The sequence below is a fragment of the Sulfitobacter sp. 1A15299 genome, from assembly GCF_043556915.1.
Classification (GTDB): domain Bacteria; phylum Pseudomonadota; class Alphaproteobacteria; order Rhodobacterales; family Rhodobacteraceae; genus Sulfitobacter.
In genome coordinates this window covers 1-54266 of record NZ_JBIFFJ010000009.1, presented here as the reverse complement: position 1 = coordinate 54266, position 54266 = coordinate 1, and the positions used below count along the sequence as shown (strand labels likewise).

At 63.5% G+C, this 54266-nt stretch carries 56 protein-coding genes, 2 tRNA genes and 1 other RNA gene (1 of these 59 running past the window's edge); 37 read left to right on the top strand and 22 right to left on the bottom strand.

From position 1 onward, the window contains the following. A protein-coding gene (gene putA / locus ACGYK7_RS11400) for a bifunctional proline dehydrogenase/L-glutamate gamma-semialdehyde dehydrogenase PutA (protein WP_394402319.1) crosses the window boundary here: on the bottom strand, nt 1-2448 show its 5' portion. 969 nt of this gene lie to the left of the window's left edge; only the first 2448 of its 3417 coding nucleotides appear in the window; its start codon is at nt 2446-2448; its stop codon lies beyond the left edge, outside the window. A gap of 106 nt (nt 2449-2554) precedes the next feature. On the opposite strand from putA, the gene ACGYK7_RS11395 reads away from it, so the two are divergent. After that, nucleotides 2555-3031 carry an Lrp/AsnC family transcriptional regulator gene (locus tag ACGYK7_RS11395; RefSeq protein WP_067267484.1) on the top strand — a complete coding sequence of 159 codons (477 nt, stop codon included), beginning with the start codon at nt 2555-2557 and terminating at the stop codon, nt 3029-3031. A gap of 92 nt (nt 3032-3123) precedes the next feature. Beyond that, a tRNA-Leu gene (locus ACGYK7_RS11390) sits at nt 3124-3210 on the top strand. Nucleotides 3211-3223: 13 nt separating this feature from the next. Here ACGYK7_RS11390 and ACGYK7_RS11385 read toward each other — a convergent pair. Further along, entirely contained in the window at nt 3224-4765 is a 1542-nt protein-coding gene (locus ACGYK7_RS11385; protein WP_394402316.1) for an MHYT domain-containing protein, read from the bottom strand. Between the two features lie 188 nt (nt 4766-4953). Here ACGYK7_RS11385 and ACGYK7_RS11380 point away from each other — a divergent pair, with 188 nt between their 5' ends. Continuing rightward, complete coding sequence (locus ACGYK7_RS11380) at nt 4954-5670, top strand: PAS domain-containing protein (RefSeq protein WP_394402313.1); 717 nt, start codon at nt 4954-4956, stop codon at nt 5668-5670. 67 nt (nt 5671-5737) lie between these two features. Here ACGYK7_RS11380 and metG read toward each other — a convergent pair whose 3' ends face one another. Both metG and ACGYK7_RS11370 read right to left on the bottom strand, forming a co-directional pair. After that, nucleotides 5738-7450, bottom strand: a complete 1713-nt coding sequence (metG, locus tag ACGYK7_RS11375) for a methionine--tRNA ligase (protein ID WP_394402310.1) — start codon at nt 7448-7450, stop codon at nt 5738-5740. A gap of 70 nt (nt 7451-7520) precedes the next feature. Then, nucleotides 7521-8744 (bottom strand): MFS transporter, encoded by a 1224-nt coding sequence (locus ACGYK7_RS11370; RefSeq protein ID WP_394402307.1) that lies wholly within the window; start codon nt 8742-8744, stop codon nt 7521-7523. Between the two features lie 155 nt (nt 8745-8899). Between ACGYK7_RS11370 and ACGYK7_RS11365 the strand changes: the two genes are divergently transcribed. From ACGYK7_RS11365 to ACGYK7_RS11355, 3 genes are read left to right on the top strand one after another with little or no spacing between them, the layout of a single operon-like run. Further along, nucleotides 8900-9943 (top strand): aldo/keto reductase, encoded by a 1044-nt coding sequence (locus tag ACGYK7_RS11365; protein WP_394402304.1) that lies wholly within the window; start codon nt 8900-8902, stop codon nt 9941-9943. Nucleotides 9944-9981: 38 nt separating this feature from the next. Then, entirely contained in the window at nt 9982-10488 is a 507-nt protein-coding gene (locus ACGYK7_RS11360) for a lipocalin family protein (protein ID WP_394402301.1), read from the top strand. A gap of 40 nt (nt 10489-10528) precedes the next feature. Further along, the gene (locus tag ACGYK7_RS11355) at nt 10529-11449 is read left to right on the top strand and encodes an EamA family transporter (protein WP_394402299.1); all 921 of its coding nucleotides are present in this window, start codon (nt 10529-10531) and stop codon (nt 11447-11449) included. Here the strand turns inward: ACGYK7_RS11355 and ACGYK7_RS11350 are convergent. Together ACGYK7_RS11350 and ACGYK7_RS11345 are read right to left on the bottom strand one after the other, a co-directional pair. Further along, complete coding sequence (locus tag ACGYK7_RS11350; RefSeq protein WP_394402296.1) at nt 11446-12141, bottom strand: DNA mismatch repair protein MutT; 696 nt, start codon at nt 12139-12141, stop codon at nt 11446-11448. The two genes, ACGYK7_RS11355 and ACGYK7_RS11350, sit on opposite strands and share 4 nt — an antisense overlap. 42 nt (nt 12142-12183) lie before the next feature. Then, the gene (locus ACGYK7_RS11345; RefSeq protein WP_394402293.1) at nt 12184-12600 is read right to left on the bottom strand and encodes a DUF983 domain-containing protein; all 417 of its coding nucleotides are present in this window, start codon (nt 12598-12600) and stop codon (nt 12184-12186) included. 220 nt (nt 12601-12820) lie between these two features. On the opposite strand from ACGYK7_RS11345, the gene ACGYK7_RS11340 reads away from it, so the two are divergent. From ACGYK7_RS11340 to ACGYK7_RS11320, 5 genes are all read left to right on the top strand, one after another. Then, complete coding sequence (locus tag ACGYK7_RS11340; RefSeq protein ID WP_394402290.1) at nt 12821-13432, top strand: calcium sensor EFh; 612 nt, start codon at nt 12821-12823, stop codon at nt 13430-13432. Between the two features lie 46 nt (nt 13433-13478). Next, entirely contained in the window at nt 13479-14075 is a 597-nt protein-coding gene (locus ACGYK7_RS11335) for an RNA polymerase sigma factor (protein ID WP_394402288.1), read from the top strand. Continuing rightward, entirely contained in the window at nt 14068-14424 is a 357-nt protein-coding gene (locus ACGYK7_RS11330) for a hypothetical protein (protein WP_394402285.1), read from the top strand. Before ACGYK7_RS11335 ends, ACGYK7_RS11330 begins: the two co-directional genes overlap by 8 nt. A 1-nt stretch (nt 14425) precedes the next feature. Beyond that, on the top strand, nt 14426-14932 hold the full coding sequence (locus tag ACGYK7_RS11325; protein WP_394402282.1) for a periplasmic heavy metal sensor: 507 nt from the start codon (nt 14426-14428) through the stop codon (nt 14930-14932). Between the two features lie 111 nt (nt 14933-15043). Further along, on the top strand, nt 15044-15550 hold the full coding sequence (locus ACGYK7_RS11320; protein WP_394402280.1) for a hypothetical protein: 507 nt from the start codon (nt 15044-15046) through the stop codon (nt 15548-15550). Here ACGYK7_RS11320 and ACGYK7_RS11315 read toward each other — a convergent pair. Genes ACGYK7_RS11315 through ACGYK7_RS11305 form a run of 3 tightly spaced genes read right to left on the bottom strand, consistent with a single transcriptional unit; the run spans nt 15547 to nt 18061 of the window. After that, nucleotides 15547-16095 (bottom strand): TadE/TadG family type IV pilus assembly protein, encoded by a 549-nt coding sequence (locus ACGYK7_RS11315; RefSeq protein WP_394402278.1) that lies wholly within the window; start codon nt 16093-16095, stop codon nt 15547-15549. The genes ACGYK7_RS11320 and ACGYK7_RS11315 overlap by 4 nt on opposite strands. Beyond that, nucleotides 16095-16634, bottom strand: coding sequence for a TadE/TadG family type IV pilus assembly protein (locus ACGYK7_RS11310; RefSeq protein ID WP_394402277.1), 540 nt, complete (start codon nt 16632-16634; stop codon nt 16095-16097). The genes ACGYK7_RS11315 and ACGYK7_RS11310 overlap by 1 nt, the downstream gene beginning before the upstream one ends. After that, nucleotides 16631-18061 carry a pilus assembly protein TadG-related protein gene (locus tag ACGYK7_RS11305; protein WP_394402275.1) on the bottom strand — a complete coding sequence of 477 codons (1431 nt, stop codon included), beginning with the start codon at nt 18059-18061 and terminating at the stop codon, nt 16631-16633. The genes ACGYK7_RS11310 and ACGYK7_RS11305 overlap by 4 nt, the downstream gene beginning before the upstream one ends. Before the next feature lie 345 nt (nt 18062-18406). Here ACGYK7_RS11305 and ACGYK7_RS11300 point away from each other — a divergent pair, with 345 nt between their 5' ends. From ACGYK7_RS11300 to ACGYK7_RS11250, 11 genes are all read left to right on the top strand, one after another. After that, a complete protein-coding gene (locus tag ACGYK7_RS11300) occupies nt 18407-19837 on the top strand; it encodes a Glu/Leu/Phe/Val dehydrogenase (RefSeq protein WP_394402272.1) in 1431 nt (476 codons plus the stop codon). Nucleotides 19838-19989: 152 nt separating this feature from the next. After that, complete coding sequence (locus ACGYK7_RS11295) at nt 19990-21243, top strand: sarcosine oxidase subunit beta family protein (RefSeq protein WP_394402269.1); 1254 nt, start codon at nt 19990-19992, stop codon at nt 21241-21243. Between the two features lie 12 nt (nt 21244-21255). Continuing rightward, on the top strand, nt 21256-21528 hold the full coding sequence (locus ACGYK7_RS11290; RefSeq protein ID WP_394402266.1) for a sarcosine oxidase subunit delta: 273 nt from the start codon (nt 21256-21258) through the stop codon (nt 21526-21528). Beyond that, nucleotides 21525-24461 (top strand): sarcosine oxidase subunit alpha family protein, encoded by a 2937-nt coding sequence (locus tag ACGYK7_RS11285; protein ID WP_394402264.1) that lies wholly within the window; start codon nt 21525-21527, stop codon nt 24459-24461. The genes ACGYK7_RS11290 and ACGYK7_RS11285 overlap by 4 nt, the downstream gene beginning before the upstream one ends. Next, nucleotides 24454-24990: a sarcosine oxidase subunit gamma gene (locus tag ACGYK7_RS11280; protein WP_394402262.1), complete on the top strand. Its 537-nt coding sequence runs from the start codon at nt 24454-24456 to the stop codon at nt 24988-24990. The genes ACGYK7_RS11285 and ACGYK7_RS11280 overlap by 8 nt, the downstream gene beginning before the upstream one ends. Nucleotides 24991-25041: 51 nt before the next feature. Next, complete coding sequence (locus tag ACGYK7_RS11275) at nt 25042-25350, top strand: hypothetical protein (protein ID WP_394402259.1); 309 nt, start codon at nt 25042-25044, stop codon at nt 25348-25350. Nucleotides 25351-25463: 113 nt separating this feature from the next. Further along, nucleotides 25464-27458: a DNA primase gene (dnaG, locus tag ACGYK7_RS11270; protein WP_394402257.1), complete on the top strand. Its 1995-nt coding sequence runs from the start codon at nt 25464-25466 to the stop codon at nt 27456-27458. A gap of 135 nt (nt 27459-27593) precedes the next feature. After that, nucleotides 27594-29576: an RNA polymerase sigma factor RpoD gene (rpoD, locus tag ACGYK7_RS11265; RefSeq protein ID WP_394402256.1), complete on the top strand. Its 1983-nt coding sequence runs from the start codon at nt 27594-27596 to the stop codon at nt 29574-29576. Nucleotides 29577-29680: 104 nt separating this feature from the next. Further along, complete coding sequence (locus ACGYK7_RS11260; RefSeq protein WP_394402253.1) at nt 29681-30091, top strand: hypothetical protein; 411 nt, start codon at nt 29681-29683, stop codon at nt 30089-30091. A gap of 70 nt (nt 30092-30161) precedes the next feature. Beyond that, on the top strand, nt 30162-30641 hold the full coding sequence (locus ACGYK7_RS11255; protein WP_394402251.1) for a hypothetical protein: 480 nt from the start codon (nt 30162-30164) through the stop codon (nt 30639-30641). Between the two features lies 1 nt (nt 30642). After that, the gene (locus ACGYK7_RS11250; protein WP_394402248.1) at nt 30643-31059 is read left to right on the top strand and encodes a secondary thiamine-phosphate synthase enzyme YjbQ; all 417 of its coding nucleotides are present in this window, start codon (nt 30643-30645) and stop codon (nt 31057-31059) included. An 18-nt stretch (nt 31060-31077) separates the two neighbouring features. Here ACGYK7_RS11250 and ACGYK7_RS11245 read toward each other — a convergent pair whose 3' ends face one another. After that, a complete protein-coding gene (locus ACGYK7_RS11245; protein WP_394402245.1) occupies nt 31078-31749 on the bottom strand; it encodes an SDR family oxidoreductase in 672 nt (223 codons plus the stop codon). A gap of 186 nt (nt 31750-31935) precedes the next feature. Between ACGYK7_RS11245 and nrdR the strand changes: the two genes are divergently transcribed. Together nrdR and ribD are read left to right on the top strand one after the other, a co-directional pair. Further along, a complete protein-coding gene (gene nrdR, locus ACGYK7_RS11240; RefSeq protein WP_067264800.1) occupies nt 31936-32403 on the top strand; it encodes a transcriptional regulator NrdR in 468 nt (155 codons plus the stop codon). Between the two features lie 29 nt (nt 32404-32432). Continuing rightward, entirely contained in the window at nt 32433-33512 is a 1080-nt protein-coding gene (gene ribD / locus ACGYK7_RS11235; RefSeq protein WP_394402403.1) for a bifunctional diaminohydroxyphosphoribosylaminopyrimidine deaminase/5-amino-6-(5-phosphoribosylamino)uracil reductase RibD, read from the top strand. Between the two features lie 3 nt (nt 33513-33515). Here ribD and ACGYK7_RS11230 read toward each other — a convergent pair whose 3' ends face one another. The 3 genes from ACGYK7_RS11230 to ACGYK7_RS11220 form a co-directional block, all read right to left on the bottom strand. Next, nucleotides 33516-35540, bottom strand: a complete 2025-nt coding sequence (locus ACGYK7_RS11230) for a capsular polysaccharide biosynthesis protein (protein ID WP_394402242.1) — start codon at nt 35538-35540, stop codon at nt 33516-33518. A 9-nt stretch (nt 35541-35549) separates the two neighbouring features. Next, on the bottom strand, nt 35550-36680 hold the full coding sequence (locus ACGYK7_RS11225) for a polysaccharide biosynthesis/export family protein (RefSeq protein ID WP_394402240.1): 1131 nt from the start codon (nt 36678-36680) through the stop codon (nt 35550-35552). Nucleotides 36681-36794: 114 nt separating this feature from the next. Next, nucleotides 36795-38087: a capsule biosynthesis protein gene (locus ACGYK7_RS11220; protein ID WP_394402237.1), complete on the bottom strand. Its 1293-nt coding sequence runs from the start codon at nt 38085-38087 to the stop codon at nt 36795-36797. 130 nt (nt 38088-38217) lie between these two features. On the opposite strand from ACGYK7_RS11220, the gene ACGYK7_RS11215 reads away from it, so the two are divergent. The 4 genes from ACGYK7_RS11215 (at nt 38218) to nusB (ending at nt 41040) form a co-directional block, all read left to right on the top strand. Further along, entirely contained in the window at nt 38218-38805 is a 588-nt protein-coding gene (locus ACGYK7_RS11215; protein WP_394402235.1) for a riboflavin synthase, read from the top strand. A gap of 80 nt (nt 38806-38885) precedes the next feature. Further along, complete coding sequence (ribB, locus tag ACGYK7_RS11210) at nt 38886-40010, top strand: 3,4-dihydroxy-2-butanone-4-phosphate synthase (RefSeq protein ID WP_394402232.1); 1125 nt, start codon at nt 38886-38888, stop codon at nt 40008-40010. Between the two features lie 5 nt (nt 40011-40015). Further along, entirely contained in the window at nt 40016-40567 is a 552-nt protein-coding gene (locus ACGYK7_RS11205) for a 6,7-dimethyl-8-ribityllumazine synthase (protein ID WP_209219320.1), read from the top strand. Continuing rightward, a complete protein-coding gene (gene nusB / locus ACGYK7_RS11200) occupies nt 40564-41040 on the top strand; it encodes a transcription antitermination factor NusB (protein WP_394402228.1) in 477 nt (158 codons plus the stop codon). The genes ACGYK7_RS11205 and nusB overlap by 4 nt, the downstream gene beginning before the upstream one ends. Before the next feature lie 58 nt (nt 41041-41098). On the opposite strand, the gene ssrS is transcribed toward nusB, so the two are convergent. The 3 genes from ssrS to ACGYK7_RS11185 form a co-directional block, all read right to left on the bottom strand. Beyond that, a non-coding RNA gene (gene ssrS, locus ACGYK7_RS11195) (6S RNA) lies at nt 41099-41253 on the bottom strand. 76 nt (nt 41254-41329) lie between these two features. Next, nucleotides 41330-42106, bottom strand: coding sequence for a hypothetical protein (locus tag ACGYK7_RS11190; RefSeq protein WP_394402225.1), 777 nt, complete (start codon nt 42104-42106; stop codon nt 41330-41332). After that, complete coding sequence (locus ACGYK7_RS11185) at nt 42103-43425, bottom strand: hypothetical protein (RefSeq protein WP_394402222.1); 1323 nt, start codon at nt 43423-43425, stop codon at nt 42103-42105. The genes ACGYK7_RS11190 and ACGYK7_RS11185 overlap by 4 nt, the downstream gene beginning before the upstream one ends. Nucleotides 43426-43514: 89 nt before the next feature. Between ACGYK7_RS11185 and ACGYK7_RS11180 the strand changes: the two genes are divergently transcribed. Further along, nucleotides 43515-43991, top strand: a complete 477-nt coding sequence (locus ACGYK7_RS11180; RefSeq protein ID WP_394402219.1) for an MmcB family DNA repair protein — start codon at nt 43515-43517, stop codon at nt 43989-43991. Between the two features lie 61 nt (nt 43992-44052). Here the strand turns inward: ACGYK7_RS11180 and ACGYK7_RS11175 are convergent, their stop codons facing one another. Next, on the bottom strand, nt 44053-44241 hold the full coding sequence (locus ACGYK7_RS11175) for a DUF6324 family protein (protein ID WP_394402216.1): 189 nt from the start codon (nt 44239-44241) through the stop codon (nt 44053-44055). 335 nt (nt 44242-44576) lie between these two features. On the opposite strand from ACGYK7_RS11175, the gene ACGYK7_RS11170 reads away from it, so the two are divergent. Both ACGYK7_RS11170 and ACGYK7_RS11165 read left to right on the top strand, forming a co-directional pair. Continuing rightward, nucleotides 44577-44653: transfer RNA gene (locus ACGYK7_RS11170), tRNA-His, on the top strand. 149 nt (nt 44654-44802) lie between these two features. Next, on the top strand, nt 44803-45255 hold the full coding sequence (locus ACGYK7_RS11165; protein WP_394402214.1) for a PRC-barrel domain-containing protein: 453 nt from the start codon (nt 44803-44805) through the stop codon (nt 45253-45255). A gap of 78 nt (nt 45256-45333) precedes the next feature. Here ACGYK7_RS11165 and ACGYK7_RS11160 read toward each other — a convergent pair whose 3' ends face one another. Further along, a complete protein-coding gene (locus ACGYK7_RS11160; protein WP_394402211.1) occupies nt 45334-45816 on the bottom strand; it encodes a PaaI family thioesterase in 483 nt (160 codons plus the stop codon). Between the two features lie 81 nt (nt 45817-45897). After that, nucleotides 45898-46764: a methylenetetrahydrofolate reductase gene (locus ACGYK7_RS11155; protein WP_394402209.1), complete on the bottom strand. Its 867-nt coding sequence runs from the start codon at nt 46762-46764 to the stop codon at nt 45898-45900. A 94-nt stretch (nt 46765-46858) separates the two neighbouring features. Here ACGYK7_RS11155 and ACGYK7_RS11150 point away from each other — a divergent pair, with 94 nt between their 5' ends. After that, entirely contained in the window at nt 46859-47764 is a 906-nt protein-coding gene (locus tag ACGYK7_RS11150) for a LysR family transcriptional regulator (RefSeq protein WP_322329407.1), read from the top strand. 83 nt (nt 47765-47847) lie between these two features. On the opposite strand, the gene ACGYK7_RS11145 is transcribed toward ACGYK7_RS11150, so the two are convergent. After that, complete coding sequence (locus ACGYK7_RS11145) at nt 47848-48888, bottom strand: NADP-dependent oxidoreductase (RefSeq protein WP_394402206.1); 1041 nt, start codon at nt 48886-48888, stop codon at nt 47848-47850. Between the two features lie 166 nt (nt 48889-49054). On the opposite strand from ACGYK7_RS11145, the gene ACGYK7_RS11140 reads away from it, so the two are divergent. Beyond that, on the top strand, nt 49055-49840 hold the full coding sequence (locus ACGYK7_RS11140) for an inositol monophosphatase family protein (protein WP_067264836.1): 786 nt from the start codon (nt 49055-49057) through the stop codon (nt 49838-49840). Here the strand turns inward: ACGYK7_RS11140 and ACGYK7_RS11135 are convergent, their stop codons facing one another. Next, a complete protein-coding gene (locus tag ACGYK7_RS11135) occupies nt 49841-50131 on the bottom strand; it encodes a DUF6476 family protein (RefSeq protein WP_394402202.1) in 291 nt (96 codons plus the stop codon). It lies immediately after the preceding gene. Here ACGYK7_RS11135 and ACGYK7_RS11130 point away from each other — a divergent pair. Both ACGYK7_RS11130 and rpoH read left to right on the top strand, forming a co-directional pair. Beyond that, on the top strand, nt 50130-51176 hold the full coding sequence (locus ACGYK7_RS11130) for an RluA family pseudouridine synthase (RefSeq protein WP_394402400.1): 1047 nt from the start codon (nt 50130-50132) through the stop codon (nt 51174-51176). The two genes, ACGYK7_RS11135 and ACGYK7_RS11130, sit on opposite strands and share 2 nt — an antisense overlap. Before the next feature lie 173 nt (nt 51177-51349). Continuing rightward, entirely contained in the window at nt 51350-52246 is an 897-nt protein-coding gene (rpoH, locus tag ACGYK7_RS11125) for an RNA polymerase sigma factor RpoH (RefSeq protein WP_394402199.1), read from the top strand. 52 nt (nt 52247-52298) lie between these two features. Here rpoH and ACGYK7_RS11120 read toward each other — a convergent pair whose 3' ends face one another. After that, a complete protein-coding gene (locus ACGYK7_RS11120; protein WP_394402197.1) occupies nt 52299-52937 on the bottom strand; it encodes a GntR family transcriptional regulator in 639 nt (212 codons plus the stop codon). Between the two features lie 87 nt (nt 52938-53024). Between ACGYK7_RS11120 and ACGYK7_RS11115 the strand changes: the two genes are divergently transcribed. Together ACGYK7_RS11115 and ACGYK7_RS11110 are read left to right on the top strand one after the other, a co-directional pair. Then, a complete protein-coding gene (locus tag ACGYK7_RS11115; protein WP_394402194.1) occupies nt 53025-53585 on the top strand; it encodes a hypothetical protein in 561 nt (186 codons plus the stop codon). 201 nt (nt 53586-53786) lie between these two features. Beyond that, a complete protein-coding gene (locus ACGYK7_RS11110; protein WP_394402191.1) occupies nt 53787-54173 on the top strand; it encodes a hypothetical protein in 387 nt (128 codons plus the stop codon). Nucleotides 54174-54266 lie beyond the last annotated feature (93 nt).

Genomic DNA, 54266 nt, shown 5'->3' with positions numbered 1-54266 from the left:
GAGCATGGTGATCAGGTCTTCGGCAATGTCCTCCTGCACGTAGAGGCAGCGCACCGCCGAGCAGCGCTGGCCTGCGGACTGAAAGGCGCTTTCGACGATGGCTTGCACGGCTTGTTCGGGCAGGGCGGTGCTGTCGACGATCATTGCGTTCAAGCCGCCGGTCTCGGCAATCAGGGGCGTGCCGGGGGCGCAGTGCTCGGCCATGTTGGCGCGGATGCGCAGGGCGGTCGCGGTAGAGCCGGTGAAGGCCACGCCGTTCACGCGGGCGTCACCGGTGAGCGCCGCACCCACCTCGCCGCCGCCCGGCAGCAGTTGCAGCGCCGCGCGCGGCACACCGGCCTCGTGCAGCACCTTGACGGCCAGATGGGCGATCAGCGGGGTCTGCTCGGCCGGTTTGGCGAGCACCGCGTTGCCCGCCGCCAGCGCCGCGGTGACCTGCCCGCAGAAGATCGCCAGCGGGAAGTTCCACGGCGAGATGCAGGTGAAGATGCCCGCGGGCGGCTCGTTGGTGGCCTGACCGGCGTAGTAGCGCAGGAAATCCACCGCCTCGCGCAGCTCGGCGACGCAATCGGGCAGTTGCTTGCCGGCTTCGCGGGCGAGGATGGCAAAGATCTCGCCATAGCGGTCCTCGAACATGTCGGCGGCGCGCAGAAGTGTGGCGCGTCGTGCGTCAAGAGGCGCGTCCCAAGGGGCGGCGTTGTCGAGCGCGGTGGCCACATCGGCCTTGGAGGCAGGGCACACGGTCCCGGGCGAGGTGCCGCCGGTGGGGTTGGCGACGGTTTGGGCAGCCTCGGGCGCAGCTTCGCCCGCCAGCAGCGGTGCGGCTTCCCAAGTGGTGTCCGCGAAGGGGGCGCGAGCCTCCTCGATGGCGGCGAGGGTCGGGGTGTGGGCCAGATCGAAGCCCCGCGCATTGGCGCGCTGCGGTTGGAACACCTCTGGCCCTTTCGGGATCGTCGGGGCGTTGTCGTTCAACTGGTCGAAGGGATCGGCGGCCACGACCTCGGGCGGGACATCCTCGTCGACGATCTGGTTCACGAAGCTGGAGTTCGCGCCGTTTTCCAAAAGACGCCGGACGAGATAGGCCAGCAGATCGCGGTGCGCGCCGACGGGCGCGTAGATGCGGCAGCGGGTGCCGTGCTTGCGCTTGACGATGTCATGCAGCGTCTCGCCCATGCCGTGCAGGCGCTGGAACTCGTAAGCCTCGGGGTCGTCGGCCATATGCAGCACGGCGGCGACGGTATGGGCGTTATGGGTGGCGAACTGCGGATAGATGCGGTCGGTCATGCCCAGAAGTTTGCGGGCATTGGCGATGTAGCTCACATCCGTTGCGGCCTTGCGGGTGAAGACCGGGAAGCCGTCGATCCCCTCGACCTGCGCGCGCTTGATCTCGGTGTCCCAATAGGCGCCCTTGACCAGCCGCACCATGATGCGGCGGTCGTGGCGCTGTGCCATGTCGTAAAGCGTGTCGATCACCACCCCGGCGCGCGGGCCATAGGCCTGCACGACCACGCCGAAACCGTCCCAACCGGCCAAGGCGGGCTCGCCCATCACCGTGTCGATGACCTCAAGCGAGAGCGCGAGGCGGTCGGCCTCCTCGGCGTCGATGTTGAGCCCCATGCCGGCCGATTTCGCCAGAAGCGCCAGCGCCCGCAGGCGCGGCACCAGATCGCGCATCACGGCCTCCTCCTGCGCCAACTCGTAGCGCGGGTGCAGGGCCGAAAGCTTGACCGAGATGCCCGGGTTCTTGCGGATGTCGTCATGGGTGCAGGCATCGGCGATGGCCGAGATCGCGCGGGAGTAGCTGAGGTGATAGCGTTTCGCATCCGCCTCCGTCCGCGCGGCTTCGCCCAGCATGTCGTAGCTGTAGGTGAAGCCCTTCTTTTCCATGCCGCGGGCGCGTTTCATCGCCGCCTGAATGTCCTCGCCCAGCACGAACTGCCGGCCCATCTCACGCATGGCGCGGCTGACGGCGGTGCGGATCACCGGCTCCCCCAGACGTTTGATCGCCGCGCGCAGGTGGCGCACCGGGCCGGGCTGGTCGTCGTCGAGCACGCGGCCCGTCAGCATCAGCGCCCATGTGGAAGCGTTGACGAGACTCGAGGTCGAATGCCCCATGTGGCGGCCCCAATCGGAAGGTGCGATCTTGTCCTCAATCAGCGCGTCGATGGTCTCGGCATCCGGCACGCGCAACAGCGCCTCGGCCAGGCACATGAGCGCCACGCCCTCTTCGGTGCTGAGGCCATATTCGGCGAGGAAGACCTCCATCATGCCGGGGGCCGAGGTGCCCCGGATGTCACGCACCAAACCCGCCGCATCGTCGGTGATCTTGGCGCGGTCCTCGGGCGACAGATCGGCCTGCGCTTTAAGTTCGGTCAGCAGCGCGTCAGGCTCGGCATAGGTGCGCGCGTCGATGGTTTGGCGAAGGGCGGGGGCGTGATCGAGGGCCATGGCAAGCTCCAGTTGATGTTTGGACCAGAATACCGCATGTTGAGAAGGCTAATCGACTTAATGTAGGTGTCACGTTAGTCGTTATGACTGAAGAAGAGGGTGCGGCATGTCAAATGAGCTTTTCAATCTGGACCGGTTTGACAGTGCGATTCTTTCGGTGTTGGCCGAGGATGGGCGCATCAGCATCACCGATCTCGCCCGACGCATCGGCCTGTCGAAATCCCCCACCCAAGCGCGGCTGCGCCGGTTGGAGGAAAGCGGCGTGATCCTCGGCTATCGCGCCTTGTTGGACCCGATCCGGCTGGGGCTGGATCATGTCGCCTTTGTCGAGGTGCGCCTGAATGACACACGCGAGGCGGCCTTGCGGGCCTTCAACCTCGCCGTCGCGAAGGTGCCAGAGATCGAACAGGCCCATATGATCGCGAGCCATTTCGACTATCTGATCAAGGTGCGCACGCGGAACATGTCGGAATATCGCCGCTTTCTGGGGGAGGTCATCTCAACCCTGCCGCATGTGGCCAGCACCTCGACCTATGTTGCGATGGAGGCGGTGAAGGAAACCATGCTCGCCGATACGGCCTAAACCGTCGCCCCTGAACCTTAGCCCCTGAACCTTGAGGCTAGGGCCATTCGCCCATTTACACCGCCCGCGTGATGCTTATTGTGCGCCCCGATGCGGGCGTGATGGAATGGTAGACATACCAGACTTAAAATCTGTTGGGGCGTAGCCCCGTGTGGGTTCGAGTCCCACCGCCCGCACCATCTTTTCAAAGACTTAGCTTGCTTTCGCCAGCGTCGCAGGCGCTACCACTTGCGTGGCCCCGGGGATGAAGACGGTAAAGGTCGTGCCCTGACCGAGCGTGCTTTTGACCGTGATGTCACCGCCATGGGCGAGGGCCAGCTTCTTGCAGATCGCGAGGCCCAGCCCGGTGCCGCCTTCGGCGCGGTCATCGGCGTCTTCGATCTGGGTGAAAGCCTCGAAAATGCGGTCGAGATCCTGCGCGGCGATGCCGACGCCATTGTCCTCGACCTCGAAAACGAACCCGCCCGCCTGCGGGCGGGCGCGCAGGTAGATGTCCCGCGCCTTGGAGAATTTCAGCGCGTTGCCGACGATATGGCCCAGCAATTGGAGGCTGCGGCGGCGGTCGGCGGTGACGGTTAGCGGTGGGGTGTCGATATGCAGCGTGGCGGTCTTGTCATGCGCAGAACCGTGGTGCGCTTCGACGACCTCTTCCAAAAGCGCGCGGGTCTCGAAGGCGGTCTTGTCGAGCGCGAGGTCGTTCAACTCCATATTCGTATAGTCGAGGATATCGTTGATAATGTTCAACAATTGTCCGCCCGCGAATTTGATGCGCTGGCCGTAGAGTTCCGCCTGATCGCCCATCTTGGTGAAATGTTCGGACTGCGGTTTCTCATCCGGGCCGAGCTTGGCAAGGTTGTGGCGTTTGAGTTCCGACATGAAACTGGCGTAGCCGATCACGATGGTCAGCGGGGTGCGCAATTCGTGGCTCAGCACGCTCATGAATTCCGACTTTGCCCGGCTGGCGCTTTCGGCGGCATCGCGGGCCTGACGCAGTTCCTCGACGCTTTCGTTGCGGGTGCGGTTTTCGACCACATAGCTAAAGAGCGCGGCCAGCGCGATGATGGCGGCGGTCCCGGCGATGATCAGCGCGATCAACTTGTACTCGACCGGATTGACGTAAAGCGGCTGCGCGGCCAGCGGGGTGACCTGAAAGGCGGCCATGCCGGTGAAATGGAGCAGGATGATCGCCAGCGCCAAAAGCGCCGTCATCCATAGCACGCTGCCCTTGCTCCCACGGCTCGCCGCGGCAAGCGCGAGGGTCGCAAGCACGACCGCGATGATGACGGAGGCGGTCAGATAGCCCATGTCCCAATGGATTGCGCCCTGCACGCGATAGGCGACCATGCCGGTATAATGCATGGCCGAAATCGCCAATCCAAAGATCGTCCCGCCCAGAACCGTGGCCCGCCGGGATTTGAGCAGCCCCGCGATGACGACACCCAGGATCGAGCCGACGATGGCGATGATCAGCGACAGGAAGGTGAGCGTGAAATGGAAGGTCGCCGGCGCGTCGAGCTGATAGGCAAGGATCGCGATGAAATGGGTGCACCAGATCGTCACCCCCGCCGTCATCGCAGTCAGATAGCACCAGATCAGCGCCTGTGGGCGGGGTTGTTCAAGCACATGCTTATAAAGCCGCGACACCACCCAACTGCCGAAGATACAAAGCAGCGCTGCAAGCAGCACAAGTCCGAGGTCGTGATCGTGGTGAATTGTATGGGCGACCCGGAACATCTTTATCCTATCTAATATTAACACTTGGTTAATAGCTGTCGGAATAGGGCCAAAATAAGGCTCTCGCAAGTTCACACTGTGCCTACATTTTTTAACTCGGTCGTAAGACCTTGCCACTAATCCTGCGCCAAGTCGGCAGTGGGACAGGATGAGGCAGATACAGACGTATGGCGGGATTTGGGAAGGGTGTGAGATGGCTCAACCATCTGCAGCAAAAGGCTTTTCGCCTGCGTGGCTATGGTGCGCGGATGCTGAACTTTGCACCGCTGCGTCGCGTTTTTGGGCGTGGCAAATGGCGTGAGATGGCGCGCCTGTCCGGGGAAGATACCGCCCGCCATGAGGGCAGGCTTACCTCGGGGCAACTTCCGCTCATCTCCATCGTATTCGCGGCAGAGCGGCGCATGTTTAGGCAGAACCTAGATGGCGGGCCGCCCAAGGCGGGGCTTCGCGGGGCGCTTGTGCCCTCTCTTGGCCCCGCGGGCGGGAAGGGGGCGGCGGGTGACGCCATCCTGTCCCCCGTCAAAGCCGATATGGTCGAAATCGAGGTGGTTTTTTCCCCCGATGGGCGCGTTTGCCACGCCAATGAGGCGGCCTGCGGGGTTACCTATGGGCTGGGGGATTGTCTGATCGGGCAGCATATCGGCGAACTGTTCGGGCCGCGGCTTTGCGATGGGGCAGAGATCGACACGCTTTGGGCGCAGGCGCTTGCGGGGCAGACGCCGCAGGGCGGCTTTCAGATGCACCCGGGGGAGGAGACGGCCCGGATTGTCCACGGATGGCTCACCGCGGCGCGGGATCCCGAGGGGCGGGGGCATGGCGTCCGGTTTCGGGGTGTGGAGGCGGCGGCGAATGGCGTGGGACCGGTGCGCGCGGTGCCAGACGTAAAGCGGGCGCGGGGCGGTTAGCCGAGCGCTTCTGCCGTAGAACGAAACAGCGGCGCATGACCGCGCGCCGCCGTTCCTACATTTCTGATCAGTCGCGCTTACCGGCGAAGCGTTCGGCCCAGCTTTCGCGGTCCTCATCGCTGATCTTGGCAAAAAGCACCTCGGGCACTTCAAAGCCGTGGCCGGGGGCAAGCTTGCCCAAGGCCGTGGGCACATCGTCGGGCCACGGCATGTCGTCGACCTTCATCGCCGCCAGCATCGAGGCCGAGGCCGTGGGGATGAAGGGTGCGGAAAGCACGGCATAGAGCGGGATCAGGTTCAACGCCAGCCGCACCTGCGCCGCCGCGCGGTCGGGGTCGGTTTTGAAGGTGGTCCAAGGCGCTTGGGCCTGCAGATATTCGTTGCCCGCGGCCCAGATGCCGCGCAGTTCGGCGGCGGATTTGCGAACCTCCATCGCCTCCATCAGCGTCTCGTAACGGGCGACGCGGGCGGTGATGTCTTCGATAAGCGCCTGTTCCGCCTCGCCGTATTCACCGGCCTCGGGCACCGCTTCGCCGAATTTGGAGCGGCAGAACTTGGTGATCCGGCTGACGAAATTGCCCAGCACGTCGGCCAAGTCCTTGTTCACCGAGGCTTGGAAATTTTCCCAAGTGAATTCGGCATCCGAGGTCTCGGGCGCGTGGCTTAGGAGCCACCAGCGCCAGTAATCCGCCGGTAGGATTTCCAACGCCTGATCCATGAAGACGCCGCGCCCGCGCGAGGTGGAGAACTGACCGCCGTCATAATTGAGGTAATTGAAGGACTTGATGTAATCCACCAGCTTCCACGGCTCGCCGGACCCCTTGATTGTGGCGGGGAAGCTCAGGGTGTGGAAGGGGACATTGTCCTTGCCCATGAACTGGGTATAGCGCACGTCTTCGGCGCCTTTGTCGGTGCGCCACCAGCTTTCCCAATCGGTGCCCTTGCCCGCATCGACCCATTCCTGCGCGCAGGCGATGTATTCGATGGGGGCGTCGAACCAGACGTAGAAGACCTTGCCTTCCATCCCCGGCCAGTCCTGATCGCCGCGTTTCACCGGCACGCCCCAACTCAGGTCGCGGGTGATGCCGCGATCTTGTAGCCCGTCGCCGTCATGCAGCCATTTCTTGGCGATGGAGGTGGTCAGCACGGGCCAATCGGTCTTGCTGTCGATCCAGGCGTCGAGTTCGTCCTTGAGTTGGCTTTGCTTCAAAAACAGGTGTTTGGTCTCGCGCATCTCCAGATCAGTAGCGCCCGAGATGGTCGAGCGCGGGTTGATCAGATCTTCGGGGTCAAGCTGCTTGGTGCAATTGTCGCATTGATCGCCGCGCGCATCCTCGAACCCGCAGTTGGGGCAGGTGCCCTCGACATAGCGGTCGGGCAGGAAACGCCCGTCGGTCGGCGAGTAAATCTGCCGTTGGGAGACTTCCTCGATCAGCCCCTGATCCGCCAAGGCACCGGCAAAATGCTGGGTGAGCTTGCGGTTCTGCGGAGAGGAGGAGCGGCCAAAGTGATCGAAGGACAGGCCGAAGCCTTCGGCGATACGGGCCTGTGTTTCATACATCTCGGCGCAATATTCATCGACCGGTTTGCCCGCTTTCGCGGCGGCAAGCTCGGCGGGGGTGCCGTGCTCGTCCGTGGCGCAGAGGAACAGAACATCCTGCCCCCGGCCCCGCAGGTAGCGCGCGTAGAGGTCCGCAGGCAGCTGGCTGCCCACGAGGTTACCCAGATGTTTGATCCCGTTGATATAGGGGATGGCGGAGGTGATGAGGTGGCGTGTCATATCTATATTCCCGTGCTTGGCGCAGCCTTATCGCAAGGGCTGCGCCAGTTCCAGCAAAAGACGGGACCGGTCAGTCGCGGTCCCGCGCGCGGCCTAAGAGCCGGCCGATGAGAAAGCTGGTCCGTGGTGCGTAGACGTAGGGCGTCCGCTTGGCCAAGGTGGGCCGCGCGCGCATCCGGGCAAGGCCAAAGACCACCAGCCCCCCATGCGCCGCCGCGATCATCGCGAATAGCGCCGCCGCGCCAAAATTGTCGATCAGGACCGAGGCGAGATAGGGCGCGCCGATAGCACCCAGAGCGAAAAAGAACATCAGGGCGGCGGAAAGCTCCACCCGTTCGTCGGAACTGGCAAAGTCATGGGCATGGGCGGCAGAGACCGAATAGATCGGAAAGGTCGTGGCGCCAAAGAGCCCGGCCGAGAGCATGATCCCCGCCGTGCCATAGCCCGCGCCCATCACGGTGACCGCACAGCCGCCCATCGCAGCGACCGAAAGCCAAATCAGAACCCAGCGGCGGTCGAACTTATCGGCCAGCATCCCCATGGGATATTGCGCCAGCGCACCGCCCAGCACGAAGGCGGCAAGGAACCAAGCGATCTGCGGCGCGCTGAGGCCGACTTCTTGGCCGTAGATCGGCCCGACCATCCGGAAAGACGCGCTTGAGACGGCGGCCACGATGACCCCCGCCGCCGCCAGCGGCGAGCGGTCAAAGGCAAGGCGGGGGCGCAGGCGCGGCTGGCTCGGTGTGTCGGGCGGGCGGACTTTGGTCAGCGTCAGCGGCAAGAGGGCGGCACAGCAGCCGATGGCCAGCAGGTTGTAAGAGACGTATGACGCCGGGGCGAGCACGCCCACGATCAACTGCGCGGCGAGAGAGCCGCTCATGTCCACCACCCGGTAGATGCCCATGGTGCGCCCGCGCGTCTCATTGGTGACCTTGGCCTGCATCCATGCCTCGATCACCGTATAGCAGCCCGCCACGCACATGCCCGAGGCGACCCGCATCAGCCCCCATGCATAGGGGTCCACGACCATCATATGCGCCATCAGGCCGATCGACCCGGCGGCGGTGAAAGCGGCAAAAGCGCGGCTGTGGCCGACGCTGCCCATCAGCCGGGGCGCCCACCAGCAGCCGATGAAGAACCCCAAAAAATGCGCCGAGCCGAGCATACCGATTTCCTGACGGCTGAACCCAAGCTGCGCGCCTGACAGCACGTCGATTGGCCCCACACCCCCGGTGGAGAGTTGCAAAAGGATGACCGAGAAGAACAGGGCGGCGAAGGAAATGAGCAGGCGCATGGGCGCAGATTGCGTCCATTGCTGCCCGAACGAAAGGCCGAATGCGCCGGGGCTGCGCTTTTGTCGGCGCGCTAGGATCGGCGCGGGGCAATTGCCCTTGCGAAGGCCGGGCAGGCGGCTAGGTTGCGGGCAAATCACAAGCGAGGGACCAAAAGATGAAGATGAAAAAGCTCGGCTCCAGCGATATCGAGGTCTCGCATTTCTGTTTGGGCTCCATGACATGGGGCACCCAGAACTCCGCCGAGGAGGGCCATGCGCAGATCGACCGCGCGCTGGAGGCCGGGATCAACTTCATCGACACCGCCGAGATGTACCCCGTGAACCCGATCAGCGCCGAGACGATTGGCCGGACAGAAGAGATCATCGGTCAATGGGTCGCCCGCCACAAGCGCCGGGACGAGGTGGTTCTGGCCAGCAAACATTCCGGCGAGGGGATGCAGCACGCCCGCGACGGCGCGCCGATTTCCTCCGCCACGATCCCCGGCGCCATCGAAGGTTCGCTGAAGCGCTTGCAGACGGATTACATCGACCTCTACCAATTCCACTGGCCCAACCGCGGCAGCTATATGTTCCGCAAGAATTGGCACTACGACCCGTCGAACCAGAACCGGGCCGAGACCATGGCGCATATGGAAGACGCCCTCGGTGCGCTGCAGCGTGAGGTCGAGCGGGGGACGATCCGCGCCTTTGGCCTGAGCAACGAAAGCGCTTGGGGGCTGACCCAATGGGCCGCCGTGGCCGAACGGGTGGGCGGGCCACGCCCGATCTCGGTGCAGAACGAATATTCGCTGATGTGTCGTTTGGCCGATACCGATGTGTCCGAGACCTGCGTCAATGAGCAGATCGACATGCTGGCCTTCTCTCCGCTGGCCGCGGGCTTGCTGACCGGGAAATATCAGGGCGGGAAGATCCCCGCCGGGTCGCGTCTGGCGCTGAACGAAGACCTCGGCGGTCGGGTCACCCCCCGCGCCTTTGAAGCAGTCGCGGCCTATCTTGACGTGGCCGAGAAACATGGGCTCGACCCGGTGCAGATGGCGCTGGCATGGTGTGCGACACGGCCCTTCATGGGCTCTGTGATCTTTGGCGCGACCAGCCTTGAGCAGCTTGACGTGGCGCTTGGCGGGGCGGAACTGAGCCTCAGCGATGAGGTGATGGCCGATCTCGACGCGGCGCATAAAGCCCATCCGATGCCCTATTGATGGGCCGCCTTGGGATGCATTTGGCGCGGCGGGGGGCCATGCTGCTGCTGTTGGGCGCCCTCGCGGCCTGCAGTAGCGGTGAGGCACCGCCCGCCCAGACAGGGTTCCGCGATGCGGAGGCTTTGATCGGGGCCACCAGCCGCTATGACGCGGCGCGCTTTGGCGGCGATTGGCAGGTCCGGGCCGCATTCCCCGGTGACGCCGACCTGCAGGCCGTGACCTTCGCGCCGGAAGGGCCGACCCTGATTGAACAGCGCCAGACCTGCGACAGCGCCGGATGCCGCAACACCCGTACCCTTTGGGCGCTGAGCGCAGAGGGGTCGGGCCGCTATACGATGCGCGCCGCCGTCGGCGGGGCCGAACGGCCTTTCTGGGTGCTCTGGGTCGACGAAGGGTTCCGCACCGCGGTCATCGGCAGCCCCGAGGGCGGCTATGGCTGGATCCTCGACCGTCGAGCGACAGGTGGCGCGGACCGGATCGCCGCCGCACAGGAGATATTGGATTTCAACGGCTATGACCTCGGGGCCTTAGAGATGAGACCCTAAGGCACTGGCCCTGCCGCCCGCCTTCGGCTTATAGGCTGTTATGGACAGTGCTTTCGCCCCCGATCTGTGGATCCTCGTCACCCTTGCCGCCGCCGTCTTTCAGACCGGGCGCTTCATGCTACAAAAACATCTGGCCACCGATACGCTTTCGGCGGGCGGGGCGACCTTTTCGCGCTTTCTCTATTCCGCGCCCTTCGTGGCGCTCTTGCTGCCGCTCTATCTGGCGCTGAGCGGGCAGGGGGTGCCGCCGCTAGGGGCGGGCTTCTGGCTGTACGGGGCGATGGGCGGCACGGCGCAGATCATGGCGACGGTCTGCGTGGTGCTGTTGTTCAAGCAGCGCAATTTCGCCGTCGGCATCACTTTCAAAAAGACCGAGGTGATCCAGACCGTGCTGATGGGCTGGATCGTGCTGGGCGAGGGGGTCTCGGGCGCGGGCTTTGCGGCCATCGCCCTTGGCGTGCTGGGGCTGTTGTTGCTGTCCGGCGGGGCCGATGCGCGGGGGCTGCGCCTTGGCGATCTGCGCAACCGTGCGGCGGGGCTGGGCATCGCCTCGGGTTTTCTCTTTGCGATCTCGGCGGTCTGCTATCGCGGCGCCTCGCTCGCCGTGGCCTCGGGCGATCCGCTGTTGCGGGCAGGGGTGACGCTGGCGGCGGTGGTGCTGATGCAGACGCTGATCATGGCCCTTTGGCTGCGGCTGCGCGAACCGGGGCAGATGCGCCGGGTCTGGGCCGCGCGGCGGGTGGCGGTTTGGATCGGGCTGACCTCGATGGGCGGGTCGCTCTGTTGGTTCATCGCATTCACCCTGCAAAACGCGGCCTATGTGAAAGCCTTGGGGCAGGTAGAACTGATGCTGAGCATCGCGGCCACGACCCTGTTCTTTCGCGAGCGGATTTCGCGCCGGGAATGGGCGGGAATGTCGGTGCTGACGGTCTCGATCCTGATGCTGGTTTTGGTGACCTAGCCCGTCATCGGGCGGCCATGCAGGCGCAAAAACAAGCTTTCTTCGTCGTTGTTCTTGAAAAACGGGACCGAGGCAGGCGGGCTGGTGTCGCGCGCGCGGGCGGCGACTTCGGCCAATACGACCTCGGTGATGAAGGGCATGTCGAAGGATCGCGCCCGGCTCAGCGGCACCCATTGCAGATGTGACAGCTCATCACAGGCGGCGTCGAAATCGTCGGGGTCGCTGGCGATGTCGTCGGCATCCACCAGAAAGAACCGCGCGTCGAAACGGCGCGGGCGGCCCGGCGGTGTCAGCGCGCGAAACACGAATTGCAGGGCGGAGGCGTCGGGCAAATGGCCCGTGGCTGCAAAGCTCTGCCAGTCGGGCGGCACATCCCCCTGCCATGCGCCTTTGCGGCCCAGCACCAGACCGGTCTCTTCCCAAAGCTCACGAATGGCGGCGACGGCGATGGCACGGGCGAGGGGCGGCTCAGCATCGTCGCAAAGCCTGCCGTGGCAAAGCGCGTTCACCGGGGCGGCAAGGGGCACATTGGCATCGCCCGCGTCCACCGCCCCGCCGGGAAAGACGAATTTATTCGGCATGAAGGCCGCCTTCGCCCCGCGTTGGCCCATCAGGATATGCGGGGTCTCATGGCGGTCACGCAGCACGATCACCGTGGCGGCGTTGCGGATTTTGGTCTTGTCGATGGTCATGCGGTAGCGCTCCGGCAGTCAGGGGCCGAAGGGCAGGCCGCCTCAGCTTGACCGGCCGAAACCGCCCATCCTTTTGGCCCATTGAAAGCCGATCATGGCCCCCTTCAGTCTGGGCAGAAGGTAAAGCGACAGCGCCGTACAGCCAACTGCAAAAATGGTGAACAGGGTCAGAGGTTCAGGCCGCCAGACCGCATAGGCGATGTGCAGCCCCGGCGCCAAGAGGTGACCGACCAGCAAAATGGTCAGATAAGCCGGGCCGTCATCGGCGCGATGATGGTGGAACTCTTGACGGCAGACCGCGCAGTCGTCGTTCACTTTCAGATAGCCATGCAGCAACTCTCCGCCCCCACAGGAGGGGCATTTGCCACGCCAACCGCGCAGCATAGCAGGCAGGCGGGGCCGCTCTTCGCTGGCGTCGGTCTCTGCGGTGTCGGGGGACAATTGCTGTGTCTGTGACATGGGGGCGATCCTCTGGTTGAGGGATAGATGCAGTCTGGGGCGTGAAATGAAAAGACCGGAGGTTGCCGTTGCGGCGCCATGTCGCGCAGGGCGGGTCTTTGCCGATTTTTTCGAAAAAAGTTTGGAAACCTGCGACGGAAGTTTCGGGCTTTGCCGTTTGACCCTGTGATCGCGGCGCAAAAGCGCGAGACGATCTTTAAGAAAAACGAGGAGTATCAAGATGACCATTCGTACCAATATGAAGATCGCAGCCCTCAGCGGATTGTTGGCCGTGGGTGCCGTGGCCGCCACCGCCCAGCCGAACGGGCAGGACCGGTTCCAGCAGCTTGACGCAGATGGCAACGGTGCGATCACGCAGGCAGAGTTTCAGGCCCATGCCGAGGCGCGTTTTGCCAAGGTTGATGCCGATGGCGACGGTTTCGTGACCGGCGAAGAGTTGAAGGCCGCAGGCGATGCACGCCGCGCCGACCGCGCCGCCAAAATGATTGAGCGTTTCGACACCGATGGCAACGGCGGCCTCGACGCCTCCGAATTGGAGGCCATGGGCGACAGACACGGTGGCAAGCGCGGCGGCAAAGAGGGCGGCAAGCACGGTGATAAGCACGGTGATAAGGGCGCCCGCATGATCGAGCGCATGGACGCCAACGACGACGGCAAACTCTCGATGGAAGAGATGACGCAGCGCCATGATCCGGCCAAGATGTTCGAGCGTCTGGACGAAGACGGCAACGGCAGCATCAGCGCCGAAGAGTTCGAAGCGGCGAAAAAAATGCATGGCAAGCGGCACCACAAGGGTGACAAAATGGACCATGACAAGCCGCAGCGCGACTAAATGAAGCCTCGGGCGCGCTTGATCATGGCGCGCCCGGACCTTAGCCATGGACGGGATGCAGGATTTGCCCAACGCGCAGCAGGATGCGGATGCCGAATTGTTGCAACGCTATGCCAATGGCGATGCGGCGGCGGCGCGGGTGCTGACCGCGCGGCTGGTGCCACGCCTCCACGGCCATGCGCTGCGGGTGCTCGGTGACCGGGCCGAGGCCGAGGATGTGGCCCAGGAGGCGATGCTGCGGCTTTGGCGTCAGGCGCCGAAGTGGCGCGTGGGCGAAGCCAAGGTGACCACTTGGCTCTACCGTGTCGTGGCCAACCTCTGCACCGACCGTCTGCGCCGCCGGGGGGCGGGGGTGGCCGGGCTCGATGATGTGGCGGAACCCGCCGATCCGACCCCCGGTGCCGCGCAGAAGATACAACAGGCCGCGCGTGTGGATGCGCTGCAACAGGCGCTGGCCACTTTGCCCGACCGCCAGCGGCAAGCGGTGGTGTTGCGCCATATCGACGGTATGGCCAATCCCGAGATCGCCGAGGTGCTGGGCATCGGGGTCGAAGCGGTGGAAAGCCTGACCGCGCGGGGCAAACGGGCATTGGCCGCGCAATTGTCGGCACAACGGGACGCATTGGGGTTTGAAAATGAGTGACTTCGACGATCTGGAAGATTTCTTTGCCGCGGCCCGGGCCAATCCGCCACAGGTCTCGGCCGATTTGCAGGCGCGGGTTCTGGCCGATGCCGAAGCGCATATGCCCAAAGCGCCGCGCCAGCCGTGGCATCGAGCGCTCTGGCAACTCTTGGGCGGTGCGGCGGGGCTGAGCGGTCTTGCGACCGCTGCGGCTGTCGGGGTTTGGGTCGGTGTGGCACCGCCCGAGGGTATGCCGGATTTGGCTGGGCAGTTCGTAACCGGCACATGGGAGACCGAAACCTCGGACCTCACGGTGGCTGACACAGGCAGCGAATTCGGTGGATTTGGCTGGGACATGGAGGAAAGTTGAGATGACACAGGATCCGACACCACGGCGCAGGCGCCTCATGCGGGTGGCCCTTGGCCTGTCACTGGCGCTGAACGTGATGATCCTCGGCGCGCTTGGCGGGGCGATGTGGCGTCACGGTGGGCCGGGGCCGCATGGCGGGGGCGATTTGCCGGGGCTGCGCAGCTATGCTTCGCCCTATGTGCAGGCGCTGCCACCCGAGGCACGGCGCGGGCTGCACGGGAAAATGCGCACCAGTGGCAAGGCGCGGCACCTCGACCGGGAAGCGCGGCGCGCGCTTTACGACGAAATGCTCGCCGCGCTTCGGGCCGAGCCGTTTCAGGCGGATGTGGCCGCCGCGGTGCTGGCCGCGCAAGGCAAGGCTGCCGCGGGTGTTCAGCAGGTCGCTCATGAGGCGTGGTTGGCCGAGGTCAGCGCGATGGATGCCGCTGCCCGCCAAGACTATGCCGACAAGCTGCAACAGCGGTTGGAGGCGGGGCCGCCCGGCAAGAAAGGCAAACGCGAACGCTGAGCGGCTCGGTGCCCGGTCTTGCCCTTTGCCAGACGGCGGGCTAGGCCGAGGGTGAATGACCCCGGCAGGGGCGGCGTCAGCCGGCCCCTTGCCCCTTAGAAAGCCCGGCCCATGACCGACAGTTCTCAGACCATGCACAGCGGCGCGGAAACCGTGCTGGCCAGAGCCAAGGCTTCACCCGCGCGGCGGGCGGTGGGTCTGTTGTCACTGGCGGGGCTGGGGCTGTTGCTGATCTATTCCGCGCTGACCCGCTCGCCCGATCCGGTCTGGCAGAGCGTGCTGGTGTTGGTGGGGCTGGGCTTTATCGCGATTGCCGAGGTGATGCGCCGCGCCACCGCCAGCGCGGTGGAACTGACCGAAGAGGCATTGCGCGATGCCGATGGCCGGGTGATCGTCCGCATGGACGAGATCGCGCGCATTGATCAGGGGGCTTTCGCGGTCAAACCTTCGAACGGTTTCCTGCTCAAGACCAACCGCCGCGTGGCGCGGGGCTGGCGTTTGGGCCTGTGGTGGAGCCTTGGCCGCCGGATTGGCGTGGGCGGCATGACCCCGGCCAATGAAACCAAGCTCATCGCCGAGATCATCCGCGCCAAACTGGCCGAGCGTGAGGCCGCTTAACCGTCCGACCAGACCGTGCGCGGCGCATAGCGCGGGCGCGTGAAGACGAAGTTGTGGATGTCGCGCCGCTCCAACCCGGTTTTGAACAGCGGCTCGAAGTCGCGCCACGTCTCGACCAGTGTGACACGTTCGTTGTCGGGCATGACGGGCAGCTTTCCGTGCCAGTTGCGCACATCGTCGCTGGTCAAAGGCTGGACCGTTCCGCGCACCTGTGACCAATCCGCGTGGTAGCGGTTGTTTTCCGCGTCATACCAGAGCGAGCTGACCCGGATCGCGGTTTGCCCGGTGCCGCGGGTGAGATAGTCGAAGAGTTGTTGCATTCCTTGGAGATAGTCCGCGTCAATCGCCTGCGTCTCACGCGAGATGGCGTCGCCGATGGTATAGGCCGCCGTCTGGTTGAGGTTGTACATCCGGAAGGTGTCAAAGGTCGAATACATTGCCAGATAGGCCCAGAACATCAGCGGCAGCATGATCACCGTCTCAACGGCGATGGAGCCATCCTCGCGCCCTTTGAACCGGGCTAGCAGATTGCGGAAAACGCGCATCAATTCGGCTCCTGTACGAAGGCCGCGCTTGAAATCATGGAAACCCGGCCCGCGCCGTCTTTCTCCAATGCATAGCCAAGGCCGGTGGTGGGAAAGAAGGGCTCGAACCGCGCGCAGGCGCGCAGCAGCATCAACTGATGCTCGACCCCAAGGGTCCAGCCCCGCACTGGTCTGGGGTCTTCGGAAGTGTCGACGCAATCGGGCGACTGGTCGAAGCTGGCGAAATTGCGCGGGTCCACGCGGATCATCTCAAGGCGCAGGGTCTCTTCGCAGTCATCCAGGAAGATCGCGGCCTCGCAGATTTTGTCCTTGATGGTCTGATGGGTCATCGGGGTATTGGTGTTCAGCCGAACATAGCGCACCGTCATGTCGAGCCCCCGGTCAAGGAACATGTGGCGGATGGCGTAAAAGCTCATTTCGACGGACATGAGCAGGCAGCCGAAGAGCAGCGGCGACAGGATGGCGAATTCCATCAACATGGCCGAGCCATCTTCATCGCCGCGAAACCGGCGCCATGCCTTGATGCAGCGCTGTATCATTGCGTCAGCCTCAACTGGTTGATCTGGCGGGCGATGGCCTCGAATGCGCTGACGATTTCCACCCCTTCGACGCGGAAGAAATGGCTGTCGGAGGAGGCGCAGTTCTTCATCACCGATGCGCCATGGTCGGTCACTTCAAAGCCGATCGACCAGATCACGATGCCCTTGGCCTTGGCCGCGTCGCAGATGTTGTCGAGCAGGCTGTCGGCCCGGGAGGCGGTATATTTGGTCGAATACCACCGGTAATGCTCGCTTGAGCGGACATTGCGGTTCAGCCACCAGTAAAAGGGGTAATCGCTCCAGTGGTTGTAATGGTCCTGATTGGCATAGACTTGGGGATTGATCCGGCGGGTGGTCACGTTCACCCCATCGGTCATCAGGATCACTGTTTTCAGCGTGTCGATATCGCCGTAGTCAGCGGGGCGCCCTTGGAAGGCCGCATCGCCGCCGATGGCCTGATTGATCGCGCGGAAGGACGGGTCGAGCAGCGCCACGCCCCATTTCATGCCCAGATGAATGGCGGTGTTCGCGCGGGGCTGAAAGTTGGAAATTCGGGCCTTGAGCGCGGCGGCGTTCTGCGAATAGGCGGCCACCTCTTCGTAGTCCCGCTTTGGGCAGCCGGGGTTGTAGATATTGTCATAACGCCCGGTGTTGTCGCGGTGATAGCCGTTCCAGCTATAGCCCGCCTCGAAATGTTGCATATGCTCATAGCTGCGGGTCTGGCTGATGGCGGTGAGGTCAAACTCGCTATCGTCGAAATCAACGCAATGGGAAAAGGAATGCAACTGGGTGATGTTCAACTCATCCATGATGTCCTTTCCGACGTTGACCTGCGCGGTATAGGGTACGACAGAGATTGAGATCAGGTCCGCGTTCTCGGGCTTCAGCACGGTGTCGATGAAGGCGTCGCTCGCGTCATGCAGGTTGGCCATCTTGCCGTTCTCCCGCATGGAGCCGGAGATATCGAGCACCATGGAAATCTCGACCTTGTTAACCTTTTCCTCCGCCGTAGATTTGGCAGGGACATGCAGCCGGTCTTGGCCGAATTTGCTCATGAACATCGTGTTGAGCGTGCGCGAGGCATCGACGGTGACGCGGCGGTAGTTCAACCCTTCGTCGACCGTCACGCTGGACACGTATTCGGCCAGCCCCGCCTTGTCGAAATAATCGCGGGCCACGGCCTCGGGGCTGAGCGTCTGGTCGAGATCGGCAGCCGCCAGCACGGCCCGGTCGGCCACGGCCTGCACCCTTGCGCGTTCGCGCTCATGGCGCATCAGATCCACGCCGATGCCCCCCATGAGGATCATCAGCAGGATCATCAAAATGGCGAAAAGCGTGACCAGCCCGTCTTCCTCCCGCGCGAAGCGGCGCAGCAGGGCGGCCAGGGGCCGTTGGGGGTTTTCCGAACTGTAAGACGTTTCGCGCATCGTCGTTAACCTTTCTTCCGTGGCGTCCTGCGGGCGCCAATGGGAATGGGCAGCATTTGCCTTGCCCTGTTGTGCTGCGGGAAAGTGTCCAGAGTTTGGCGGGTCTGGGGCAATAGGCGGCTCTTTAGGCTGGTTTTCAGCGCCGTTTTGGGGCGATTTCCACCGAGCGGGGAGGGGGTGGCGGTCCGCCCCTACCCACGGTTGATAAAGTTTTGAAAATCGCGAGGAATTGGGTCGCGCCCGGTCATGAGGCGTCCTACGGTGCGACAGCATGTCCCTAGGGCAGCCAGATGAGTCGCGCCTGCGAACAATGAGACCGCGACCGGACAAGAAGAGGAGAGACCGATGAATCCAGCTAATGAGCCGAGTTTCCGCGACAGTGTGGACCTGATGTTCAATCGCGCGGTCGCGCTGATGGATTTGCCGCCCGGTCTCGAAGAGAAAATCCGCGTCTGCAACGCCACCTACACGGTGCGTTTCGGCGTGCGTCTGCGGGGGCGGATCCATACGTTCACCGGCTACCGTTCGGTCCATTCCGAACATATGGAGCCTGTGAAGGGCGGTATCCGCTATTCGATGGCCGTGAACCAGAACGAGGTCGAAGCGCTGGCCGCGCTGATGACCTATAAATGCGCGCTGGTGGAAGCGCCCTTTGGCGGCTCCAAAGGCGGGCTGTGCATCGACCCGCGCGACTATGATGAGCACGAGCTAGAACTGATCACCCGGCGTTTTGCCTATGAGTTGATCAAGCGCGACATGATCAACCCCGCGCAGAACGTGCCCGCCCCCGACATGGGTACCGGCGAGCGTGAGATGGCCTGGATCGCGGACCAGTACAAACGCATGAACACCACCGACATCAACGGTGTGGCCTGCGTCACCGGCAAGCCGATCAACGCGGGCGGCATCCAAGGCCGGACCGAGGCGACAGGCCGCGGTGTGCAATACGCACTGCAAGCCTTCTTCCGCGATCCCGAGGGGCTGAAGAAAGCGGGCCTTGCCGGCAAGCTCGAAGGCAAACGCGTCATCATTCAGGGTCTCGGCAACGTGGGCTATCACGCCGCCAAATTCCTCAGCGAAGAGGATGGCGCAAAGATTACCGCGATCATCGAACGTGACGGTGCGCTTCACAGCGAAGGCGGGCTCAACGTCGAGGCGGTGCACAAGTGGATCGAAAAGCACGGCACGATCAAAGGCTATGCCGATGCGAAGTTCGAAGAGGATGGCGCCAAGTTTCTGGAAGCAGACTGCGATATCCTGATCCCCGCCGCGCTGGAGGGGGTGATCAACCTAACCAATGCCGAGCGTATCCAAGCGCCCCTGATCATCGAAGCCGCGAACGGTCCGGTGACCGCCGGGGCGGATGAGGTGCTGCGCAAGAAGGGCACGGTGATCGTGCCTGATATGTATGCCAACGCGGGCGGTGTGACGGTCTCTTACTTCGAGTGGGTCAAGAACCTCAGCCACATCCGCTTTGGCCGCATGCAGCGCCGCGCCGAGGAATCGCGTCACCAACTGGTGGTCGATGAGCTTGAGCGGCTGAGCGCGGATAAGGATCTGGGCTGGACGCTGAGCCCGAACTTCAAGGAAAAGTACCTGCGCGGTGCGGGGGAGTTGGAACTGGTCCGCTCCGGTCTCGATGACACGATGCGCACGGCCTATGAGGCGATGGCCCATGTCTGGCACAGCCGCGACGATGTCGATGATCTGCGCACGGCGGCCTATCTCGTCTCGATCGAAAAGGTCGCGGCGAGCTATCACGCCAAGGGGCTTTGAGGGGCACATCGCCTGTCTTGAAGTGACCGAAAAAGGGGCGTCTTGCGCCCCTTTTTGCCGTCCGGGGGCGGAGGAGGAGCGGGAAGCGTTTTCGGTCATTGATACTTGCGCCCCAAGTTGCTTGACTGCGCCCAGACCGGGGGAGGCGAAAGATGCGATTTTCAGGACTGCGGGTGTTGCGCGAAGGCTTGACCGGCAATCGGGGTTGGACGGCGCAATGGCGCGATCCAGAGCCGCAGGCGGAATATGACGCGGTGATCATCGGCGGCGGCGGCCACGGGCTAAGCACGGCCTATTACCTCGCCAAGAACCACGGCATGAAGAATATCGCGGTGCTTGAGAAAGGCTACCTCGGCGGGGGCAACGTGGGGCGCAACACGACCGTGGTGCGCGGCAACTACTTCCTGCCCGGCAATTCCGAGTTCTACAGCCATTCGCTCAAACTCTGGGAGGGGCTGTCGGAAGAGTTGAACTATAACGTGATGTTCAGCCAGCGCGGCGTGATCACCCTGTTCCACTCCGACGCGCAGCGCGATGCCTCGGCCCGGCGCGGCAATGCGATGATCAACCAAGGCGACGATGCGGAACTGCTTGACCGCGCGGGCCTGCGCAAACTGCTGCCCTATCTGGATTACGACAACGGGCGCTTTCCGATCCACGGTGGGTTGCTGCACCGCCGCGGCGGCACCGCGCGGCACGATGCGGTGGCTTGGGGCTATGCGCGCGGTGCGGACCAGCGCGGCGTCGATCTGATCCAGCAATGCGAAGTCACCAGCATCGACATCGAGAACGGCCGCGTGCGCGGCGTGCAGACCACGCGCGGGGCAATCCGGGCCAAGAAGGTGGCGATCGTGACGGCGGGGCGATCTGGCCAAGTCGCCGCCATGGCGGGGATGCGCCTGCCGATCGAGAGCCATGTGTTGCAGGCCTTCGTCTCCGAAGGGCTCAAGCCTGTGATCGACCATGTGATCAGCTTTGGCATGGGGCATTTCTATATCAGCCAGTCCGACAAGGGCGGGTTGGTCTTTGGCGGTGATCTGGATTTCTACGCCTCCTACGCGCAGCGCGGCAACCTGCCGATGATGGAACATGTGATGGAGGCAGGGATGACCCTGATGCCGATGATCGGCAAGGCCCGTGTGCTGCGCTCTTGGGGTGGGATCATGGACATGACGCCCGATGGCAGCCCGATCATCGACAAGACCGAGACCGAGGGTCTGTTCGTCGACTGCGGCTGGTGCTACGGCGGTTTCAAGGCGGTGCCCGCCTCGGGCTATGCGCTGGCGCATCTGATGGCCACCGGCCAGCCCCATGAGACGGCGGCGGGCTTCAGGCTCGACCGGTTCCGTTCGGGCGAAGGTCTGATGGATGAAGAGGCCACCGGGTCTCAGCACAACTTGCACTGAGGGAGGGCCAATATGCGGATCGAATGCCCCATCTGCGGCAGCCGGGATCGGCGGGAGTTCTATTATCGTGGCGATGCCATCGCCTTGGCCCGGCCTGCGCCCGATGCCTCGGATGAGGACTGGGACGCCTATCTGCACCTGCGCGACAACCCGGCGGGAGAGACCCGCGACCTGTGGCTGCATGAGACCGGCTGCGGCGCGTGGCTTGTCGTCACCCGCGATACGGTGACCCATGCGGTGCGGGCCGTGGAATTGGCGTGTGATGTGAAAAGGGCCACGGCATGAGGATCGCAGGGCGCGGATTGATCGACCGGGAGACGCCGGTCAGCTTTACCTTCGACGGGCGGCGCTATGACGGCTTTGCGGGCGATACGGTCGCCTCGGCCATGCTGGCGAACGGGCAGCGGCTGATGGGGCGGTCGTTCAAATACCACCGCCCGCGCGGGGTGCTCAGTGCGGGCAGCGAAGAGCCGAACGCGCTGGTGACCACCGGCGTTGGCCCCGCGTCGGAGCCCAACGTCCGCGCCACGATGCAAGAGATTTACGAGGGGCTGGCGGTGCGCAGCCAAAACGCATGGCCGAGCCTCGATCTCGATTTCATGGCGGTGAACGATCTGGCGTCGCCCTTTCTGGGGGCGGGGTTCTATTACAAGACCTTCATGTGGCCACGAAACTTTTGGAAGCGCGTCTATGAGCCGGTGATCCGCCGTGCGGCGGGGCTCGGGCGGTTGAGCGGCCAGCCCAATGCGGACGCCTATGAGAAAGCCTATGCCTTTTGCGATCTCTTGGTGATCGGCGCAGGCCCGGCGGGTGTGATGGCGGCGCTGGTGGCGGCGCGGGCGGGGGCGGATGTGATCCTCGCCGACGGAGATGCGCTGATGGGCGGGCGGCTGAATGCCGAGAGTGAGCGTGTCGACGGTGAGCCGGGCCATGTCTGGGCGGCTGGCGTGGTGGCGGAGCTCGCGGCGATGGACAACGTCCGTCTGATGCCCCGCACGACGGTCACCGGAGCCTATGACGGCGGCATGTTCGGCGCGTTGGAGCGGGTCAACCAACACCGCGCGCGGCGGGGCGAAGGCGCGCCGCTGGAGTGTTTCTGGCGCATCGCGGCCAAGCAATCCATCCTCGCGGCAGGCGCGTTGGAGCGCCCCGTGGCCTTCGCCAACAACGACCGCCCCGGCATCATGACGGCGGGTGCCGTGCGGGCCTACCTCAACCGCTGGGGCGTGGCTCCGGGCAAGCAAGTCGCGGTTTTTGGCAATAACGACGACGCCCACCGCACGGCCCACGATCTGGCGGCAGCAGGTGTGCATGTCGCCGCGCTGATCGACAGTCGCGAGGGCGTCAGCCGCGAGGGCGCGGATTTCCCGGTGCTGAGCGGGGCGGTAGTCTGCAACACTTCAGGCGGCAAGGAGTTGGAGGCGGTGTCGATCCGCACCGCCGGGGGCGTGCATAAGATACAGGCCGACTGTCTGGCCATGTCGGGCGGTTGGAACCCCTCGCTGCATCTCACGTGCCATATGAACGGGCGACCGACATGGTCGCCCGAGATCCACGCCTTTCTGCCCACCCCCGGCGCGGTGCCGGGAATGCATGTGGCCGGAGCCTGCAACGGCAGCTTCTCGACCCACGGCTGCCTTGCGGCGGGGGTGGCGGCGGCAGGGGAGGCGCTGGCTGCGTTGGGCCGCAAGGCGGAACCCCTCGACCTGCCGCAGGCCGATGACGCGCCCTATCGCCTTGCCCCGCTTTGGGCGGTGCCGGGCAAGGGCCGGGCGTGGCTGGATTTCCAGAACGATGTCTGCGTGAAAGACGTGCAGCAGGCGGCGGCAGAGAGTTTCCGCTCAGTCGAGCATATGAAGCGCTACACGACCCAAGGCATGGCCCCCGATCAGGGCAAGAACTCCAACGTGGCGGCACTGGCGGTGCTGGCCGATGCCACCGGGCGCGGCATTGCCGAGACGGGCACGACCACCTTCCGCCCGCCCTATACCCCGGTTGCGATTGCAGCGATGGGCGCGGGCGGGCAGGGCAAGGGCTTTGCGCCCGAACGGCTGACCACCAGCCATGCGGCCAGCCTTGCCATGAACGCCCCGATGGTAGAGGCGGGGCTGTGGTATCGCCCCAGCTATTTCCCGCGCGGGCAGGAGCGCAACTGGCGTCAATCCTGTGACCGAGAGGTCGGCTTTGTCCGCAGGACGGTGGGCATCTGCGATGTCTCGACCTTGGGTAAGATCGACATTCAGGGGCCGGATGCGGCCAAGCTGCTCGATCTGGTTTATACGAACACATTCAGCACCTTGAAGGTCGGTAAGGTGCGCTATGGTTTGATGCTGCGCGAGGATGGTTTCGTCATGGACGACGGCACCTGCGCGCGTTTGGGAGAGAGGCATTACCTGATGACCACCACCACCGGCGCCGCCGGTGAAGTGATGCGGCATCTGGAATTCGTCACGCAATGTCTGCATCCCGAATGGCAGGTGCATCTGTCTTCGGTCACCGAACACTGGGCGCAATTCGCCGTGGCGGGGCCGAAGTCTCGTGAATTGTTGAACGGGCTGCTGGCGCAGCCGATCGACAATGACAGCTTTCCCTTCATGGCCTGTGGTGACGTGCGGCTCGGCGGGGTCGCGGCGCGGCTGTTCCGCATCTCCTTCTCGGGCGAACATGCCTATGAGATCGCCGTGCCCGCACGCTTCGGCGCGGCGCTGTTCGACCTGCTGGTCGCGCGGGCCGAGGCGCTGGAGGGCGGCGCCTATGGGATGGAGGCGCTGAACGTGCTGCGGTTGGAAAAGGGCCATATCACCCATGCAGAGATCGACGGCCGCGCCACGGCAGAGGATATCGGCATGGGGCGGATGCTGTCGGACGCCAAGGACTGCATCGGCAAGACCATGTCCGAACGCCCCGGCCTGCGCGACCCGAACCGCGCGCAACTGGTCGGGTTGCGGCCCGTCGGCGCGGTGAAACAACTCACCGCAGGGGCATTTCTGTTCGAGGCCGGGGCCGAGGCCAGCCGCGAGAATGCGCAGGGCCATACGACCTCGGTCGGCTTTTCGCCGGATGTCGGCACCTTTATTGGGCTGGGCTTCGTTACCCGAGGCCGCGCCCGGCATGGGGAGGTGATGCGCATGGTCGACCATCTGCGCGAAATCGAGGCGGAGGTGGAGATCTGCGCCCCGGTCTTTGTGGACCCTGAAGGAGGGCGCGCCCGTGGTTGAATTGAAAGCGCAAACGCCGTTCGGCGGTCTGCTCCCGCTGCACATCGGCGACATGACGGTGGCGGCCCGGGATCTGGGCCAGTTGACCGTGCTGGGCGTGTTCGATCGGGCGGGCCTCACCAAGGCGCTAGAGGCGGCCCATGGGGTTACCCTTCCCGAGCCGCTTCAGAGCATTGCCAAGGGCGATGCCCAATGCCTGTGGTTTGGCCGGGAAGAGGCGCTGCTTGTCGGGCCTGCCCCGGATGAGGCGCTTGCGAAACATGCAGCCCTTGTCGATGTCTCGGACGGATGGGCAGTGGCAGAGTTGCAGGGGCCGGGGGCTGAGGATGTACTGGCGCGACTGGCCCCGGTTGACCTGCGCGCGGCGGCCTTCAAACCCGGTCAGACCCTGCGCAGCCCCTTGCGCGATATGCCCGCCGCGATCACCCGCACCGACACCGGCTTTTTGTTGATGGTCTATCGGTCGATGGCCGCCACTTTGGTGCAGGAGTTGCGCCGCGCTATGGAAGCGGTGGCATCGCGGCGCTAGGTTGTCCCGCAGGGGCCCGAATCCCCGTTTGGCAAACAACGGAGCATAGATATGAACAGAACGATTTTCGCCGCATTGGCCGCGATCAGCATGGCGGTCTCGGGCCCGGCGCTGGCGGCCTCGAAAAAAGAGACGAGCTGCACACATCAGGCCGCCGTGGTCGCCGCCGTGCAGCAGGCCCGCCTCGACCGCGTGAAAGAGCGCCAAGTCCCCGCCGCCGTGAAGGCCAAGGCGACATGGCCCGAAAGCTTTAACACCGCAATCCCGCTGGTGACCCCTTGGGTCTACGAGATGAAAATGCGCGACGTGAAAAAGAACGATCTTGCCGCGGCGTGGAAAGAAATGTGCCTCGCCCAATAGGCTGACGAACGCCGTGCCGGGCAGGGGGGCTGCCCGGCAAGAGGGGCGTTTTGCCGCCCGCTGCCGCTCTGCCTCCTCTGGACTCTGAACTGCCCCAGCCGGTATATGAAGCCATGAGCCTGCCCCCCGGATTTTTGGAAGAACTGCGTGACCGCGCCAGCCTGTCTCAGGTGGTGGGGCGCAAGGTCATTTGGGACAACCGAAAGTCCAATCAGGGCAAGGGCGACATGTGGGCGCCGTGCCCCTTCCATCAGGAAAAATCCGCCAGCTTTCACGTCGATGATCGCAAGGGGTTTTACTATTGCTTTGGCTGCCACGCGAAGGGGGATGCGATCTCTTTCGTGCGCGAGACCGAGAATGTGAGCTTCATGGAGGCGGTGGAGATCATCGCCCGTGAAGTTGGCATGCCGATCCCCAAGCAAGACCCCCGTGCGCAGGCCAAGGCCGACAAACGCACGCAATTGGCGGAGGTGATGGAACAGGCGGTGCAATGGTTCCGCCTGCAACTGCGCACCGGGGCGGCGGGGGCGGCGCGCGATTATCTGGCCAAACGCGGCTTGTCGGAACAGGCGCAGGCCCATTGGGAGATTGGTTTCGCCCCGAACAGTTGGCAGGGGCTTTGGGATGCGCTGAAAGCCAAGGGCGTGGCGGATGAGTTGATCCTCGGCGCGGGGCTGGCGAAACCTTCGTCGAAAGGCGGCAAGCCCTATGACACCTTCCGCGGGCGCATCATGTTCCCGATCCGCGATGCGCGGGGGCGGGCGATTGCCTTTGGCGGCCGCGCGATGGACCCCGAGGATAACGCGAAATACCTCAACTCGCCCGAGACCGAACTTTTTGACAAGGGCCGCAGCCTTTACAACGTCAAACACGCCCGCGCCGCCGCAGGGCGGGGGCAGCCGCTGATCGTGGCCGAAGGCTATATGGATGTGATCGCCCTGCATGGGGCGGGGTTCGAAGGGGCCGTGGCCCCCTTGGGCACCGCGATCACCGAGAACCAATTGCAGATGCTGTGGCGGATCGCGCCAGAGCCGATCATTACGCTGGATGGCGACGCGGCGGGCCAACGCGCGGCGCTGCGCCTGATTGATCTGGCCCTGCCGCTGTTGGAAGCCGGGCAGAGCCTGCGTTTCGCCGTGATGCCCGAGGGGCAGGATCCCGACGATCTGCTACGCGCGCAGGGGGCGGCGGCCTTGCAAAAGCTCTTGGACAACGCCCTGCCCATGGTGCGCCTGCTGTGGCAGCGTGAGACCGAGGGCAAGGTTTTCGACAGCCCCGAACGCAAGGCCGCGCTGGACAAAAGCCTGCGCGAAAAGATCAAGTTGATCCGCGACCCGTCGATCCGCAGCCATTATGGGCAAGAGATCAAGGATCTGCGGTGGGATCTGTTCCGCCCGCAGAAGAAACGGCCCGAATTCCGCCCCGTGGGCGGCAAAGGGCCGGGCAAGGGTAAAGGCGGGAAGGGCGCTGCTTGGGGCGCGCCGCTGGCCCCGCTGGCCAGCACCAAAGCCTCGGCCCTCGTGGCGATGAGCGATGAGCAAGTGGGCATGCATCTCCGGGAGGCGGTGATCCTTGTGGCGCTCGTCGATTGCCCGCAATTGGTCGAGATCTTTGAGACCGGGTTGGAGGCGATGCGCTGCGATGATCCAGATCACGCGCGGCTGCGCGATCTGCTGCTGCGCTTTGGCCATGCGGGGCAAGAGACGCTGCGCGAAGAGATTTCCTATTCCCTCGGCTGGGAGACCCTTGAAAACATGAAGGGGCAACGCCACGTTGCCATCACGCCCTGCATCCGCAATCCCGGTAACGTGGATATGACCCGCCTGACCGTGGCCGGGGAACTGGCCAAACTGGATGCCGCCCGCGGGCTGAACGAAGAGATTGCCGAAGCCGTCGAAGACCTGAGCGGCCCGGCGGATGAGGGGGTCACTTGGCGTTTGAGCGAAGCGGCCCGTGCCGCCGACCTTGCCCGCCGCAGCGCACAGGAAGAAAGCAACGGAGAGTTCGACGTGGGCGACAACGGCATGACGATGGACCGCGACGAGCGCAGCGCATTGGACGCGCTCTTGGGAACGATTAAATATGACAAGTCAAAGGGCCGCGGATGAGCATCGGCGTGGCCCATTTGCAGGACTTTTTGAAAATGCTGGGCAACGGGTTTAAGAATCACCCATAACCTCGCATGATTCGGAAAACCGAATCGTCTGCGGATGATTCGCGCTGACGCGCTGGAGGAGCATGAGATGGCTGCCAAAGATACGAATGACGACGCAAAGAGCAACGATTCAGAGGCTGGCCACTCGCTCGACATGAGCCAAGCCGCCGTCAAGAAGATGATCGGTGAGGCCCGTGAGAAGGGCTATATCACCTATGATCAGCTCAACACGGTGCTGCCGCCCGATCAGGTCAGCTCGGAACAGATCGAAGACGTGATGTCGATGCTCTCGGAAATGGGCATCAACATCATTGAAGACGAGGAAGCCGAAGAGGAAGAGAACAAAGGCTCGACCGAGGTTGCGACCACTGAGTCCAACCGCGACGTGGCGTTGTCTTCGGGCACCTCCGAGAAGCTTGACCGCACCGATGACCCGGTGCGCATGTACCTGCGCGAGATGGGCAGTGTCGAACTGCTCAGCCGCGAGGGCGAGATCGCCATTGCCAAGCGGATCGAAGCTGGCCGCAACACGATGATCGCCGGGCTTTGCGAAAGCCCGCTGACCTTCCAAGCGATCACCATCTGGCGCGACGAACTTCTTTCTGAAGACATTCTGCTGCGCGATGTCATTGACCTTGAAGCGACCTTTGGCACGCAGATGGGCGATGAGGAGGAAACTTCTCCGGTCGTGGCCCCGACCGCCGGAGGGGAGGCCAAGAGCGAGGACTCCAAGCCCGAATATGACGCCGATGGCAATCCGATCTCGTCGGACGACGACGATGACGAGGACGAACAGGCCAACATGAGCCTTGCGGCCATGGAGGCGGCGCTGAAACCGCAGGTTCTGGAAGCGCTCGACATCATCGCGGATGACTATGAAAAGCTCAGCGCGATGCAGGACAGCCGCATCTCAGCCACGCTGAACGAAGACGGCTCTTTCACCAAAGAGCAGGAAGAGACCTATCAAAAGCTGCGGTCGGAGATCGTGCTTTTGGTGAACGACCTGCACCTGCACAACAACCGTATCGAAGCGCTGATCGACCAGCTTTACGGCATCAACCGCCGCATCATGCAGATTGACAGCGCCATGGTGAAGCTCGCCGACCAAGCACGCATCAACCGCAAGGAATTTGTCGACAACTATCGCGGCTACGAGCTTGATCCCAACTGGATGGAGCGGATGGCCGAGAAATCCGGTCGCGGCTGGCAGATGTTCATCGAACGCTCCAGCGACAAGGTCGAGGAACTGCGCGCCGACATGGCGCAGGTCGGTCAATACGTCGGTCTGGATATCTCGGAATTCCGCCGCATCGTGCAGCAGGTCCAGAAGGGCGAAAAGGAAGCGCGTCAGGCCAAGAAGGAAATGGTCGAGGCGAACCTGCGCCTCGTGATCTCCATCGCCAAGAAATACACGAACCGCGGGCTGCAATTCCTCGATCTCATTCAGGAAGGCAACATTGGCCTGATGAAGGCCGTCGACAAGTTCGAATACCGCCGCGGCTATAAGTTCAGCACCTACGCGACATGGTGGATCCGTCAGGCGATCACCCGCTCGATTGCCGACCAAGCGCGCACCATCCGTATTCCGGTGCATATGATCGAGACGATCAACAAGCTCGTGCGCACCGGCCGCCAGATGCTGCATGAGATCGGCCGCGAGCCGACGCCCGAGGAACTGGCCGAGAAGCTGCAAATGCCGCTCGAAAAGGTCCGCAAGGTAATGAAGATCGCCAAGGAGCCGATCAGCCTTGAGACGCCCATCGGCGACGAGGAAGACAGCCAGCTGGGCGATTTCATTGAGGACAAGAATGCCGTGCTGCCGCTCGACAGCGCCATTCAGGAAAACCTCAAAGAAACCACGACGCGGGTGCTGTCCTCGCTCACGCCCCGCGAGGAACGGGTTCTGCGGATGCGTTTCGGCATCGGCATGAACACCGATCACACGCTCGAAGAGGTTGGTCAGCAGTTCAGCGTGACCCGCGAACGTATTCGCCAGATCGAAGCCAAGGCGCTGCGCAAGCTCAAACATCCGAGCCGCTCGCGCAAGCTGCGCAGCTTCCTTGATCAATAAGTCAAAACGCGGCCCCGGTGGCCGCGTTTTCTTTTGTGGGGCAGGTCTTTGACCTGCCGCCCGCGCCGCTTACATCAAGGGGGTATCCCAAGAAGGATCCCATGATGCGCAAAACTGTCCTCACGCTTCTTTGCCTTACGCTGCCGCTGCAGGCCGCTGCGCAGGCTTACCGGGCCGAAAACTGGTTGATCGTCATGCCCCTCACCGCGCAGGAGTTCGAGGTGATCGAAGACCACGGCGCGGGCGCGCGTCACATCTGGTGCGCCGCGGCGGAGTTTGCGCAGGACGTGCTGGGCCTCCCGCGAGGGGAGCGGCTCTATGTCAAAACCCCGCGCGGCCCGTCGGTGAGCGGCGTGGGCCGTACCGGCGTCGTCTTCAGCACCAACCCTGACCGGGTGAGCGGTGACATGGAGAAGTCCTATTCCGTCACCATCAACCGCGCGGGAGAGAACCTGCCCAGCCACCATGCCCGGCAGTTCTGTCTGGATCGCATAATTGAGTTGCGGGATTTCTGAACCACGCGAGCCGTTGTTTTCAGACAGCGGCGAGCCTATCCTGCACGTATTCTTGCAACGGATTGATTTCATGCGTTTTATGCTCGCCAGCCTGTTTCTGACCCTCGGCACCAGCCAAGCCTATGCCCATTGCCATCAGCGCAGCGCTACCGTTCTGACCTGTACGATTGACCAAGGGGCAAAGCAGTTGGAAGTCTGTCTCGACGGGGAAGAGGTGATTTACCGCTTCGGCCCGCCTGACGCGCCCGCTCTGACCTTGAGCGCCCCAATCTCGGAGGTCGCGCATCAGCCTTGGCCGGGTATAGGTCGCGCCATTTGGGAGAGCACGACCTTCCAAAATGGTGCCTTTTCCTATGAGGTGCACGGTTCTTTCGACAAACTCGGTCAGATCAGCGACGGCAGGGTAACGGTGCGCAAGAATGGGCGCGAGATTGCCTCGCTTTCCTGCGACAGCGGTTCGACGGAACTGGGTCTATTCGCGATAAGCGATGCGAAAGAGGCGGCAGGGCAGTGCTGGGACCCATACGCGCAGCGTTGGGGAGCCTGTTGAGATGCAGACAGTTTTTACCATTCAAACCCGGGGTCAGGCGCTCTACGAGTTCACGGATGACGTGGCCCGCTGGATTACGGGGCAGGGGGACGGGCTGTTGACGCTCTTGGTGCAGCACACCTCGGCCTCCCTGTTGATCCAAGAGAACGCCGACCCAGATGTGCAGCGCGACCTTCTGGCCTATTTCGCCCGGTTGGTGCCACCTGCCGATGCGCCGCAGATGCGCTATCTCACGCATCTGATAGAAGGGCCGGATGATATGCCTGCGCATATCAAAGCCTCGGTTCTGCCGGTGAGCCTTAGTATCCCCGTCGCGCAGGGGCGGATGATGTTGGGGACATGGCAGGGCATCTACCTGTTCGAGCATCGCGACGCCCCGCATCAGCGGCGCATCGCGGCGCATTTCCGGCCCGACTGACGCGCGAGTGGGCAGGGCTCAGCCCGTTGGCATCAGATAGATTTCACGCACCGCCGCCCGCGCAGGCGCATCAAGCGCATGCATCACCGCATTCGCCACGTCCTCGGGTTGCAGCTTGTCGGGTTTGGCCTCGTCGAAAAAGGCGGTGTCGACCATTCCGGGCGAGACCACCATGCAGCGGCCACCCCATTCGGCCATCTCATCCGCCAGATTGCCCGCGAAACCGTGGATGAACCATTTGGTAGCGCTATAAATCGAGCCTTGGATATGGCGCCGCCCGGCAGCAGAGCCGGTCACAACATATTGGCCGGTCGTTTTGCGCAGATGTGGCATTGCGGTATGGGCGGTATAGAGCGCGCCCATGATATTGAGATCGACCATCGCCTTCCAATCCTGCGGGTCGCCATTCTCGGTCCCCGCCGGGCTGGTGCCGCGCCCGGCATTGGCAAAGGCCGCGTCGACCCCGCCAAAGTGATCGGCGAGCTTGTCGATCGCCTGTTTCTGCGCATCGTAATCGGTGGCGTCGCCCACCAATACCAGCGCCTGATCGCCAATCTCATCGGCGAGGGCGTTCAGTTTCTCTTCGCTGCGGGCAAAGAGGCCGATGTTCCAGCCTGCTTTCGCCGCCGCGCGGGCGGTGGCCGCGCCGATCCCGCTGGAGGCGCCGGTCAGGAAAAGTGTCTTGGTCATGATATGCTCCGTTTATAGCCTTCGCTGACCAACGCGGGGGCATGGCGTTGGGTCCATGACACATATTTGAACGCAAGATATAGCTGTGGAAATCTTCTCTACCCAAAACCTCGCGGCTCCCCTATAAGTTTTGACAAGAGGGCCGCGCGCCCCACAAGTGAGGCAGGATGAAGAGGGGGACGGCCGATGCGCTGCCCGTTTTGCGGAAATATCGACACCCAAGTGAAAGACAGCCGCCCGGCCGAGGATCACGTCTCGATCCGGCGCAGACGGTTCTGCCCAGCTTGCGGGGGCCGCTTCACCACCTATGAACGGGTGCAACTGCGCGATCTTGTGGTGATCAAAACCTCTGGCAAACGCGAGGATTTTGACCGGGATAAGCTCGAACGCTCAATCCGCATCTCCATGCAGAAACGCCCCATTGATCCCGAACGTATCGATCAGATGATCTCGGGCATCGTGCGCCGGTTGGAAAGCATGGGCGAGACCGACATCAGCTCGAAACATATCGGTGAGATCGTGATGGAGGCGCTGGCCCGGATCGACACCGTGGCCTATGTGCGTTTCGCCTCTGTTTACAAGAACTTCCAAGCCGCGGACGATTTCGACAAATTCGTTCAGGAACTGCGGCCCGACGCCCTGCCGGAAGAGTGACCGGCGAGAGGGTGAGCGACGCGCGGTATATGGCGCTGGCGCTGTCCTTGGGGCGGCGCGGGCAGGGCAACGTCTGGCCCAACCCGGCGGTGGGCTGCGTCATCGTGCAAGACACGCGGATCGTCGGGCGCGGTTGGACCCAGCCGGGCGGGCGCCCCCATGCCGAGCCGCAGGCGCTGGCGCAGGCGGGCGCGGCGGCGCGGGGGGCGACGGTCTATGTCACGCTCGAACCCTGTGCCCACCACGGCAAAACGCCGCCCTGTGCGCAGGCGCTGATCGACGCAGGCGTGGCCCGCGTGGTGATCGCGACCCAAGATGACGACGCGCGGGTCAACGGGCGCGGCATCGCGATGTTGCGCGCTGCCGGGATCGACGTCTCGGTCGGTCTGTACGAGGATGCGGCCCGCGCGGATAACGCCGGTTTCTTCTGCCGCACCGATCTGGGCCGCCCGATGCTGACGCTGAAGCTGGCTAATTCCTTTGACGGGCGCATCGCCACCGGCACGGGCGAAAGCCAATGGATCACCGACGCCCCCGCGCGGCGGCTGACCCATGCCATGCGCAGCCGTCACGACGCGGTGATGGTCGGGGCGGGCACTGCGCGCAAGGATGACCCAAGCCTGACGGTGCGCGGTCTCGGGCTTGCCCAGCAACCGGCGCGCGTCGTCGTCTCCCGCAGGCTCGACCTGCCGTTGATGGGGCAACTGGCGCGCACGGCGGCTGAGGTGCCTTTGATCCTCTGCCACGGTGCGGATGCCGATCCGGTGTTAATCAAAGCCTGGGCCGATCTGGGGGCGACGCTGTTGCCCTGTGCCGCACGCGGGGCGCAGTTGGACCCGCAGGATGTGATGCGGCAATTGGCGGCGCATGGTCTCACACGGATTTTCTGCGAGGGCGGCAGCGCCTTGGCTGCTTCGCTCATCGAGGCGGATTTGGTTGACCGGCTGGTGGGGTTCACCGCCGGGCTGGTGATCGGGGCCGAAGGTCTGCCCGGCATTGGGGCGCTTGGCCTGTCGCGGCTGGCCGAGGCGCCGCGCTTCGTGCTGCAATCCAGCCAGCAGATCGGGCCGGACCTGCTGCACGTCTGGCGGCGCAACGCAGCCAGTTAGGTGCTATCGCCGCCAGAGGTGGCTCTGGCTGGCAAAGACCCCTTGGAGCTTCGATAGCATTCGGTTGCCCAGCCCGGCGCGGGGCAGGCGGCCCGTGGCCAGCCGTTCGACCACCACTTCGACAGGGCAGGGCAAACCGCTGACCGGGTCGCGGTAGCGCGGGTAATCGATGAGCGCGGCATGGACGAGCCCTTCGAGCGTCGGTGTCGCGCGGCGGCGGGGCGGGACAGCGCCCCGGTCCTCGGTCAGCCCCCAGCCCGCGTAGAAGGGCGCGCCCAAGGTCACCACCGGCACCCGACGTAGGAGGGCTTCGAACCCCAGGAGGGAGGTCATGGTCCAAACCGCGTCGACTTGGCCCAAGAGCGCCACCGGGTCGGCATGATGTAGGATCAGATCGGCATCGCCCGCCTCGGTCGCGCCTTTGCGCAGGCCCGCTTCGACATCGGGGTGGGGTTTGTAAAGGATCACGGCATCCGGGTTTGCGGCGCGTGCGGCGGCCAGCAGGGCCGCGTTGCTGCACACATCGCCCGTGCCGGTGAGGATGGAGGCGTCGTCTTCCACCTGTCCGGGGACGAGGATGCGCCGCCCCGGCGGCAGCTCGGGCGCGGCACCGCCGAGGTTGTATTTGCTGAGGCCCGCCCCGGTCAGCGACGCGATCATCGCGCGGGCGCGGGCCAGTTGATCGGGGCGCAACTCGGCGCGTTTCTCGATCCATTTCTCTAGTCGGCTCGGCCCTTGGGGATCGTAGTAGATGCCCAGATCGTCGCAGACCAGCGAGAGGGGCGGGACCAGTTCGGCCCCCAGCCCGCGCGAGCGCAGAAACCCGTCCTCGACCCGCAGCGCACCTTGGGGCGCGGCCTCGGCCTTGCTGGCCCAGACCATGGCGCGGCGGGGCGGTTTCGGGGCTTCTGCCGAGCCGTTGCGAAAGCGAAGGGGGGTGGCCGTTCCGAAGAATTGTTGCAGCGGGCGGCGCTTCCACAGGCGCATCCCCCATGCGTCCCAGCCGCGATGATCCTCCCGCCACGCGCGGGCCTGCGCGGCAAGGGCGGTGAGGGCCGTCTCGAAACTGCCGAGCTGGTCGCGATAGGGGTCGTACCATGTCGGATAAAGGATCATCGCCGCCGCGAAAAGCTGCGCGCGACTGAGGCGGCGCTGGCGGCGTTGCACGGGGAACTCATCCTCCGTCAGCCCCCAGCCCGCGTAGAAAGGCTGACCGAAGACGCGCGGCCTATGGCCTGCAAAGATCGCCTCGAACCCCATTTGGGAGGAGACGGTATAGACGCCAACTGCCCCTTCGAACAGCGCCCAAGGGCTGATGCGATCGGTCAGCAGGGTGATCCGCTCGTTGGCATCCTCGGGGCCGTAATGCCCGGTGCGGTAGCCCTGTGTCGTCTCTGGGTGGCTCTTGATGATGACGCGCGCGCCGGGGTGTTCCTCTTGTGCGAAGACGAGCATTTCCAGAAACCGCGCACGATCCGCGCCCGAGGCGGTGACCGAGGCATCGCCGCGGGTCTGGTCGATCACCAGCACATAGCCCGGCTCTGGTGCAGGCGTGTCGGGGTCAAAGCCCGCATATTTCGTCAGATGCGCCTCGGCCATCTGCGCCATGCCACCCCGGGCGCGGTCCAGAAGGACGGTGTCGTCCAGCGGGTGGTGGGTCAGTAGGTCTTCGAGGTCGGAGGGCTGGGCGGGATCGAAATGCGCCCCCCGGCTGTCGATCAGAAGCCCCAAAGGCGGCTCGCCCGCGCGGCCGGGGTGGAGCGAGCGCAGCCATGCGTCCTCCACCCGGATCACCGGCGCGCCGCGTTTGGCCGCCACGGCCAGCCCGCGATGCGCCGTGGGCGCGTTGCCCCAGACCGCCACCGCATCGTCCGGTCCGGGCAGGCCGAGGCGCAGGGAATGGCCCGACAGCTGCAAGATGCGCCGCAGGCGGCGCTGCGTCAGAAATCCACCGTTATATACGAAAAGCCGCCGGCTCCTTTCGGGACCGGCGGCGGGGTGTTGGTATGGGTCAGCTTCGAATGCCACCGGGGTGGATCATTCGGTCAGCGAAGTGATGCTATCCGCCGAACCCGCCGTGCCGGTGATGGCCGAGATCACCTTGCTCCACTGGGTGAAGGGGGCTTCGGTCACATAGATCGTGTCGCCGTCGCGGATCACGAAATCGCGGGCCATGAACATGCCGTTGGGTTTGGTCAGGTCGGTGACATAGACCATCCGCTGCGCGCCGGTCAGATCGCTGCGGCCCAGCACCTGTTCGGCGACTTCCTCAGGCTCATTGCGGAACACGAAGACGCCGGTGGGGTCGGCCGAGATCGGGCTCAGGCCGCCGACCTGCGCGATGCCTTCCAATAGCGAGAGGTTTTGCGATTCAAAGGGCACGCGGGCCTGTCCGCCGGTGGCGCCAAGCGCGGTGAAAGAGCGGGTGTCTTCCTCGACCAGAATCCGGTCGCCCGGGCGCAGGGCGATGTCGAGTTCAGGGTGGTCATAGAGGTCTTGGAACCAAATCTTGCCGCGTTGCCCGCCGCGGATCACGGTGACCTGTGCGATCTCGGGGATGATGGTCACACCGCCTGCGCGGGCCAGCATGGCGGCCAGCGTGCGGGTCGGGCGCTCGATCGGGTAGACGCCCTGTGCCCCGATCGAGCCGATGAGCGAGACGGTCGAGCCGTCACCGGCGGCGCGACGCACTTCGACCTGCGGGTCGGGGGTCTGTTCGCCCAGCTTGTTGGTGATGATGCGGCGGATCGCCTCGGGCGTGTTGCCCGCAGCGCGAATGCGGCCCGCGTAGGGGATGAAGATAAAGCCCGCGCCATCGACCTGCACCTCTTCCAGCAGGGTGGCCGGCGCGCCTTCGACGCCGAGAAGCGGATCGTCCACATTCTCATAAACCGTGATGCCAAGGATGTCGCCTGGCTGGATCGTGTCGGAACCGACCCGGCCCGCGTTCTTGAAGCTTTCCGAAAAGCCGAGCGCCGGAGCCACGGCGGTGGCGCGGGTCACACGATCATTCACACTGACGACAAAGGCATCGCCCTCGCGCTGAACGGAGCCTGCGTAGATTTGCCGTTTGTTCGGCCCGACCTGCGGCAAACCACAAGATGAGATGACGGCCACCGCCGCCAGCGCTGCGATGGGGCGCGCCCACCGGAAAGATACGGATTTCACTGCCCGGTCTCCTCGACCTGAAATATCTGCCTCGAAATCGCCAATTGTCTTGACGTATTACTTTGCAATCTAGCGCAGCCTAGCGAAAAAATCTACAGGGCGGAATGGGTTAACTCAGGTGACGACCCGCAACTGTTGCCGAGGGGCCGCGGTGCCCTGTTCCAGCGCGTCATAGGGATCCTCGGCGGCGAGCATCATATCGACCACTTGGCGCAGCAATTGCCGCCGCCCGCGCGCGGCATAGAAGCCGCCCGGAACCTGAGAGGTTTCAAGCAGATAGCGGCGGTAATCCTTATAGGCGCGGTTGTCGGGGCGGTTGGCAGCGGCAAAGAATTCCGGCAGCGGCTGGTCCGAGACAAATTCAGGCTGGGAATAGACCGCGCTGCCAAAGACCTTGAGGGGGATGCCGCGCCAGAGCACCTGTTGCCCGGCGGTGGAATTTACCGTCACCGCACTGCGGGTGTCGTTGAGAAGCTGCGCCAGCTTGCCGCCGCGCACGAAATGCACCCTGTCGGAAACCCCATGCGCACGGGCCAGCCGTTTGACATCGCGCCGTACCGGCACGCGGCCATCCTCCAGCGGATGCGCCTTGATGACGAGGTGGTGATGCTGCGGCGCGCCCTTGGCGAAACCTTCGATCACCAGTTCAAGGAAATCGGCCATCGTGTTGAAGGGCGAGTGTTTCTGAAAAGAGGAATCATGCTCCAGTTGCAGCAGTGCCAGATGGTAGGGAAACCCGCCCAGCCGGATTTTCAGCGTGGCCAGCAGGCGGTCGGCGGCCAGCACCGGCATCAGCAAGAGCCGCTTGAGGTAGAGGCGGAATTCCTTGGTGACCGGCAGGCTGCGGTGTGGTTTGAAATTGCGGTAATCGCCGTTTCGAAACATCACGAACCAATGGTAAAGCGCGCCGTAAAAGATGTGGTGGCGCATGTCGCCCCAATGGCCCGGGGGCAGGGGGGCTTCCATGTCCGAGCGGGCGAGGGCGGCCTGCATCTGGGGAATGGTCATCTCCATCAGCCGCGAATTGCCGTTTGAGCCGCCGCGCTCATAGGTGACCCAATAGGGCCGCATGTAGCCTTCCTCGAAGACATGCACGGTGATGCCACGGCGCTTGGCCTCGGCCACCGCTTCGGCGTGGATGGGGCGGGTGTCGCCGTAAAGCACGATGTCGGTAACCTGCTTGTCATCCAGCAGGCTGGCAAAGACGCCCGGCCAATCCTCGACCTTGCCGCGATAGGGGATGTAGGTCGACGGGTGAAACCAAAAGGCCCGGTCGCCCGCGTTGAAGCCCACGCGCCAAACTTCGGCCCCCGCGCGGCGCAGCATCTTGCCCAGACTGTTGAAGAAAGGGCCATGCGGTCCTTGCAGGAACAGGAAGGTTCTGGTCGGGGCGGCGGTCACGGTCATTCTGGTCCTTCGGTGGGGTTTTGCCCTCTTAACCACCATATAATAGGGGCGACAATGTGGCGTCACCCGCTCTTGCCTGTGGCGGTGACCGGGTTTACCACTGCGCGGAACCAGCAAAGGAGCCCACCCCATGTTCACCGGCATTATCACAGACGTTGGCACCGTGACCAAGCTGGAGCAAGAAGGCGACCTGCGCGCGCGCATCCAGACCGGCTATGACACCAGTGGCATCGACATGGGCGCCTCCATCGCCAGCGATGGGGTTTGCCTCACCGTCGTGGGACTGGGCGAAGATTGGTATGAGGTGCAGATCAGCGCCGAGACCGTGGCCAAGACCAACCTTGGCCAGCATTGGCGCGAGGGCAAACGCGTGAACCTCGAACGCGCGCTGAAGGTGGGCGACGAGTTGGGCGGGCATATCGTTTCGGGCCATGTCGATGGCGTGGCCGAGATCATTGAGATGAAAGACGAGGGCGACAGCACCCGCGTCACCCTGCGCGCCCCGAAAGAGCTTGCGCGTTTCATCGCGCCCAAGGGCTCAGTGGCGCTCAACGGCACCTCGCTCACGGTGAATGATGTCGATGGCTGCGATTTCGGCATCAACTTCATTCCGCATACCAAGGAGGTGACGACTTGGGGCGATGCAGGCGTCGGCGATCTCGTGAACCTCGAAATCGACACGCTGGCCCGTTACGTGGCACGCTTGAACGAGATGTGACGCCGCGCCCTTTGGGGGCGCTCTGGCCAAGCGGCGCGGGTCAGGCTAAGAGCCGGGCAACAGATAGATGGAAGCAGCCGATGCAATTTGACAAACCCGGACCGGTCGAGACAGGGCTGAGCGACGCGATCTCGCCTATCGAAGAGATCATCGAAGACGCGCGCCAAGGCCGTATGTTCATTCTGGTGGACCATGAGGACCGCGAGAACGAAGGCGATCTGGTGATCCCGGCGCAGTTTGCCGATGCTGCGGCGATCAACTTCATGGCGACCCATGGGCGCGGGTTGATCTGTCTGCCGATGACGGCGGAGCGGGTCGATCACCTTGGCCTGCCGATGATGGCGGTGAACAACTCTTCCCGGCATGAGACGGCCTTTACCGTCAGCATTGAGGCGCGGGAAGGTGTCAGCACCGGCATCTCTGCCGCCGACCGTGCGCTGACCGTGGCCGTGGCGATCTCGGAACAATCCGGTTCGGCGGATATCGCCACCCCCGGCCATGTCTTCCCGCTGCGCGCCCGCGATGGTGGCGTGCTGGTGCGGGCAGGCCATACCGAAGCCGCGGTCGATATTTCGCGCCTCGCGGGGCTGCACCCTTCCGGCGTGATCTGCGAGATCATGAAGGACGACGGCGAAATGGCGCGTCTGCCCGACCTCGTGGAATTCGCCGCCGAACACAGGCTCAAGATCGGCACGATCAGCGATCTCATCACCTACCGCCACAAGCACGACAACCTGCTGGTGGAGCGTGACAGCCGCACCGTGACCTCGGCCTATGGCGGCGACTGGCAGATGCGGGTGTTCTCCGATCAGATTACCGGCACCGACCATGTGGTGCTTACCAAGGGCGATATCTCAACGCCCGAGCCGGTGCTGATCCGCACCCATGCGATCAACGCGCTGGAAGATATCCTTGGCCTTGGCCCCAGCCCGGCGGACGAGTTGCCCCGCGCCATGCAGATCATCGGCGAAGAGGGGCGGGGGGCGGTGGTGCTCTTCCGCGATCCTTACCCGCGCCTCAAGCTCGACCCCGAGGATGACGACCGCCCGCGCACGATCAAACGCACCGGTCTTGGCGCGCAGATCCTGTCCTCGATGGGGCTGCACGAACTGGTCCTGCTGACCGACAATCCCGACACGCGCTATCTGGGCCTTGACGCCTATGCGCTTGAAATCGTGGGCACCCGGCCCATCACTACGGAGTAATCGCCATGGCATCCGCCGAAGAGCATACCATCCTGCCGCGCCCCAGCTTTGACGAACCGGTGAAGCTGCTGATCGTCGTTTCGCCCTATTATTCGGACATCGCGAATGGTCTTTTGACCGGTGCCAAGGCCGAGTTGGAGGCTGCGGGCGCCAGTTACGAGGTGATCGAGATGCCCGGCGCCTTGGAGATTCCCACCGCCATCGGCATTTCCGACCGGGGCAGCAATTTTGACGGCTATGTCGCGCTTGGCTGCGTGATCCGTGGCGAGACCACGCATTACGAGACCGTCTGCAATGACAGCAGCCGCGCCCTGCAACTGCTTGGGCTGCAAGGGCTTTGCATCGGCAATGGCATCCTGACGGTCGAGAATAAACAGCAGGCCGAGGTGCGCGCCGACCCTGAGGGGCAAAACAAAGGCGGCGGCGCAGCCGCTGCGGCCTTGCATCTTATCGCGCTCGCTCGTAAATGGGGCCGCCAGAGCAAGGGCATCGGGTTCAAGCCATTCGGGCAGGACACTTTGATGGCCGGCGACACGGATGGATCAAACATCGCATGACCAGCAACGGGCTTTCGGGCAACCAGAAACGTAAGATGAAGTCGGCCTCGCGGCTCTATGCCGTGCAGGCGCTGTTCCAGATGGAGCATTCCGCGCAGACGGTCGATGTCGTGCGTCACGAATTCATCGACCACCGTTTCGGTGCCGTCTATGAGGGCGACGAGATGCAGGAGGGGGATGTCGACCACTTCTCTCGCGTGCTCGAAGATGCGGTGAACTATCAAGCGCCGATCGACCAGATGGCCAACCGCGCCATCGTCGCCAAATGGGCCATTGCCCGGATCGACCCGACCCTGCGCGCGCTGTTCCGCGCCGCCGGGGCCGAGTTCCGCCATGACGACACGCCGCCGCGCGTGGTGATCAAGGAATATGTCGACGTGGCCCATGCCTTTTTCCCCGAGGGGCGCGAGCCGAGCTTCGTTAACGCTGTCCTCGACCATATGGCGCGCGAGGCGCGCCCCGAAGCGTTTTAAACGCGCGGGAAAGTGGCCCCGAGGGGGCCATCTACCACATCAATGTCTGGGGAAAGTGACGGGAACCGCGCCTGCCGCTGCTGTTTTATATTCCCGAGGACCTGTATGTACAGGTGGGCGCCAGGTAACCGAACCAGGGCTCGGACAGAGCCAGCTCCCTCGGATTTGCTTAAGGCCACTGGAATGTAACGTTCACGAACAGGGCAGAACCCGTCGACCCCCGATGTAGGGGCCAAGTGGGGCTCCGGCAAGGGGGCGAAGGTGTATTTGCAAAACTTCTCTGCGCCGCTCAATCTTCGGCGGGGATAAAGCCATAGCGGCGCAATTCCTCGGGCAGCAGCACATAGATTTCATCGGGCGGGGTGACCAGCGCGTGCTGCATCACCAAGGGGTCGATGCCCATCTCATCAAGGTATCGCATCACCTCACCCTGACCGCGCTGGATGTCCTCCACGGCGACAAAGGCGGGCAGGATCGTGCTTTCGCCAAAGTAATGCTGATGCACCCCGACCGAGGCGCTCTCGGGCACCGTCCGTGCCGCGCCGGCGGCCAGCAGATAGGGGCAGGCGGAATAGCAGATGTCACCCTCCCGCAGCGCGGTGTTCAGCCCTTCGCGCCGCAGGGCGCGGCCCAGTTCCAAAGCATCGCGGACCGATCCGCCGGGGGAGTTGAGGTAGACCTCCTCGGGCGCGGGGGTCAGTTCGCTCAACTGTTTGACGATCCGCTCCGCATCGCCCACCTCAATAGCCCCTTCCAACAGCGCCGCCCGCCCGCCCGAGACGGGGGTGAGCACCAGCCGGTCGGGCAGGGCGGTCTCGGGCATCGGCTGGCCGGGGGTTGGCGCGCGTTCAGGGCGGAAGCGGCGGGTCTGGTCGCCGGGGCGGACCGGCTCGGTCAATTCCGGGGCGCGCGGGCCAAACCCCGGCAGGCGCAGCCCCGTGCCCAAGTCCCCCCAGAACAACAACACCGCGAGGCCAAGCTGGAAGATCAACACGCCAATCAGCACCCGCCCCACAATCGGCGGGCGGTGGGGGGCGTCGGCCTCCGGTGGGGTCTCCTCGCTCATGTGCTTTTGATCGATGTGACGGGGCCGGGGGCCGGTTCATCGGGCGCATCCGCGCGCGGCGCTTCGGCGGGGGCGCGTTTATGCGCGGGGCTTTCCTGCATCGCCACATCGACATCGCGCACGGCGGCCAGCGCGGCGCGCAGTTCCGCGAGGGTTAGCGTGTCTTCGACCGCGGCCCCCTCCCGGCCCGAGCGGATCGCCCCTTGGGTGATGGAAAGGATCAGCACCAGCACGGCGGGCAGCAGGTCAATCGCGATGGCCCCGGCCCAAGAGGGCACGAAATTGCGCGCGTAGAGGATCACCGCATCGGCGCTGGAAATCGGCGTATATGTCGTGTCGGCGGCGGGGGGCATGGCCTGCACATCCTGCGCCGCGCGCTCCAATGTCGCTGCACGCTGGGCCAGCACCTCCAGAACCGAGGTGATCGTCGCGCCTTGCGCGCCGCGTTGCGCTTCGTTGCTGCCGTCGAGTTCGGGCAGCACGACGGAGGCTGCCAAATCCTGCGCCGCGCGCTCCACCAGCGGGGCCACGGAAAGCTGCCGCAGCCGGGTGATCAGCCCGGCAAGCCGCACGGCCTGTTCGGAAAACTCGACCGACCGCGCCTCAACCGGGCCCGGCTCAACTGTCAGGGCGCGCATCCGGCTGAGGATCTGGTTCCCTTCGGCGAAAGCGTCATTCACCAGCGGGGTCTGAGTGGCGATCTGCGCCTCCAGCGCGCCCAGTTCCGCCGATTTCTGCCGCAGCACCCGGAACACCGCGCCGCGCCCGGCAAGGCCCGACAGGCTGCCTGCCGCCTCTTGCTCGCTCAGGTCTTCGAAGCTCTGTCTGACCCGCGCCACGTCCCGCTCAAGCCCTTGAGCGGACAAGGCAATCTCATGGGTGCGCTCCAACGCGCCTTGGTAGTCTTGCACCGTCTCGGCCAGATGCTGCTCTACCGCTGCCGATCCGGCAAGCGCGGCGGCGTTCAGCCAGCTCGACATCGCGATGATCGCGATGGAGCCGAGCCCCATTGCCCCCAAAAGCCCCATCCGCGCGCGCGCTGTGCGTACGGCGGGGAAAAGCCGCAGCAGATAGGACCAAAAGACAAAGATGCCCACCGAGACCGCCACCGAATAGGCGATCGCCGCAAAGGCCGACATGGCGCCATTGTCATCCAGCAGCGACGAAACGCCGAGGTAGGTGTAAATACCCGAGGCCACGGCCAAAACGCCAAGCGCCGTGCCGGAGAATGTATCGAGCCATGTCAGGTGGCCCTCCAATTCACGGGCGTAACGCACCCCGCGCGCCTGCGTCTCACTCATCGGTTCGCGTTGTGCCATGGGCCTCCCTCGCTTTGTTGGGGTGAAGATAGGGGGTCGCGGGGGAATTACCAAACTTTCCGGTGCTGCCCCTTGTGGATGTTCATCAAATGTTCATATTTGTCGCCATGATGGAGAATGAGATACGACCGCTCCAACCGGGCCAATTATTGGCACGGGGGGTGATGCGGCATCTGGCCGATCTTGGTTTTGCCTCGGTCGAGGAACTTGTGCCGACGCGCGGTTTGCGGGTCGACGTGATGGCGCTTGGCCCCAAGGGGGAGATTTGGATCGTCGAATGCAAATCCTGTCGCGCCGATTTCAAGGGCGACGCAAAATGGGAGGGCTATTTGGAATGGGCCGACCGGTTCTTTTGGGCTGTCGACAATGATTTTCCGGTGGAACTGCTGCCAGAGGAAAGCGGCCTGATCATCGGTGACGCCTATGGGGCCGAGATTGTGCGCATGTGCGATGAGACCAAGCTTGCGCCTGCACGGCGCAAGGCAATGGTGCAGAAATTCGCGACCCATGCCGCCCGGCGCCTGCATCGCCTACGCGATCCCGACATGGCGCCGAACTGGTCTTGAAAGAGGGGCTGAGGTTGTTCGCCCATATCCCTGAGGCGGGGCGACCCCGCGTTTACGCGGCTTAGCGCCCTTTCTTGCCCGCGCGGTTTGCGGCGGCCATGATCTCTTCTGCGATCTCGTGGGCTTCTTCCGGGGTGAAATCCATAGGAATTTCAACGCCGCCGCCCTCGACGAAAAGGCGGACCATGCCCTTGTCTGTCGGGCCGATTTGCAGGTTTGCTTCGATGTCGCGTTCGGTGTCGATGCCCATGGGAGCCTCCGGTTTGGTGGGGCTTATCGCTAGCGCGGCAGGGGCGGAAAGGCAAGCTATCTTAGCCGGTTGCACCGGCGGGCAGGGGGCGCGTTGGCCTTGGATCGTTTGCCTCCTCGCGCTTTTGACAGAGTGTGGGTGCCCAAGCTGACGGTCCGGGTTGATGGCCTAAAGCGCAGCTTGAAGGCCGGGGGCGACGTTGCCGCGTCATCCGGCAACGTTTCCCACATAAACACCGAGGATGCGGGCCGGGCGAAAAATCTGACGGAAACCGGCAATTCTTCTGTCGCAGAGGTCTTGCATTCCTCCGCCACGGGCGCTAAATCCGCCCCAGTGCCGCCTTAGCTCAGTTGGTTAGAGCGCTTGATTGTGGATCAAGAGGTCCCTGGTTCGAGACCAGGAGGTGGTACCATCCCCCCCCAGTACTTTTGGTGTATCGGGCTGAACGCTTGATGGCCCCATGCGCTGCGTCGTCTAAGCTATGGTAAGTTCTACGCTTTTTGGAACGCTCCCTCCGAGTTTTCGTTGCCACCATAGGACGCAACGAAAAAGGAGAGAGACATGAAAACGCTCGCAGCCAGCACCCTTGCTCTGACACTTGCAGGCACTGCCGCTTTCGCTGAAACGCATGCCGACACGTCCAACGTTAACAGCTTGCGGATGACCGAACTGCGCGGCGATCTGATCCGTTCGCGCGATATCACCGGCGGTGAAATCTACACCCTCAGCGAAGCTGGCGACGAATGGAGCCCCAACACGGGCTATAACGAAATCGGCGCCAACTGGAACGAGATCGGTGAGATCGAAGACATCGTGCTGTCCAAGAACGGCCAGATGGTCGGTATCGTGGCCGAAGTCGGCGGCTTCCTCGATATCGGTGACAAACACGTCATGATCTCGACACCCGATGTGAACCTCGTGGCCGTCGATGACCAGACCTTCGCCTATGTCACCCGTCTGAGCGAAGAAGAACTCGAAGCGCTGCCCGGCGTTGACGAAGGCTTTTGGGACTAACTCAGGCGCAGGACGCCTAAGCCGAGCTTTTGGTCCCCGGCGTGCGGACTTCCGCGCCGGGGTTTTTCGTGGATGGGCTCAAGCCAGCTTCATCACGATGCAGGTGGTGGAGCCTGTGGCGTAGAGTTTGCCATCTTCGACGCCGCGAATCTCCCCATGTGCGACACCGGTCGAACGGCCCACATGATCGGTCACCCCGATACAGTCGATCTCCATCCCCAAGGGCAGGCCACGCAAGATATTAATCTTGTATTCCAGAGTGGTATAGACCGAGCCGCGCGGCACCTTCGTCATCACCGCGCAGGCCATCGCTGAATCGAGCAGCGTGCCGTACCAACCGCCGTGCACCGTGCCCATCGGGTTCGTCATGGCAAAGCTCGGCGCGCCGCGAAAGACGATGCGGCCCTCTTCGACCGAATGCAGCGCATAGCCCATGGTTTGGCCGATGGGCGGGCCGGGGTTGGTGCCATCGAGAATGGCCTGCATGAACTCCAGCCCCGAAAGCTTGAGCGCGTCGGATTGGGACAAAAGGTCGGCAGGGCTTTGGGCGATGCGGGGCATGGTCTTCTCCGGCAAGTAAGTTTCGCCGGAGGATACGCCCGCGCGGGGCAGGGGCAAGCCCCCCTGCCGGAGGGTGAGCGCTTACGCGACGTCCGAAAGATCGACCTGCGGGGTCACGCCGATGGCACGGCAGACATCGCGGGTGAGTTCGGCGCGGTTCAGCGTATAGAAATGCAGCGCATCCACGCCTTCGTCGATCAACTCGCTGCAGAGTTCGGTGCACATCGCCTGGGCCAGCAGATCGTGACGGTCATCGCGGATCGCCGCCTCATAGGCTTGGTCGACCCATTCCGGCACCGGCGTGCCGCATTTCACGGCGAATTTACGGGCCGAGGTCCAGTTCACCACCGGTAGGATGCCCGGCGTGATCGGCTTGTCGATGCCCGCCTTCACGCAGGCATCGCGGAAGCGCAGGAAGGTCTCCGCCTCGAAAAAGAACTGGGTCAGCGCCTCATCCGCGCCCGCGTCGAACTTGCGCTTGAGCCAGTCAATGTTCGCCTGCTGGTCCGCCGCTTCGGGGTGCGGGTCGGGGTAGGCGCCGACGCGGATGGTGAATTTGCCGGTCTTGGCAAGCGCCTCGATCAACTCACAGCTGTCGGCGAAGCCTTCGGGGTGGGGCACGAACTTGTCGGTGCCCGCCTGTGGGTCGCCGCGCAGGGCGACGATATCTTTGATGCCCGCTTCGGCGAATTTATCGGCGACTTCCATGGTTTCCACGCGGCTGGCGCCGACGCAGGTCAGATGGCCTGCGACCGGCAAGCCCGAGGTGCGGTGCAGCACATGGGCCGAATCATGGGTCAGATCGCGCGTGGTGCCCCCCGCGCCATAGGTGACCGAAAAGAAACGCGGGGCCAGCGGGGCCAATGCCTGCGCCGCATCCCACAGTTTGAACGCCGCGCCGACGGTGCGGGGCGGGAAGACTTCGAAGGAAACGGCAGGCGTGGTCATTGAGAGATCCTTTTGGCGGTTTCACGTCTTGTCTCACATCGAGGCTTGTGAGACAAACTCATAACATTCATCTTGAACATGAGTAATGCCTCAAATGCACATCGAGTTCCGTCACCTGCGCACAATCAAGGCCATCCACGAGGCGGGCGGTTTGGCCCGCGCGGCGGATCAGATGAATATCACGCAATCGGCGTTAAGTCATCAGGTGAAGGGGTTGGAGGATCAGGCGGGGGTCGAACTCTTCGTCCGGCGCTCTAAACCGTTGAAGCTGTCGCCTGCCGGGCAGCGGCTGTTGAAGCTCGCGCAGCAGGTCTTGCCGCAGGTCGAAGCCTTGCAGGACGAATTCTCGGGCCTGCGGGCGGGCAGCACGGGGCGGATGCATATCGCAATCGAATGTCACGCCTGTTTCGAGTGGCTTTTCCCGGTGTTGGAGCAGTTCCGCCGCCATTGGCCGGATGTGGATGTCGATATCCGCCCCGGTCTCGCGTTTGACGCGCTGCCTGCGCTGCTTCGTGAAGAGGTCGATCTTGTGGTGTCCTCGGACCCCGAAGAGCTACCCGGCGTCGAATTTGTCGAACTCTTTGATTACAATCCGGTTTTTGTCGCCTCGCAGAACCACCCTTTGGCCGAGAAACCCTTTGTCGAGGCGGCTGATTTTCGGGGGGAGACGCTGATTACCTACCCGGTGGAGCGGACCCGGCTGGACGTGTTCAGCCAGTTGTTGATCCCCGCCAAGGTCGAGCCTGCGGCGATCCGGCAGGTGGAGTTGACGGCGGTGATCCTGCTGTTGGTGGCGTCCAACCGCGGGGTCTCGGTCCTGCCGGATTGGGTGGTGCGGGAGGTGAAATATTCCTCCGATTACGTCACGCGGCCTCTGACGGCCGAGGGGATCACACGGCGGCTCTATGCGGCAGTGCGGCGGGATGATTTGGGCAAGCCGTTCATGGATGAGTTGCTAAAGCTGGCCGGGCAGGAGGCGCGCAAGTTGCAGCGGGCCTAGGCGATGGCCCGCCGCCTGCGACTTGACCCGGGCCGGGTGGGTGAACGCGCCATCCCACAAGGCGGAACGCCGCGTTGCAAAGCTTACTTCACCTTAACGATGGCCTTGCCGGTGTTCCCGCCATTCAGCATGTCGATGAAGGCCTGCGGCGCATTCTCCAGCCCTTCGGTGATGTCTTCCTTCACCTTCACGCGGCCATCGGCGACCATCGGGGCCACTTCGCGCTGGAACTTCGGCATCTGGTCCCAGTGGTTCGAGATGATAAAGCCGCGCACGGTGAGGAAGTTCACCAAAATCGTCCGCCACAGCCGCGGCGCGGTGAGGCCAGCGCCCTCGGCATCGGCACCCAGCCCGCCTGCGTTGTACCACGCGATCATGCCGCAAAGCGGGATCCGCCCATGGGGGTTCATCAGCGGCAGCACCGCGTCCAGCACCTTGCCGCCCACGTTTTCGTAATAGATATCAATGCCATCCGGCGCGGCCTCTTTCAGGGCGGCACGCATGGATTTGGCATCGTCATAGGCGCGGTGATCAAGGCAGACGTCAAAGCCGAAATCGCGGGTGGCGATCTCGCATTTCTCGGCCCCGCCTGCGATGCCCACGGTGCGCAGCCCCTTGGCCTTGGCCAATTGACCGACGATCGAGCCGACGGGCCCGGTGGCCGCGGCCACGACGAGGGTCTCGCCTTCTTTCGGTTGGCCGATGTCGTTCAGACCGTACCAGCCGGTCAGGCCGGGCATGCCCAGCACGCCGAGCGAGGCGGTGATCGGCACGCCTTCGGCATCGACCTTCTGACATTGCTTTGCCGGGGCGACACCATGGGTGGCCCAACCGAAGGCGCCAAAGGCAAAATCGCCTTCGGCGAAGCTTGGGTCATTCGAGGCGATCACCTTGCCCACGCTACCACCTTCCATCAGCCCGCCGATGGGCACAGGTTCGGCATAGGATTTCGCGTCGTCCATCCGGCCCCGCATATAGGGGTCGAGCGACATGTAATGCACTTCGACCAGAATTTCGCCGTCGCCCGGCTGGGGAATATCCGCGCTCTCAAGACGGAAGTTCTCGGGCGTCGGTGCACCATCGGGGCGGGAGGCGAGGACGATTCTCTGCATCTGGTCGGACATGGGGTTTCCTTCGTGCTGGTTGCTACGGGTCCAAGGTGTTCCCTCGCGCTCTGAATGCAACCCGTGAGGCGCGCGAGAATCAATAAGCGGTGCAGGTTTCTGCCCCCTTGGCAATTGCGTTCTTGCGCCCTATACGTCCCGCCTTATCCATCAAAGGGCGCGAACAATGATCGGCAGTGCGAATCTCAACATCATGATCAAGGCGGCACGCAAAGCGGGGCGTGCATTGGTCAAGGATTTCCGCGAGGTCGAGAACCTTCAGGTCTCGGTCAAAGGTGCGGGCGATTTCGTGACCAAGGCCGACATTGGCGCCGAGAAGATCATCAAAGACGACCTGATGGGCGCGCGCCCGACCTATGGCTGGCTTGCCGAAGAGGGCGGTGAGGAAGAGGGGCAAGACCCGACCCGCCGTTGGATCGTCGACCCGCTGGATGGCACGACCAACTTCCTGCACGGCCTGCCGCATTGGGCCATCTCCATCGCGTTGGAACATAAGGGCGAGATCGTCGCCGGTGTGGTCTTTGACCCCGCCAAGGACGAGATGTTCTTTGCCGAGAAGGGCACCGGCGCTTGGATGAACGAAGGCCGCTTGCGGGTCTCTGGCCGTCACCGCATGATCGAGTCGATCTTTGCCACGGGCCTGCCTTTCGGGGGCCGTGCCGATCTGCCTGAAACGCTCAAGGATCTGGGCCGCCTGCTGCCCGTCTGCGCCGGTGTGCGCCGCTGGGGTGCGGCATCGCTCGACCTCGCCTATGTCGCCTCGGGCCGTTACGATGGCTTCTGGGAGCGTCGTCTGAAGCCTTGGGATGTGGCCGCGGGCATGTTGATCGTCAAAGAGGCCGGTGGCCTTGTCGAGCCGATCCGGCCTGAGCGCAACATCCTGCAGCATGGTGAGATCATCTGCGCGAACGAGCCGATCTATTCGACCTTCGCCAAGACCATCCGCGGCTGATCACTCGATCGCGACCGTCTGGCGCAATGCACCGGTCAGCTGATCAAAGATCAGTATCTCATCCGCATCCGTCACCACCGCATACCAGCCGCGGCCTTGCGTGAACGCTTGGGCGCTGCTGCCATCGGGCAGGGTGATGCTGCGCGGCATGGTCGGGCCCTGATCGCTCAGGCGGGTGACAAGCACGAAGATCAGCACTAGAACCCCGCCAATCATCACGACGGTCAAGACCGTCACTATCCGCCGCAGAAACCGCAGGTTCGCCGGTTCATCAGGGTTGTCCGTGTCCATGCCTTACCGCCGCATTGATTTCATTCTGAACGATAGTCCGCCCGCCCGTCTTGATAAGGCGCTGGCCCGCGATGTGCCAGAGGAAGCGAACCTGTCGCGCACCCGTTTGGGCCGTTTGATCACCGAAGGCGCTGTCACGCTGGACGGTGTCGTGGTCCAAGACCCCCGCGCCAAGGTGGTCGAAGGACAGGCGGTGCAGATCACGGTGGAAGAGGCGGCGGAAAGCCACATCCTGCCCGAGAACATTCCCCTTTCGGTGGTCTTTGAGGATGACGACCTGATTGTGATCGACAAACCGGCAGGCATGGTGGTGCACCCCGCGCCGGGATCACCCTCCGGCACCCTCGTGAATGCATTGCTGGCGCATTGCGGTGATGACCTCTCTGGCGTGGGTGGGATGAAACGGCCCGGCATCGTGCACCGGATCGACAAGGATACCACCGGCCTGCTCGTTGTCGCCAAATCCGACGCGGCGCATCACGGGCTGGCGGCCCAGTTCGAAAAACATACCGTAGAGCGGTATTACCAAACCCTTGTCTACGGCGTGCCGGATGCCAATGATCCGCGCCTGCGGAGCGTCAAAGGCGCGTCCTTCGAGGCGGGGAATATCCTGCGGATGACCACCCAACTGGCGCGGCACAAGACCGACCGGCAGCGGCAGGCGGTGCTGTTTCAAGGCGGGCGGCACGCGGTGACCCGCGCCCGCACGGTTGAGCGTTTTGGCACCCCGCCGGTGCTGGCGCTGCTGGAATGCTGGCTTGAAACCGGGCGCACACATCAGATCCGCGTGCATATGTCTCACGCGGGCCATGGTTTGGTGGGGGACGCGACCTATGGCGGGCGGCGCAAGCTGGCAAAGACGGCCTTGCCTGAGGCCACCGCCGAGGCAATCCGCGCCTTCCCCCGGCAAGCGCTGCACGCCGCCGTTCTCGGGTTCGAACATCCGGTAACCGGTGAAAACCTGCGTTTCGAAGCATCCCTTCCGCCCGATATGGCGGCCCTGTTGAACATGCTGCGAGAAGGCCCCACCGCCTCATCGGCGTGACCCCGCCACCGCGCGGAACCGCCTAAGGATCGGTTACGTTTTGTTCACAGAAACTGTGCAGACATGAACAAAAGCGTGAAGGCTTCTGTCTTGAAAGCACGAAGGGGGCCGCCCATATTGCATGTTAAGCGCAATAACATAGGCCCCGATTAAACTGGGGAAAGGGACAAGACATGGCAAATTATGCAAATCTGCCCGCACCGACGCCCGAAGGCGGGCTGAACCGCTATATGCAAGAGATCCGCAAGTTCCCGTTGCTGGAGCCTGAGGAAGAATACATGTTGGCCAAACGCTGGGTCGAAGAACAAGACACCGAAGCTGCCCATAAGATGGTCACCTCCCACCTGCGCCTCGCGGCGAAGATCGCGATGGGCTACCGGGGTTATGGATTGCCGCAGTCCGAGGTGATCTCGGAGGCCAATGTCGGCCTGATGCAGGCGGTGAAACGTTTCGATCCCGAGAAGGGCTTCCGCCTTGCCACCTATGCGATGTGGTGGATCCGCGCGTCGATTCAGGAATACATCCTGCGGTCGTGGTCGCTGGTCAAGCTCGGCACAACCTCGGGACAGAAAAAGCTGTTCTTTAATCTGCGCAAGGCCAAGAACAAGATCGGCGCGTTGGAGGAGGGCGATCTGCGCCCCGAAAACGTGAAGGAAATTGCGACCCAATTGGGCGTGACCGAGGATGAGGTCGTCTCCATGAACCGGCGGATGTCGGGTGGGGATGCCTCGCTCAACGCCACCGTCGGGTCCGAAGGCGAAGGCACGATGCAGTGGCAAGATTGGTTGGAGGACGAAGGCGCCGACCAAGCGGGCGATTACGCCGAGCGTGACGAGCTTGAAACCCGGCGCGAGATGCTGGCAGAGGCCTTGGACGTGCTGAACGACCGCGAGAAAGACATTCTGACCCAGCGTCGTCTGTCGGATGAGACGGTCACGCTCGAAGACCTCTCGGCGCAATACGATGTCAGCCGCGAGCGGATCCGCCAGATCGAAGTCCGCGCCTTCGAGAAGCTGCAAAAGCGGATGCGTGACTTGGCGAAGGAAAAGGGTATGTTGGCGGCCAGTTAACGGCTGATCCAAATGGTGCAGTGTGCCCCGCTTCTTTGGAGCGGGGCTTTTTTCATTGTCTCGGCAGGGCGGCAAGCTGGCCTTCGAGCCTTGCCATCTCTTCAAAGCAAGCGGCGATTGTGTTCGACTGCATCGCCCGGGCAGCTGCTTGCAGCACCGCACGCAGATGCACAATCTGAGGCTCCGGCGCGCTGTCGAAATCACGCAAGGACCATCTGATCAGCCGCCAATAGGCCGCGCGAAAGGCGTCGCTGAGGATCGGGTTCTCGACCATCTCCGATAGGGCGTTCAAAAGCCGGGCGCGGATATCGAAGAACGCCTCGGCATTGTCCAGCGGGGCGAGGTCCATCATTCCAAGGATTCCGGCAAGGGCCATGAAATGCGCGGGTGGCGCGGGGCAGGGGGCTGCACATTTGCCGGCTGCTTCGATGATCGCCACAGCCGCGCGGATGTCATCCGCGCGCGTCGAAGCGTCCAAAGGGGTGACGACAGACCCCACGCCAGATTTTACGGCAATCATGCGTTCATAGGCCAAGCGTTGCAACGCTTGCCGGATGGGCGTGCGCGACACGCCGAACCGCTGGGCGAGGGCCACCTCATGCAACATGCCGTCCACGATGTTGCGGTCTAGGCAAATGTCCGCCCGAAGCGCCTCTGCAATCGCCGCGCTGGATTTGACTTGGTTAGACATTGCCCGGCATCCTTCGCCTGTTCGTTTTCACCTATTTAACATGTATACAGGCGCTGCCGACGTTACTCAAATTTTATGGATGTTTTCATGTCTCGTGATGTGCCTTTTTTCGATCCCGATGCGACCTCGATACGCGCCGTCATCCCCACGCCCCGCGGCGGGCATCTGGCGATGACGGGATTTCCGGGATTGGCGACCCATCTGGATGGCGCGGCCTATTTCGATCCTCAGCAAATGCGGGAAACCTTGGAAGGTCTGCGGGCGGCTGGGGCACGCGAGTTGCTCATTCTTACCGAGGAGGCCGAGCTCCCCGAAGGAGCCTTTCCTTTGATTTCAAAGATTTCACGGCCTCTTGGCCTAAGGCTCTCTTTCGCACCGATCGAAGATTTCAATATCCCCTGCGACGGGTTTCTGGCGCAATGGCCCGCCCACCGGGCGCGTTCAGAGGCGGCGCTGGACGCGGGAGAGACGGTCGCCCTGTCCTGTCAATATGGTGCAGGGCGCAGTGGGCTGATCGCGGCGTGGTTGCTGATCGACGCCGGATTGCCCGCCGCGGAAGCCATCGCCTTGGTCCGCCGTCATTTCTCTGAAGCGATTGAAAACCGGCTTCAGGAAAACTGGCTGTTAGAGGTGAAAACGGACAGGTAGCGCCCCTTTCGCATAGAAAATGTGAAAAAAGATTGGCGAATTATACAAATGCCGCATTGTCGGCAAGTTCTTGCCACATTTACGCCACATTTGGACCCGACAACATGTATACAGGTTGGGCGAAAGGCGGCACCTCAGAGGAACGCAAAGGCCCATAGAAAGGGAAGATAAGCCACCAGACGATTAGGAAGAGGATCAGACATGCCAAGCCGCTCCACCGCGCCCGAAACATCCGGCCCCATCACGTCCCTCAATGCAAGGGACATTCTCCGCCGCAAGTGCAGCTATGATCCCGTTACTTTTTGTCTTCCATCCGATGACAGCCCCGTCACCCTGACCATCTGTGACGCGCGGTTTCACAGTGTACACCATGCCCGCGACTTTGGCCGGGTCGAGGCGATGGTCGAGGTGACCTATACTTGCCATCCCGCGGCCATGCCGCAAAGGGTCTACCTACGCACCAACGTCCCGCTGCGCCCTGCCGGCCAGCGACAAGAGCTTCGCCGACGGCTCATTCAAAGCGCCGTCATCCTGTCCACCCTGCTAAACCGCTTGAATGGAGGAGATACGACCCTGCGTGCTGCTTGACTCACAGCCCAATGCCTAGGCTCAGGACCCATTGATTATCGCGGAGCCGCATGATTCACCGTCCGAAAACGGAGCGGTGATATGTCTGATCTT

Excerpts from the sequence above, each read along its gene's own strand:
- ACGYK7_RS11395 (WP_067267484.1), top strand. The coding sequence starts at position 2,555 with ATGTCAAATGAGCTTTTCAATCTGGACCGGTTTGACAGTGCGATTCTT.
- ACGYK7_RS11385 (WP_394402316.1), bottom strand. The coding sequence starts at position 4,765 with ATGTTCCGGGTCGCCCATACAATTCACCACGATCACGACCTCGGACTT.
- metG (WP_394402310.1), bottom strand. The coding sequence starts at position 7,450 with ATGACACGCCACCTCATCACCTCCGCCATCCCCTATATCAACGGGATC.
- ACGYK7_RS11370 (WP_394402307.1), bottom strand. The coding sequence starts at position 8,744 with ATGCGCCTGCTCATTTCCTTCGCCGCCCTGTTCTTCTCGGTCATCCTT.
- ACGYK7_RS11365 (WP_394402304.1), top strand. The coding sequence starts at position 8,900 with ATGAAGATGAAAAAGCTCGGCTCCAGCGATATCGAGGTCTCGCATTTC.
- ACGYK7_RS11360 (WP_394402301.1), top strand. The coding sequence starts at position 9,982 with ATGCTGCTGCTGTTGGGCGCCCTCGCGGCCTGCAGTAGCGGTGAGGCA.
- ACGYK7_RS11355 (WP_394402299.1), top strand. The coding sequence starts at position 10,529 with ATGGACAGTGCTTTCGCCCCCGATCTGTGGATCCTCGTCACCCTTGCC.
- ACGYK7_RS11350 (WP_394402296.1), bottom strand. The coding sequence starts at position 12,141 with ATGACCATCGACAAGACCAAAATCCGCAACGCCGCCACGGTGATCGTG.
- ACGYK7_RS11345 (WP_394402293.1), bottom strand. The coding sequence starts at position 12,600 with ATGTCACAGACACAGCAATTGTCCCCCGACACCGCAGAGACCGACGCC.
- ACGYK7_RS11340 (WP_394402290.1), top strand. The coding sequence starts at position 12,821 with ATGACCATTCGTACCAATATGAAGATCGCAGCCCTCAGCGGATTGTTG.
- ACGYK7_RS11335 (WP_394402288.1), top strand. The coding sequence starts at position 13,479 with ATGGACGGGATGCAGGATTTGCCCAACGCGCAGCAGGATGCGGATGCC.
- ACGYK7_RS11330 (WP_394402285.1), top strand. The coding sequence starts at position 14,068 with ATGAGTGACTTCGACGATCTGGAAGATTTCTTTGCCGCGGCCCGGGCC.
- ACGYK7_RS11325 (WP_394402282.1), top strand. The coding sequence starts at position 14,426 with ATGACACAGGATCCGACACCACGGCGCAGGCGCCTCATGCGGGTGGCC.
- ACGYK7_RS11320 (WP_394402280.1), top strand. The coding sequence starts at position 15,044 with ATGACCGACAGTTCTCAGACCATGCACAGCGGCGCGGAAACCGTGCTG.
- ACGYK7_RS11315 (WP_394402278.1), bottom strand. The coding sequence starts at position 16,095 with ATGCGCGTTTTCCGCAATCTGCTAGCCCGGTTCAAAGGGCGCGAGGAT.
- ACGYK7_RS11310 (WP_394402277.1), bottom strand. The coding sequence starts at position 16,634 with ATGATACAGCGCTGCATCAAGGCATGGCGCCGGTTTCGCGGCGATGAA.
- ACGYK7_RS11305 (WP_394402275.1), bottom strand. The coding sequence starts at position 18,061 with ATGCGCGAAACGTCTTACAGTTCGGAAAACCCCCAACGGCCCCTGGCC.
- ACGYK7_RS11300 (WP_394402272.1), top strand. The coding sequence starts at position 18,407 with ATGAATCCAGCTAATGAGCCGAGTTTCCGCGACAGTGTGGACCTGATG.
- ACGYK7_RS11295 (WP_394402269.1), top strand. The coding sequence starts at position 19,990 with ATGCGATTTTCAGGACTGCGGGTGTTGCGCGAAGGCTTGACCGGCAAT.
- ACGYK7_RS11290 (WP_394402266.1), top strand. The coding sequence starts at position 21,256 with ATGCGGATCGAATGCCCCATCTGCGGCAGCCGGGATCGGCGGGAGTTC.
- ACGYK7_RS11285 (WP_394402264.1), top strand. The coding sequence starts at position 21,525 with ATGAGGATCGCAGGGCGCGGATTGATCGACCGGGAGACGCCGGTCAGC.
- ACGYK7_RS11275 (WP_394402259.1), top strand. The coding sequence starts at position 25,042 with ATGAACAGAACGATTTTCGCCGCATTGGCCGCGATCAGCATGGCGGTC.
- dnaG (WP_394402257.1), top strand. The coding sequence starts at position 25,464 with ATGAGCCTGCCCCCCGGATTTTTGGAAGAACTGCGTGACCGCGCCAGC.
- rpoD (WP_394402256.1), top strand. The coding sequence starts at position 27,594 with ATGGCTGCCAAAGATACGAATGACGACGCAAAGAGCAACGATTCAGAG.
- ACGYK7_RS11260 (WP_394402253.1), top strand. The coding sequence starts at position 29,681 with ATGCGCAAAACTGTCCTCACGCTTCTTTGCCTTACGCTGCCGCTGCAG.
- ACGYK7_RS11255 (WP_394402251.1), top strand. The coding sequence starts at position 30,162 with ATGCGTTTTATGCTCGCCAGCCTGTTTCTGACCCTCGGCACCAGCCAA.
- ACGYK7_RS11250 (WP_394402248.1), top strand. The coding sequence starts at position 30,643 with ATGCAGACAGTTTTTACCATTCAAACCCGGGGTCAGGCGCTCTACGAG.
- ACGYK7_RS11245 (WP_394402245.1), bottom strand. The coding sequence starts at position 31,749 with ATGACCAAGACACTTTTCCTGACCGGCGCCTCCAGCGGGATCGGCGCG.
- nrdR (WP_067264800.1), top strand. The coding sequence starts at position 31,936 with ATGCGCTGCCCGTTTTGCGGAAATATCGACACCCAAGTGAAAGACAGC.
- ribD (WP_394402403.1), top strand. The coding sequence starts at position 32,433 with ATGGCGCTGGCGCTGTCCTTGGGGCGGCGCGGGCAGGGCAACGTCTGG.
- ACGYK7_RS11220 (WP_394402237.1), bottom strand. The coding sequence starts at position 38,087 with ATGACCGTGACCGCCGCCCCGACCAGAACCTTCCTGTTCCTGCAAGGA.
- ACGYK7_RS11215 (WP_394402235.1), top strand. The coding sequence starts at position 38,218 with ATGTTCACCGGCATTATCACAGACGTTGGCACCGTGACCAAGCTGGAG.
- ribB (WP_394402232.1), top strand. The coding sequence starts at position 38,886 with ATGCAATTTGACAAACCCGGACCGGTCGAGACAGGGCTGAGCGACGCG.
- ACGYK7_RS11205 (WP_209219320.1), top strand. The coding sequence starts at position 40,016 with ATGGCATCCGCCGAAGAGCATACCATCCTGCCGCGCCCCAGCTTTGAC.
- nusB (WP_394402228.1), top strand. The coding sequence starts at position 40,564 with ATGACCAGCAACGGGCTTTCGGGCAACCAGAAACGTAAGATGAAGTCG.
- ACGYK7_RS11190 (WP_394402225.1), bottom strand. The coding sequence starts at position 42,106 with ATGAGCGAGGAGACCCCACCGGAGGCCGACGCCCCCCACCGCCCGCCG.
- ACGYK7_RS11185 (WP_394402222.1), bottom strand. The coding sequence starts at position 43,425 with ATGGCACAACGCGAACCGATGAGTGAGACGCAGGCGCGCGGGGTGCGT.
- ACGYK7_RS11180 (WP_394402219.1), top strand. The coding sequence starts at position 43,515 with ATGTTCATATTTGTCGCCATGATGGAGAATGAGATACGACCGCTCCAA.
- ACGYK7_RS11175 (WP_394402216.1), bottom strand. The coding sequence starts at position 44,241 with ATGGGCATCGACACCGAACGCGACATCGAAGCAAACCTGCAAATCGGC.
- ACGYK7_RS11165 (WP_394402214.1), top strand. The coding sequence starts at position 44,803 with ATGAAAACGCTCGCAGCCAGCACCCTTGCTCTGACACTTGCAGGCACT.
- ACGYK7_RS11160 (WP_394402211.1), bottom strand. The coding sequence starts at position 45,816 with ATGCCCCGCATCGCCCAAAGCCCTGCCGACCTTTTGTCCCAATCCGAC.
- ACGYK7_RS11155 (WP_394402209.1), bottom strand. The coding sequence starts at position 46,764 with ATGACCACGCCTGCCGTTTCCTTCGAAGTCTTCCCGCCCCGCACCGTC.
- ACGYK7_RS11150 (WP_322329407.1), top strand. The coding sequence starts at position 46,859 with ATGCACATCGAGTTCCGTCACCTGCGCACAATCAAGGCCATCCACGAG.
- ACGYK7_RS11145 (WP_394402206.1), bottom strand. The coding sequence starts at position 48,888 with ATGTCCGACCAGATGCAGAGAATCGTCCTCGCCTCCCGCCCCGATGGT.
- ACGYK7_RS11140 (WP_067264836.1), top strand. The coding sequence starts at position 49,055 with ATGATCGGCAGTGCGAATCTCAACATCATGATCAAGGCGGCACGCAAA.
- ACGYK7_RS11130 (WP_394402400.1), top strand. The coding sequence starts at position 50,130 with ATGCCTTACCGCCGCATTGATTTCATTCTGAACGATAGTCCGCCCGCC.
- ACGYK7_RS11135 (WP_394402202.1), bottom strand. The coding sequence starts at position 50,131 with ATGGACACGGACAACCCTGATGAACCGGCGAACCTGCGGTTTCTGCGG.
- rpoH (WP_394402199.1), top strand. The coding sequence starts at position 51,350 with ATGGCAAATTATGCAAATCTGCCCGCACCGACGCCCGAAGGCGGGCTG.
- ACGYK7_RS11120 (WP_394402197.1), bottom strand. The coding sequence starts at position 52,937 with ATGTCTAACCAAGTCAAATCCAGCGCGGCGATTGCAGAGGCGCTTCGG.
- ACGYK7_RS11115 (WP_394402194.1), top strand. The coding sequence starts at position 53,025 with ATGTCTCGTGATGTGCCTTTTTTCGATCCCGATGCGACCTCGATACGC.
- ACGYK7_RS11110 (WP_394402191.1), top strand. The coding sequence starts at position 53,787 with ATGCCAAGCCGCTCCACCGCGCCCGAAACATCCGGCCCCATCACGTCC.